Origin of the sequence: Nocardioides jejuensis (assembly GCF_004337475.1) — a bacterium.
In the GTDB taxonomy this organism is placed as follows: domain Bacteria; phylum Actinomycetota; class Actinomycetes; order Propionibacteriales; family Nocardioidaceae; genus Nocardioides; species Nocardioides jejuensis.
In genome coordinates, this window is the sequence record NZ_SJZJ01000005.1 from 1 (window position 1) to 57047 (window position 57047).

General features: G+C 69.9%; 58 protein-coding genes (1 of these 58 running past the window's edge). 41 read left to right on the forward strand and 17 right to left on the reverse strand.

Annotated elements, in window-relative coordinates:
* Positions 1-123: 123 nt before the first annotated feature.
* The 7 genes from EPD65_RS16165 to EPD65_RS04455 all read left to right on the forward strand — a co-directional run bounded on the left by EPD65_RS16165 (position 124) and on the right by EPD65_RS04455 (position 5633).
* Positions 124-300 (forward strand): hypothetical protein, encoded by a 177-nt coding sequence (locus EPD65_RS16165; RefSeq protein ID WP_165872873.1) that lies wholly within the window; start codon positions 124-126, stop codon positions 298-300.
* Positions 301-329: 29 nt separating this feature from the next.
* The gene (locus EPD65_RS04430; protein WP_131581965.1) at positions 330-629 is read left to right on the forward strand and encodes a metal-sensitive transcriptional regulator; all 300 of its coding nucleotides are present in this window, start codon (positions 330-332) and stop codon (positions 627-629) included.
* A 19-nt stretch (positions 630-648) separates the two neighbouring features.
* Entirely contained in the window at positions 649-852 is a 204-nt protein-coding gene (locus EPD65_RS04435; RefSeq protein ID WP_131581966.1) for a heavy-metal-associated domain-containing protein, read from the forward strand.
* Positions 849-1697 (forward strand): hypothetical protein, encoded by an 849-nt coding sequence (locus EPD65_RS04440; RefSeq protein WP_131581967.1) that lies wholly within the window; start codon positions 849-851, stop codon positions 1695-1697. The genes EPD65_RS04435 and EPD65_RS04440 overlap by 4 nt, the downstream gene beginning before the upstream one ends.
* Positions 1684-3933, forward strand: a complete 2250-nt coding sequence (locus EPD65_RS04445) for a heavy metal translocating P-type ATPase (protein WP_131581968.1) — start codon at positions 1684-1686, stop codon at positions 3931-3933. The genes EPD65_RS04440 and EPD65_RS04445 overlap by 14 nt, the downstream gene beginning before the upstream one ends.
* Before the next feature lie 76 nt (positions 3934-4009).
* A complete protein-coding gene (locus EPD65_RS04450; RefSeq protein WP_131581969.1) occupies positions 4010-4627 on the forward strand; it encodes a DUF47 domain-containing protein in 618 nt (205 codons plus the stop codon).
* Positions 4628-4631: 4 nt separating this feature from the next.
* A complete protein-coding gene (locus EPD65_RS04455) occupies positions 4632-5633 on the forward strand; it encodes an inorganic phosphate transporter (RefSeq protein WP_131581970.1) in 1002 nt (333 codons plus the stop codon).
* 72 nt (positions 5634-5705) lie between these two features.
* On the opposite strand, the gene EPD65_RS04460 is transcribed toward EPD65_RS04455, so the two are convergent.
* Positions 5706-6950 carry a phthiocerol/phthiodiolone dimycocerosyl transferase family protein gene (locus tag EPD65_RS04460; protein WP_131581971.1) on the reverse strand — a complete coding sequence of 415 codons (1245 nt, stop codon included), beginning with the start codon at positions 6948-6950 and terminating at the stop codon, positions 5706-5708.
* Complete coding sequence (locus EPD65_RS04465; RefSeq protein WP_131581972.1) at positions 6947-7978, reverse strand: alpha/beta hydrolase; 1032 nt, start codon at positions 7976-7978, stop codon at positions 6947-6949. Before EPD65_RS04465 ends, EPD65_RS04460 begins: the two co-directional genes overlap by 4 nt.
* Positions 7979-8118: 140 nt before the next feature.
* On the opposite strand from EPD65_RS04465, the gene EPD65_RS04470 reads away from it, so the two are divergent.
* Positions 8119-10215, forward strand: a complete 2097-nt coding sequence (locus EPD65_RS04470) for an RNA degradosome polyphosphate kinase (RefSeq protein ID WP_131582079.1) — start codon at positions 8119-8121, stop codon at positions 10213-10215.
* Between the two features lie 75 nt (positions 10216-10290).
* Here EPD65_RS04470 and EPD65_RS16170 read toward each other — a convergent pair whose 3' ends face one another.
* Positions 10291-11340 carry a hypothetical protein gene (locus EPD65_RS16170; protein ID WP_165872874.1) on the reverse strand — a complete coding sequence of 350 codons (1050 nt, stop codon included), beginning with the start codon at positions 11338-11340 and terminating at the stop codon, positions 10291-10293.
* Positions 11341-11388: 48 nt separating this feature from the next.
* Between EPD65_RS16170 and EPD65_RS04480 the strand changes: the two genes are divergently transcribed.
* The 6 genes from EPD65_RS04480 (at position 11389) to EPD65_RS04505 (ending at position 17402) form a co-directional block, all read left to right on the forward strand.
* Positions 11389-12276 carry an NUDIX hydrolase gene (locus tag EPD65_RS04480; RefSeq protein ID WP_243640445.1) on the forward strand — a complete coding sequence of 296 codons (888 nt, stop codon included), beginning with the start codon at positions 11389-11391 and terminating at the stop codon, positions 12274-12276.
* Between the two features lie 185 nt (positions 12277-12461).
* Positions 12462-13586, forward strand: coding sequence for a phosphate ABC transporter substrate-binding protein PstS (locus EPD65_RS04485; protein WP_131581973.1), 1125 nt, complete (start codon positions 12462-12464; stop codon positions 13584-13586).
* Between the two features lie 77 nt (positions 13587-13663).
* Entirely contained in the window at positions 13664-14593 is a 930-nt protein-coding gene (gene pstC / locus EPD65_RS04490; protein WP_131581974.1) for a phosphate ABC transporter permease subunit PstC, read from the forward strand.
* Positions 14593-15672 carry a phosphate ABC transporter permease PstA gene (gene pstA / locus EPD65_RS04495; RefSeq protein WP_131581975.1) on the forward strand — a complete coding sequence of 360 codons (1080 nt, stop codon included), beginning with the start codon at positions 14593-14595 and terminating at the stop codon, positions 15670-15672. Before pstC ends, pstA begins: the two co-directional genes overlap by 1 nt.
* A gap of 17 nt (positions 15673-15689) precedes the next feature.
* On the forward strand, positions 15690-16469 hold the full coding sequence (gene pstB / locus EPD65_RS04500; RefSeq protein ID WP_131581976.1) for a phosphate ABC transporter ATP-binding protein PstB: 780 nt from the start codon (positions 15690-15692) through the stop codon (positions 16467-16469).
* 135 nt (positions 16470-16604) lie between these two features.
* Positions 16605-17402, forward strand: coding sequence for a hypothetical protein (locus tag EPD65_RS04505; protein WP_131581977.1), 798 nt, complete (start codon positions 16605-16607; stop codon positions 17400-17402).
* A 77-nt stretch (positions 17403-17479) separates the two neighbouring features.
* Here the strand turns inward: EPD65_RS04505 and EPD65_RS04510 are convergent, their stop codons facing one another.
* The 4 genes from EPD65_RS04510 to EPD65_RS04525 all read right to left on the reverse strand — a co-directional run bounded on the left by EPD65_RS04510 (position 17480) and on the right by EPD65_RS04525 (position 20310).
* Positions 17480-18811: an O-antigen ligase family protein gene (locus EPD65_RS04510; protein WP_131581978.1), complete on the reverse strand. Its 1332-nt coding sequence runs from the start codon at positions 18809-18811 to the stop codon at positions 17480-17482.
* A 127-nt stretch (positions 18812-18938) separates the two neighbouring features.
* Positions 18939-19379 (reverse strand): thioredoxin family protein, encoded by a 441-nt coding sequence (locus EPD65_RS04515; protein WP_131581979.1) that lies wholly within the window; start codon positions 19377-19379, stop codon positions 18939-18941.
* A 28-nt stretch (positions 19380-19407) separates the two neighbouring features.
* Positions 19408-20004 carry a serine O-acetyltransferase gene (locus EPD65_RS04520; protein ID WP_165872875.1) on the reverse strand — a complete coding sequence of 199 codons (597 nt, stop codon included), beginning with the start codon at positions 20002-20004 and terminating at the stop codon, positions 19408-19410.
* A gap of 36 nt (positions 20005-20040) precedes the next feature.
* Positions 20041-20310, reverse strand: a complete 270-nt coding sequence (locus tag EPD65_RS04525; protein ID WP_131581981.1) for a MoaD/ThiS family protein — start codon at positions 20308-20310, stop codon at positions 20041-20043.
* Between the two features lie 65 nt (positions 20311-20375).
* Here EPD65_RS04525 and EPD65_RS04530 point away from each other — a divergent pair, with 65 nt between their 5' ends.
* From EPD65_RS04530 to mshD, 3 genes are all read left to right on the forward strand, one after another.
* Positions 20376-21107, forward strand: coding sequence for a response regulator transcription factor (locus EPD65_RS04530; RefSeq protein ID WP_131581982.1), 732 nt, complete (start codon positions 20376-20378; stop codon positions 21105-21107).
* 129 nt (positions 21108-21236) lie between these two features.
* A complete protein-coding gene (locus EPD65_RS04535; protein ID WP_131581983.1) occupies positions 21237-22220 on the forward strand; it encodes a hypothetical protein in 984 nt (327 codons plus the stop codon).
* A gap of 69 nt (positions 22221-22289) precedes the next feature.
* A complete protein-coding gene (gene mshD / locus EPD65_RS04540; RefSeq protein WP_243640446.1) occupies positions 22290-23141 on the forward strand; it encodes a mycothiol synthase in 852 nt (283 codons plus the stop codon).
* 36 nt (positions 23142-23177) lie between these two features.
* Here the strand turns inward: mshD and EPD65_RS16175 are convergent, their stop codons facing one another.
* Entirely contained in the window at positions 23178-24032 is an 855-nt protein-coding gene (locus EPD65_RS16175; RefSeq protein WP_165872876.1) for a sulfotransferase domain-containing protein, read from the reverse strand.
* Between the two features lie 150 nt (positions 24033-24182).
* Between EPD65_RS16175 and EPD65_RS16180 the strand changes: the two genes are divergently transcribed.
* From EPD65_RS16180 to EPD65_RS04555, 3 genes are read left to right on the forward strand one after another with little or no spacing between them, the layout of a single operon-like run.
* The gene (locus EPD65_RS16180) at positions 24183-25202 is read left to right on the forward strand and encodes a glycosyltransferase family 2 protein (protein WP_165872877.1); all 1020 of its coding nucleotides are present in this window, start codon (positions 24183-24185) and stop codon (positions 25200-25202) included.
* The gene (locus EPD65_RS04550; protein WP_131581985.1) at positions 25195-26226 is read left to right on the forward strand and encodes a glycosyltransferase; all 1032 of its coding nucleotides are present in this window, start codon (positions 25195-25197) and stop codon (positions 26224-26226) included. Before EPD65_RS16180 ends, EPD65_RS04550 begins: the two co-directional genes overlap by 8 nt.
* Positions 26223-27419: a glycosyltransferase family 61 protein gene (locus EPD65_RS04555; protein WP_131581986.1), complete on the forward strand. Its 1197-nt coding sequence runs from the start codon at positions 26223-26225 to the stop codon at positions 27417-27419. The genes EPD65_RS04550 and EPD65_RS04555 overlap by 4 nt, the downstream gene beginning before the upstream one ends.
* Positions 27420-27432: 13 nt before the next feature.
* Here the strand turns inward: EPD65_RS04555 and EPD65_RS16645 are convergent, their stop codons facing one another.
* A complete protein-coding gene (locus EPD65_RS16645) occupies positions 27433-28056 on the reverse strand; it encodes a CatB-related O-acetyltransferase (RefSeq protein WP_279387552.1) in 624 nt (207 codons plus the stop codon).
* Between the two features lie 120 nt (positions 28057-28176).
* Here EPD65_RS16645 and EPD65_RS04565 point away from each other — a divergent pair, with 120 nt between their 5' ends.
* From EPD65_RS04565 to EPD65_RS04580, 4 genes are read left to right on the forward strand one after another with little or no spacing between them, the layout of a single operon-like run.
* A complete protein-coding gene (locus tag EPD65_RS04565) occupies positions 28177-28839 on the forward strand; it encodes an acyltransferase (protein WP_131581987.1) in 663 nt (220 codons plus the stop codon).
* A 55-nt stretch (positions 28840-28894) separates the two neighbouring features.
* Complete coding sequence (locus tag EPD65_RS04570; protein ID WP_131581988.1) at positions 28895-29155, forward strand: phosphopantetheine-binding protein; 261 nt, start codon at positions 28895-28897, stop codon at positions 29153-29155.
* Positions 29152-29886, forward strand: coding sequence for an SDR family NAD(P)-dependent oxidoreductase (locus EPD65_RS04575; protein WP_131581989.1), 735 nt, complete (start codon positions 29152-29154; stop codon positions 29884-29886). The genes EPD65_RS04570 and EPD65_RS04575 overlap by 4 nt, the downstream gene beginning before the upstream one ends.
* 1 nt (position 29887) lies before the next feature.
* Positions 29888-31252, forward strand: a complete 1365-nt coding sequence (locus tag EPD65_RS04580) for a class I adenylate-forming enzyme family protein (RefSeq protein ID WP_131581990.1) — start codon at positions 29888-29890, stop codon at positions 31250-31252.
* 114 nt (positions 31253-31366) lie between these two features.
* Here the strand turns inward: EPD65_RS04580 and EPD65_RS16185 are convergent, their stop codons facing one another.
* Both EPD65_RS16185 and EPD65_RS04590 read right to left on the reverse strand, forming a co-directional pair.
* Positions 31367-32269 carry a class I SAM-dependent methyltransferase gene (locus EPD65_RS16185; protein WP_165872878.1) on the reverse strand — a complete coding sequence of 301 codons (903 nt, stop codon included), beginning with the start codon at positions 32267-32269 and terminating at the stop codon, positions 31367-31369.
* Between the two features lie 19 nt (positions 32270-32288).
* Positions 32289-33362: a sulfotransferase family protein gene (locus EPD65_RS04590; RefSeq protein WP_131581991.1), complete on the reverse strand. Its 1074-nt coding sequence runs from the start codon at positions 33360-33362 to the stop codon at positions 32289-32291.
* Between the two features lie 140 nt (positions 33363-33502).
* Here EPD65_RS04590 and EPD65_RS04595 point away from each other — a divergent pair, with 140 nt between their 5' ends.
* The 9 genes from EPD65_RS04595 (at position 33503) to EPD65_RS04630 (ending at position 40960) form a co-directional block, all read left to right on the forward strand.
* Positions 33503-34588: a glycosyltransferase gene (locus EPD65_RS04595; RefSeq protein ID WP_131581992.1), complete on the forward strand. Its 1086-nt coding sequence runs from the start codon at positions 33503-33505 to the stop codon at positions 34586-34588.
* A 49-nt stretch (positions 34589-34637) separates the two neighbouring features.
* The gene (locus EPD65_RS04600; protein WP_165872879.1) at positions 34638-35519 is read left to right on the forward strand and encodes a class I SAM-dependent methyltransferase; all 882 of its coding nucleotides are present in this window, start codon (positions 34638-34640) and stop codon (positions 35517-35519) included.
* A 176-nt stretch (positions 35520-35695) separates the two neighbouring features.
* Positions 35696-36679: an NAD-dependent epimerase/dehydratase family protein gene (locus tag EPD65_RS04605; protein WP_131581994.1), complete on the forward strand. Its 984-nt coding sequence runs from the start codon at positions 35696-35698 to the stop codon at positions 36677-36679.
* Entirely contained in the window at positions 36679-37884 is a 1206-nt protein-coding gene (locus EPD65_RS04610; protein ID WP_131581995.1) for a glycosyltransferase family 4 protein, read from the forward strand. Before EPD65_RS04605 ends, EPD65_RS04610 begins: the two co-directional genes overlap by 1 nt.
* Before the next feature lie 8 nt (positions 37885-37892).
* Positions 37893-38957 (forward strand): class I SAM-dependent methyltransferase, encoded by a 1065-nt coding sequence (locus EPD65_RS04615; protein WP_131581996.1) that lies wholly within the window; start codon positions 37893-37895, stop codon positions 38955-38957.
* Positions 38958-39054: 97 nt separating this feature from the next.
* Complete coding sequence (locus EPD65_RS16715) at positions 39055-39132, forward strand: putative leader peptide (RefSeq protein ID WP_424450325.1); 78 nt, start codon at positions 39055-39057, stop codon at positions 39130-39132.
* A gap of 131 nt (positions 39133-39263) precedes the next feature.
* Positions 39264-39728 carry a DUF4395 domain-containing protein gene (locus EPD65_RS04620; RefSeq protein ID WP_131581997.1) on the forward strand — a complete coding sequence of 155 codons (465 nt, stop codon included), beginning with the start codon at positions 39264-39266 and terminating at the stop codon, positions 39726-39728.
* A gap of 41 nt (positions 39729-39769) precedes the next feature.
* The gene (locus tag EPD65_RS04625; RefSeq protein ID WP_131581998.1) at positions 39770-40618 is read left to right on the forward strand and encodes a sulfurtransferase; all 849 of its coding nucleotides are present in this window, start codon (positions 39770-39772) and stop codon (positions 40616-40618) included.
* A 45-nt stretch (positions 40619-40663) separates the two neighbouring features.
* Positions 40664-40960 carry a DUF1416 domain-containing protein gene (locus EPD65_RS04630; protein WP_131581999.1) on the forward strand — a complete coding sequence of 99 codons (297 nt, stop codon included), beginning with the start codon at positions 40664-40666 and terminating at the stop codon, positions 40958-40960.
* Between the two features lie 154 nt (positions 40961-41114).
* On the opposite strand, the gene EPD65_RS04635 is transcribed toward EPD65_RS04630, so the two are convergent.
* Positions 41115-42518, reverse strand: coding sequence for a tyrosine-protein kinase domain-containing protein (locus tag EPD65_RS04635; protein ID WP_131582000.1), 1404 nt, complete (start codon positions 42516-42518; stop codon positions 41115-41117).
* A 116-nt stretch (positions 42519-42634) separates the two neighbouring features.
* Between EPD65_RS04635 and EPD65_RS04640 the strand changes: the two genes are divergently transcribed.
* Complete coding sequence (locus EPD65_RS04640) at positions 42635-44104, forward strand: sugar transferase (protein ID WP_131582001.1); 1470 nt, start codon at positions 42635-42637, stop codon at positions 44102-44104.
* 171 nt (positions 44105-44275) lie between these two features.
* Here EPD65_RS04640 and EPD65_RS04645 read toward each other — a convergent pair whose 3' ends face one another.
* On the reverse strand, positions 44276-44635 hold the full coding sequence (locus EPD65_RS04645; protein ID WP_131582002.1) for a DsrE family protein: 360 nt from the start codon (positions 44633-44635) through the stop codon (positions 44276-44278).
* Positions 44636-44674: 39 nt separating this feature from the next.
* Between EPD65_RS04645 and EPD65_RS04650 the strand changes: the two genes are divergently transcribed.
* From EPD65_RS04650 to EPD65_RS04675, 6 genes are all read left to right on the forward strand, one after another.
* A complete protein-coding gene (locus EPD65_RS04650; RefSeq protein WP_131582003.1) occupies positions 44675-45190 on the forward strand; it encodes a heme-binding beta-barrel domain-containing protein in 516 nt (171 codons plus the stop codon).
* Positions 45190-45594, forward strand: a complete 405-nt coding sequence (locus EPD65_RS04655) for a Fur family transcriptional regulator (RefSeq protein ID WP_131582004.1) — start codon at positions 45190-45192, stop codon at positions 45592-45594. Before EPD65_RS04650 ends, EPD65_RS04655 begins: the two co-directional genes overlap by 1 nt.
* A 158-nt stretch (positions 45595-45752) precedes the next feature.
* Positions 45753-46382 (forward strand): hypothetical protein, encoded by a 630-nt coding sequence (locus tag EPD65_RS04660; RefSeq protein WP_131582005.1) that lies wholly within the window; start codon positions 45753-45755, stop codon positions 46380-46382.
* 22 nt (positions 46383-46404) lie between these two features.
* A complete protein-coding gene (gene ygfZ / locus EPD65_RS04665) occupies positions 46405-47391 on the forward strand; it encodes a CAF17-like 4Fe-4S cluster assembly/insertion protein YgfZ (RefSeq protein WP_131582006.1) in 987 nt (328 codons plus the stop codon).
* 98 nt (positions 47392-47489) lie between these two features.
* Positions 47490-47915 carry a phosphomannose isomerase type II C-terminal cupin domain gene (locus tag EPD65_RS04670; RefSeq protein ID WP_243640447.1) on the forward strand — a complete coding sequence of 142 codons (426 nt, stop codon included), beginning with the start codon at positions 47490-47492 and terminating at the stop codon, positions 47913-47915.
* A gap of 28 nt (positions 47916-47943) precedes the next feature.
* Positions 47944-49098, forward strand: a complete 1155-nt coding sequence (locus EPD65_RS04675) for an acyltransferase family protein (protein WP_131582007.1) — start codon at positions 47944-47946, stop codon at positions 49096-49098.
* 166 nt (positions 49099-49264) lie between these two features.
* Here EPD65_RS04675 and EPD65_RS04680 read toward each other — a convergent pair whose 3' ends face one another.
* The 4 genes from EPD65_RS04680 to EPD65_RS04695 are packed head-to-tail and all read right to left on the reverse strand — an operon-like array spanning position 49265 to position 54048.
* On the reverse strand, positions 49265-49969 hold the full coding sequence (locus EPD65_RS04680; protein WP_207891407.1) for a hypothetical protein: 705 nt from the start codon (positions 49967-49969) through the stop codon (positions 49265-49267).
* A 4-nt stretch (positions 49970-49973) separates the two neighbouring features.
* Positions 49974-51626, reverse strand: a complete 1653-nt coding sequence (locus EPD65_RS04685) for a serine/threonine-protein kinase (protein WP_207891408.1) — start codon at positions 51624-51626, stop codon at positions 49974-49976.
* A complete protein-coding gene (locus EPD65_RS04690) occupies positions 51623-53257 on the reverse strand; it encodes an FHA domain-containing protein (RefSeq protein ID WP_131582009.1) in 1635 nt (544 codons plus the stop codon). The genes EPD65_RS04685 and EPD65_RS04690 overlap by 4 nt, the downstream gene beginning before the upstream one ends.
* A complete protein-coding gene (locus tag EPD65_RS04695) occupies positions 53254-54048 on the reverse strand; it encodes a PP2C family protein-serine/threonine phosphatase (protein ID WP_207891409.1) in 795 nt (264 codons plus the stop codon). The genes EPD65_RS04690 and EPD65_RS04695 overlap by 4 nt, the downstream gene beginning before the upstream one ends.
* A gap of 142 nt (positions 54049-54190) precedes the next feature.
* On the opposite strand from EPD65_RS04695, the gene EPD65_RS04700 reads away from it, so the two are divergent.
* Positions 54191-57047, forward strand: the beginning of a protein-coding gene (locus tag EPD65_RS04700) for an Ig-like domain-containing protein (RefSeq protein ID WP_165872880.1). Its footprint extends 3449 nt past the window's final position; only the first 2857 of its 6306 coding nucleotides appear in the window; the start codon lies at positions 54191-54193; its stop codon lies beyond the right edge, outside the window.

The window sequence follows — 57047 nt, forward strand, 5'->3', positions numbered from 1 at the left end:
TGCTGGGGTCCGGGACTCCTCCCATTTCCGGGGTCCACTCCGTGGAACCCAAACCGGGACTTTCCGTGCGACGCTGCCCGGCGTCCGGCACGATGGGTGTGGAGCAACCGGAGGGAGGCGGCGATGTCCGACCAGTTCGACGTGTCACTCGAGGACCCTGACCTCCTCGGCGAGGTCGAGATGACCACCAACCTGATCATCGCTGCGAGCGAGGCGGCTGGGCCGCTCGACCAGGACGAGATCGACGCCATCCTCGGCGTCGTACCCGAGAACGGCGACCCGGCGGCGATCGGGGAATAGATATACCCCCTAGGGGTATTGTGGCCGGTATGCACGACGAGCATGCCGGCCACGGCTACATCGGAGACAAGGACGCCTACCTGAAGCGGCTGCGCCGCATCGAGGGGCAGGTGCGCGGACTGCAGCGCATGGTCGAGCAGGAGCAGTACTGCATCGACATCCTCACGCAGGTCTCCGCCGTCACGAAGGGCCTGCAGGCCGTCTCGATGGGCCTGCTCGAGGACCATCTCGGTCACTGCGTCGTGGACGCCGCACGCACCGGCGACGCCGAGGCCGACGCCAAGGTGAAGGAAGCCTCCGCCGCGATCGCCCGTCTCCTCCGTTCCTGACCCTCCGAAAGGATTCCCCATGAGCACCACCACCTGGACCGTCACCGGCATGACCTGCGGCCACTGCGTCGCCTCGGTCACCGAGGAGCTGCAGGAGGTCGCCGGCGTCACCTCTGTTGCCGTCGAGTTGACGACTGGCGCGGTCACCGTGACCAGCGACGTTGAGCTGTCCCGCGACGTCGTCGCGGCCGCCGTCGCGGAGGCGGGGTACCAGCTCGCATGACCCAGCTGATGCGCAACCGGATCGTGTTCATCCTCGTCGCCGTGGGTGCCTTCGTGCTCGCCTTCGGGTTCGGGCAGGTCGCCGGTCACAAGAAGGACGCGACGCCGAAGGACAGCAGCAAGCCGGCGCCGACATACTCCGTGAAGTTGCTGGACGGCGACGTCCTCAAGGACAAGCAGCCGCTTCGTTTCGAGGTGCTGGATCCGAAGGGGAAGGTGGTCACCGAGTTCGACACGGTGCACGAGAAGAAGCTGCACCTGATAGTCGTCGAGAAGGGCGACCCGCGGGTGTACGAGCACGTCCACCCGACGATGGCGTCGGACGGAACGTGGTCAACGACGCTTGAGCTCGGCCCTGGTTTCTATCGCCTGTACGCCGACACGAAGCCGAGCGGTGCGGATGGTCAGGTCCTGACGGCGGACTTCAGTGAGCCAGGGATCAGCGCAGGCATGCCGGCCTTCAACGTCCGCGCCACCGACACCGCAACGGTCGACGGCTACGACGTGGCGCTCAAGGCCGACGGGATGGCGTACACCTTCACGGTCACGAAGGACGGCAAGCCGGTGACGCTGCAGCCGTATCTGGGCGCGGGCGGTCACCTCGTCGGCATCCGGACCGAGTCGCTCGACTACCTCCACGCCCATGCGATGGCGGCGCAGGGCAACACGGTCGGCTTCCACGTCGCGCCGGGCAACTCCGGTCTGTGGGTCCTGCACCTCGACTTCCAGGTGGACGGCAAGGTCCACGACGCGACGTTCGTGCGGCGGATCGAGGTCGACGGCCCCGGCTCCGGCATGGGGGAGCACATGGACATGGGAGACATGGAAGGCCATGACCACCACTGATCCCACCGCTGCGCGGGTCGAGCTCCAGATCGAGGGGATGACCTGCGCCTCCTGCGCGAACCGCATCGAGCGCAAGCTCAACAAGCTCGACGGGGTCAGCGCCACGGTCAACTACGCCACCGAGAAGGCGTCGATCGCGGTCGCCGCGGAGGTCACGCGCCAGCAGCTCGTCGACGCCGTCGAAGCAGCCGGGTACGCCGTGGCAGACGCGGCCGCCCCGGCAGCGACCGTGACCGTCTCGCCGGGCCTGCGGGTGCTCGTGTCGGCGGTGCTGACGCTGCCGGTGGTGCTGCTCGCGATGGTGCCGGCGTGGCAGTTCTCCGGCTGGCAGTGGGCGTCGTTCGCCCTGGCCACGCCGGTGGTGCTGTGGGCGGGTTGGCCGTTCCACCGGGCGGCGTTCGTCAACGCGCGCCACGCGACGTCGACGATGGACACCCTGGTCAGCCTCGGCACGCTGGTGGCGTACGGCTGGTCGGCCTACGCGCTGTTCTTCGGCACGGCCGGGCACCTGGGCATGGTCCACCACTTCGAGCTGGTGCCGCGGCGTACCGGGGGAGCGGGGGACATCTACCTCGAAGCGGCCGCCGGCGTCACGACGTTCCTGCTCGCGGGACGGTGGCTCGAGACGCGCGCCAAGCGGCACGCAGGCGATGCCCTGCGCCGGCTGCTCGAGCTGGGTGCGCGGGACGTCGCCGTCCTGCGCGATGGCGTCGAGCAGCGGGTGCCGGTCGAGGACCTCGTCGTCGGGGACCTCTTCGTGGTGCGGCCCGGTGAGCGGGTGGCCACCGACGGCATGGTCGAGGACGGCCTCTCGGCGGTGGACGTCTCGTTGCTCACGGGCGAGCCGATGCCGGTCGAGGTCGGACCGGGCGCCGAGGTGATCGGCGCTTCCGTCAACGCGAGCGGACGCCTGGTGGTCCGGGCGACGCGGGTCGGAGCGGACACCCAGCTCGCCCGGATGGCGCAGCTCGTCGAGGAGGCGCAGGCCGGCAAGGCCGCGGTGCAGCGCCTCGCCGACCGCGTCTCGGCTGTCTTCGTGCCCGTCGTCATCATGGTCGCGCTCGGCACCCTCGGCTTCTGGCTGGGCACCGGTGCGGCTGCGGGGCTCGCCCTCAACGCCGCCGTCAGCGTCCTCGTCATCGCCTGCCCGTGCGCGCTCGGCCTGGCGACGCCGACCGCCCTCATGGTCGGCACCGGCCGCGGTGCGCAGCTCGGCATCCTGATCCGTGGTCCGGAGGTCCTCGAGTCCACGCGCCGCGTCGACACGATCGTCCTCGACAAGACCGGCACCGTCACCAAGGGCCGGATGTCACTGGTCTCGGTGGTCGTCGAGGCGGGCGAGGACCGCGCACGCGTCCTCGACCTGGCCGCTGCCGTCGAGGCGGGCTCGGAGCATCCGGTCGCCGCCGCGATCGTCGAGGGTGCCCGTCAGGGCCCGGGACTCGACACGTCAGAACCCGGGTCTCGGGGCGCCAAAACCCGGGTCTCGGCGGACTTCGTGGCGCTTCCCGGACTCGGGGCACAGGCGAACGTCGACGGCGAGCTCGTGCTCGTCGGGCGTAGCCAGCTGCTCGCTGACCGGGGAATCGAGATCCCGGCGCTGCTTGCCGAGGCGGTCGAGGCCGCCGGCGCCCGTGGCGAGACCACGGTGGTCGTCGCCTGGGGTGGCCGGGCCCGCGGCGTACTCGGGGTGGCGGACGGTGTCCGGCCTACCTCGGCCGATGCCGTACGGCGCTTCCGCTCGCTCGGGCTGGACGTCGTCCTGCTGACCGGCGACAACGCCGGCAGCGCGCGGGCGGTCGCGGACCAGGTCGGCATCACCGAGGTGATCGCCGAGGTGCTGCCCGCCGACAAGCTGGCCGAGGTACGCCGCCTCCAGGCTGCCGGCCGCGTCGTCGCGATGGTGGGCGACGGGGTCAACGATGCTGCCGCGCTTGCGCAGGCGGACCTCGGCATCGCGATGGGAAGCGGCTCCGACGTCGCCATCGAGGCCGGAGATCTGACGCTGGTGCGGACCGATCTCGTGACCGCTGTCGACGCGATCCGGCTCTCGCGGCGGACGCTGCGCACGATCAAGGCGAACCTCTTCTGGGCCTTCGCCTACAACGTGGCCGGCATCCCGCTCGCCGCCGCCGGCCTGCTGAGCCCGATGTTCGCCGGAGCCGCGATGGCGCTCTCCTCCGTGTTCGTGGTCACCAACAGTCTCCAGCTGCGCGGGTTCCGCCCCGCGCGGTGACCGCGCGCGTTGCGCGACACGCCGCTGTTGCCCCTAGCATGTTTCGCGTTCCGCTCCTCCTCACTCGGAGTTCACTGTGGCCTTCCGCATCCGTCCTGTCGACACGACGTTCTACGACCTCTTCACTGCGTCCGCGCAGCACCTCGTGGTGGGCGCCGGCCTGCTTGCCGAGATGCTCGCCGACGGTGCGGACCGCGAGGCGGTGGCCCAGCGCATGCGCGAGGCCGAGCACCAGGCGGACGAGACGACCCACGAGATCGTGCGGCGCGTCAACAGCACCTTCGTGACGCCCTTCGATCGCGAGGACATCTATGCCCTCGCCTCCGGCCTCGACGACGTCATGGACTTCATGGACGAGGCCGTCGACGAGATCCTCCTCTACGAGGTGAAGGAGATCCCCGCGGGCGTCTCCAAGCTCGTCGAGGTGCTGCAGCAGTGCGCTGAGGTGACCGCTGCGGCGATGCCGAAGCTCCAGTCCATGAAGGACCTGGCCGAGTACTGGATCGAGGTCAACCGCCTCGAGAACAGCGGCGACAAGATCTTCCGGCGCACGCTCGCCGAGCTCTTCAGTGGTGACTTCAAGGCGCTCGAGGTGCTCAAGCTGAAGGACATCATCGAGTCGCTGGAGAGCGGCATCGACGGCTTCGAGACGGTGGCCAACATCGTCGAGCAGATCGCCGTCAAGGAGTCCTGACCTCGTGGAGCTCGCCGTCCTGATCACCCTCGTGGTGATCGCTCTCGCGTTCGACTACACGAACGGTTTCCACGACGCAGCCAACGCCATCGCGACCTCGGTCTCGACCCGCGCGCTGACGCCGAAGGTCGCCCTCATCCTGGCGGCCGTCATGAACTTCATCGGTGCCCTCATCGGCACAGAGGTGGCCCACACGGTCGCCGACACCATCGGGTCGATCAGCGGGACACACGGTCTGGTGATCGTGCTCGGCGCCCTCCTCGGTGCCATCAGCTGGAACCTGATCACCTGGTACTTCGGCCTGCCGTCGTCCTCGTCGCACGCGCTGATCGGAGCGCTCGTCGGCGCCGGCCTCGTCGGTGGCGCGACGGTCAACTGGGCGATCATCAAGGAGAAGGTCGTCGTCCCGATGATCGTCTCCCCGGTCGTCGGATTCACGCTCGCGTTCCTGCTGATGCTGGCGTTCACCTGGATCCTGCGGAAGCGCAACCCGCACGTGATCAACCGTCGCTTCCGCTTCCTCCAGGTCTTCTCGGCCGCCGCGCTCGCGCTCGGCCACGGCCTCCAGGACGCGCAGAAGACGATGGGCGTCATCCTCATCGCCCTCGTCACCTACGACCACACGAGGTACGACATCGACCACCTGCCGATCTGGGTCATCGTCGGTGCCGCCGGCGCGATCAGCCTCGGCACGTACTCCGGCGGCTGGCGGATCATGCGGACCATCGGCCGCAAGATCATCAAGCTCGACCCGCCGTCGGGCTTCGCCGCGGAGTCGGTGGCCACGAGCGTCCTCTACGTGATGGCGATCCACTTCAAGGCGCCGGTCTCGACGACCCACACGATCACCTCGGCCGTCATGGGCGCGGGCGCGACCCGCGGTCGACGGGCCGTGCAGTGGAACATGGCGGGCACCATCGTCATGGCCTGGGTGCTGACGTTCCCGTGTGCCGCGCTGGCCGCCGCCGCGTCGTACGGCGTGCTGAAGCTGGTCCTGCCGGTCTGACCTCCGAGGTCTGACCCCCGAACGCCGAACGCCCCGCTGGTCTCCGGACCGGCGGGGCGTTCGTGTCTGTCGTCAGCGCTCGAAGCGGAGCTCGGCGAGCATCCCGGAGAGCACGTCGTCGGCCGTGACCGGCAGCGCGGCCTCGTCGAGGCTCAGCGCCAGGCGCAGGCGGCCGCGATAGGTCATGGCCGCGATGAACCAGCCCTGGTTGGGCGTCGAGGTCATCATGCAGGTCACGAACTCGACCCACTCCGGATCGCCCGTGTCGTCGATCGGGCCGACGTTGCTCATCATCACCGTCTGCGGCGCGCCCAGCAGCTGCTGACGGACCCGGTCGGCGGCTCGCCCGTCGTCCGCACCGAGGCCCATCGCCACCGAGTGCAGGAAGAGCGAGCCCTCGCCGCGCGCGATGCCGGTGCGCATGCGCTCCGCGACCGATGCGGACAGGTCCTCGAAGGCCCGGTCGCCACCGACGGTGAAGGGCGCGGACACGAGGGCGGCGTACATGCCGTCGTAGCCGTCGGTCACCGGCGGGTGCTGGCGGGCGCGCATGTCGGCGGTGGAGGTGAGCTGGTGGACGTGCTGGTCGTCCGTGGCGCAGAGGCCGTGCATGACCCGCAGGCTGGCGGCGCCGAGGGCGCCGTTCATCGTCGCGCCGTGGGCACGGACGCCGGCGACCAGCGCAGAGGTCTCCTCGCGGCTCAGCGTCACCGTGCGGTAGTCGAGGCGCCGGGAGCCGTCGTTGCGCGCGTGCCAGGGCAGGGGATCGAGGCCGCCGAGGTCGACCTGCTCCGCCTTGAGCGTGCGCATCAGGTCGATCATCGCCCGCCGGTCCTCCGAGAACCGGTGGCCGGGCTGGAGGCCGGGCATGACGGTGCGGTCCCCGAGGAGGGCGCTGGAGGCCGCCTCCTGGCCGTCGAGCAGGCGGCAGAGGTCGCGCACCAGTGAGGCGGAGCCGTAGCCGTCGGTGAGCACGTGGTGCGTCGTGACGACGACGGCGCTGCGGCCGTCGGGCAGCTCGACGTAGGCGCAGCGGGTCAGCGCGTCGCCGGGGGTGAACGGGCGCTGGAACTCCGCCAGCGTCACTTCGTCGACCGACCCCGTGAGCTGGACAAGGGGTCCCGGTGGGCAGGACTCGAAGCCGGGAGCGCCGTCGATCTCCGTCAGGCGTGCGCTCGCGGTCCGGCGCCAGGCGGCGTCCACCTCGTCGAGCGCGAACCGGCGGGTGAGCTCGGCCGACGCCACGATGATGGTCGACCAGCTCCTGTCGACGAGCGCGTAGTAGCGCTCGGCCGGGTCGAGGGGTCGACGGATCACGCCGTGACCGCCAGGCCGGCCTTCAGGACCTCGGCGAGCCGGGCGACGGCGGCCGGGCCGGAGCGCCCGGCGCCGGTCCAGTTCGCGAAGCCGTGGATCTGGCCGGTGAAGCACTCGTACTCCACCTCGACGCCGGCGGCGGCCAGCTTGTCGGCGTACGCCTCGCCCTCGTCGCGGAGCGGGTCGAAGCCCGCCGTGCAGACGTACGCCGGGGCCAGGCCGGCCGGGACGGTGGCGTCGATGACCGCGTGGCGCGGGTGCGTGCGCTGCGCAGGGGTGGGCACGTAGTCGTCCGAGGCGCGGTCCATCGCCGCACGCGTCAGGAAGAACCCGGCGTCGAAGAGGCGGTGGCTTTCTGTGCCCGCCTTCGGGTCGGTGGCCGGGTAGATCAGCAGCTGGAAGGCGAGCGGGAGGCCCTCCTCGGCAGCCTGCAGCGCGACCGCGGCAGCCAGGTTGCCGCCGGCCGAGTCACCGCCGACGGCGAGGCGCGTCGGGTCGGCGCCGAGCTCCGCGGCGTTCGCCACGACCCAGCGGTACGCCGTCATGCAGTCGTCGTACGCCGCGGGGAACGGGTGCTCGGGGGCCAGGCGGTAGTCGAGCGACAGCACGCGCACGCCGGCCTTCTCGGCCAGCACGCGGCAGGTCGCGTCGTGCGAGTCGAGGTCGCCGACGATCCAGCCGCCGCCGTGGATGTAGACGAGGAGCGCGTCGGAGTCGGCGCGCGGGATGTAGAGACGGGCAGGAATCCCGCCGGCGTCGATCGGGCGCACGGAGCCGATCGGCTGGTTGCCCCCGACGGCGCGACCGCTCGCGACGGTGTGGGCACGGGCGGTCGCGATCGGGCCGTGGCCGAACTCCGGCTCGCGGGTGAGCGCCATCATGCGCAGGGCGGCCTGCACCTCGAGGTCGAGCGTGTTGCCGTCGATGACGACGGGCTTGCCGGCAAAGGCCCGCAGCGCGGGGCGCGGCAGGGCGAGGAAGCCGCGGATCGCGGCGGACTTCACGGGAAGGGGGAGGTCGAGGTGCACGCGCTGACGCTAGCGGTACGCCGCGTCACCTGCCGTTCACGGTGAGGTGAAACACTCGTGCCGTGACTCAAGAAGCTCTTCCCTCGCACACCGGTGGCTCGATCGAGGAGGGGCCGCTCGCTGAGCGGCCGACCGCAGCGATGGAGACCTTCGACGTGGAGCCTCCCTACGTGCCGGACGAGGCGGCGCTGGCTGCGCTCGAGGCGTTCCCCGACCGGTTCCTGGACCGGGAGCAGTCGTGGCTGCGCTTCAACCAGCGCGTCCTCGAGCTGGCCGAGGACACCGGGCTCCCGCTGCTCGAGCGGGCCCGCTTCCTGGCGATCTTCGCGAGCAACCTCGACGAGTTCTTCATGGTGCGCGTGGCCGGCCTCAAGCGTCGCATCGCCGCCGGTGTCGCGGTCCGCTCCGCCAGCGGGCACCTGCCGAAGGAGGTCCTCGAGACCATCTGGTCCGGCACCCGTGAGCTGATGGACCGCCACGCCGACGTCTTCCAGAACCAGGTCGTGCCGGCACTGCTCGAGGAGGGCATCGAGCTCGTCCGGTGGGCCGACCTCGAGGAGGAGGAGCAGAAGTACTGCAAGAAGCTCTTCAAGGCGCGCATCTTCCCGGTGCTCACGCCGCTCGCTGTCGACCCGGCCCACCCGTTCCCGTACATCTCGGGTCTCTCGCTCAACCTGGCCGTCGTCGTCCGCCACCCGAAGACCGGCAAGGAGCACTTCGCCCGCGTGAAGGTGCCGCCGATCTTCGACCGCTTCGTGTCGCTCGGCAACCAGCGCTTCGTGCCGCTCGAGGACGTCATCGGCGAGCACCTCAAGAAGCTCTTCCCGGGCATGGAGGTGCTGAAGGTCCACACCTTCCGCGTCACCCGCAACGAGGATCTCGAGGTCGAGGAGGACGACGCCGAGAACCTCCTCGCCGCCCTCGAGAAGGAGCTGCTGCGTCGCAAGTTCGGCCCGCCGGTCCGTCTCGAGGTCGAGGAGTCGATCGACCCGGAGGTGCTCGACCTTCTCGTGTCCGAGCTGGGCATCACCGAGCCCGAGGTCTACCGCCTGCCCGGGCCGCTGGACCTGCGCGGTCTCCACGACATCGCCGACCTGGACCGTGACGATCTCAAGTTCGAGGCGTTCGTGCCGTCGACCAACCGCCAGCTCGCCCCGGTCGAGAGTGCCGGCGCGGTCGACGTCTTCAAGGCGATGCGGCGTGGCGACGTACTCCTGCACCACCCGTACGACTCGTTCTCGACGTCGGTGCAGCGCTTCATCGAGCAGGCGGCGGCTGACCCGCACGTGCTCGCGATCAAGCAGACGCTCTACCGGACCTCGGGTGACTCGCCCATCGTGGATGCGCTGATCGACGCCGCCGAGGCCGGCAAGCAGGTCATGGCGCTCGTCGAGATCAAGGCCCGCTTCGACGAGTCCAACAACATCCGCTGGGCCCGCAAGCTCGAGCACGCCGGCGTCCACGTCGTCTACGGCCTGGTCGGCCTGAAGACGCACTGCAAGCTGGCGATGGTCGTGCGTGACGAGCCGGACGGCATCCGTCGCTACACCCACATCGGCACGGGCAACTACAACCCCAAGACCGCGCGCCTCTACGAGGACTTCGGCCTGCTGACCGCCGACGACGCGATCGGCGAGGACGTCGCTCACCTGTTCAACAACCTCAGCGGATTCTCCCGCAACGCGAGGTACGCCGAGCTGCTGGTCGCCCCCGACTCCGTGCGCGACGGGCTGGTCGAGCAGATCCACGCCGAGATCGCCCACCACCGCGCGGGCCGGCCGGCCGGCGTACGGCTGAAGGCGAACTCCGTCGTGGACGAGGGTGTGATCGATGCGCTCTACCTCGCCTCGCAGTCCGGCGTGCCGGTGAGGCTGCTCGTGCGCGGCATCTGCGCGCTGCGTCCGGGCGTCGCGGGCCTGTCCGAGACGATCGAGGTGCGGTCCGTGCTGGGCCGGTTCCTCGAGCACTCGCGCGTCTTCTCGTTCGAGAACGGCGGCGAGCCGGTCGCCTGGATCGGCTCGGCCGACATGATGCACCGCAACCTCGACCGCCGCGTCGAGGCACTGGTCCGGCTGCCGGGCGCGGCCCAGGTGGAGAAGGTCCGCTCGCTGATGGACCTCGCCTTCGCCGAGGACACCTCCGCGTGGGAGCTGGCCGCGGACGGCACCTGGAAGCACAACGGTGGCAGCGTCGACCTGCAGGCCGAGCTGATCGCTGCCCAGCGCCGCAAGCGCTGAGCTGACGCGATACCGATCAGTACAGCCCCTGATGGGGCACGAAAAGGACCGTACTGATCGGTATCGCAAGGCCGATCAGCAGGAGGCCAGCAGCACCGGCCCCTGCGTCACCTGCGACAGCGCGTACGCCGACGGGCGGGCGTGGCCGGTCAGGACGACCTCGCTGCCGTCGCGACGCGCGTCGTCGACGGTGAACAGGTCGGGGTAGTCGACCATCTGCCCCGGATCGTTTGCGGCGGCGAGCCGCTGTCGGGGGAGCAGGTCGTGGCGGGCGCGGTCGCCTGACTCGAAGGCGAACGCGGCCGTCCATGCCCGATCTGCACCCAGTCCGACCGCGTAGCCCGCGAGCGGGGTGACCCCGCCGGCGTCAGTCACCAGCTGGGTGGCCTGTGCCTGCGCGTCCGTGTCGGCGGTGGCGAAGGAGAGCTCGGCGCACGCGCGGTCGCCGGCCAGCGCGACCGCAGCGAGCGGTGCGCCGAGCTGGCGGACCAGGGAGAGGTCGAGCCCGTTGCCCGCACGAGCCGTCTTCACCGCGGCCTTCAGGTACGCGGCGCTGTCGGAGGTCAGCAGCACGCCCCGGTCGGGGAGGAACGCGACCTCGCCGAAGAGCGGCTCCTGGATGTCGAGCTCGCTGAGCAGGTCGGGGCCGCCCTCCCACACGCCGCCGTCGGTGCGGTGGTCCTTCGGGGGAGTGAAGCCGGCATCCTCATAGGCCCGGGCGATCGACGTGAGCCGGTCGCGCGACAGGCCACCGATGACGAGCACCTGCCCGTCCGCTGCCTGCCCGAGGAGCTCCGTTCCGATCGTCTGCGGCCCCCAGTGGAAGTGCTGCTCCAGTGCGTCGGCGGAGGTGATCAGCACCGAGGAGGAGTCGAGGTCCTTTTCCGCGAGAGCGCCCTCGCACGCCGGCCACGCGGTGCAGTCGCCGGCAGCGCGGATCCCGGCCCAGTCCGTCCAGAGCACCCGCTGGGCCCCCTTCGGCAGCAGCTCCGCCGCGCGGGAGAACGCCGTCGACCGCGGCCATGCGGCGTACGTGAGGAGGAGGGCGAGGACCGCGAGGATGACCAGAAGGCGGAGCAGCACCCCACGACGGGTGCGTCCGACGAGAGCGTCCCGGACGGTCACGGTGCGGTCTCCCTCATGCTCCGGCTGCGGTGATGTGAGACTAGCGCCGTGTCTGCGCGCCGTCCGATTCCCGTCGCCCCTGTCGTGGCCGCCGGTGCTGTGGTGCTGCGCCGCAAGGATGGTGTCCTCGAGGTCCTCCTCGTGCACAGGCCGAAGTACGACGACTGGTCCTTCCCCAAGGGCAAGCTCGACCGGAGCGAGCACGCCACGGTGGCGGCGGTGCGCGAGGTCGCGGAGGAGACCGGGCTCGCGGTCCGCCTGGGACGCCCGCTCGACGACCAGCTGTACGTCGTCCAGGGCGGTCGCTCGAAGGTCGTGCACTACTGGGTGGCGCGGCCGCTCGAGGGCGACGACGTGTCGGCGTACGTGCCCAACCGCGAGATCGACCAGGTCGCCTGGGTGCCGGTCGAGGACGCCGCAGGACGGCTCAGCTACTCCCGCGACCGCGCGACCCTCAAGCAGGCGATCAAGCGGCGCAAGCGCACCGCGACCCTGATCGTGCTCCGCCACGGTCGTGCCCGCGCCCGTTCGCGCTGGCGCGCGGACGACCGGTTCCGGCCGTTGCTCAAGCTGGGCGAGCACCAGGCCGACCGGCTCGTGCCCCTTCTCGCGGCGTACGACGTGACGCGCCTGGTCAGCTCGAGCAGTACCCGCTGCGTTACCACCCTCGTGCCGTACGCCGACGCCACCGGCCGCACCGTGAAGGCGGACGACGGGCTGTCGGAGGAGGACGCGACGACCCTCGGCGTTGCTGATCGCGTGCAGGTGCTCATCGACAGCGGCCGGCGCACGGTGGTCTGCAGCCACCGACCGGTCCTGCCGGCCATCTTCGAGGTGCTCGGGCTCGACGATCCCAAGCTCGAGCCGGGGGAGATGGTGGTGGTCCACCACCGCAACGGCCGGGTCGTTGCGACCGAGCGGCACGCGGTCCGCTGACCCGGCCGTAAACGGCGGATCCGGTCTGCGCAAGGCCAGTTTGCGTGATGGTCGTCTCGCTGACAGCCGGATGATGCCGAAACGGCGGCGACCATTTGCCGCCCGTTCACCTGCGCCCACGAATTCGGACACTTCGCGTCCCTAGCGTCCTCGCTGACAGTCCAACCAGACATCAGGAGTTCGAAGTGATCGCCACTTCCGCCCGCCGGGTTGCCCCGGCCATCGTCGCGCTCGCGCTCGGCGTTTCCCTCACTGCCTGTGGTGACCAGAACGGCGGCACCTCCGCCTCTGGCCTGACCGGCACCCTCAACGGTGGCGGTTCGAGCGCCCAGGCCACGGCGCAGGACGTCTGGAAGTCGGGCTTCCAGACCGACAACAGCGGCGCGACGATCAACTACAACTCCGAGCTCGGCTCGGGTGGTGGCCGCACCGGCTTCAACGACGGGTCACTCGACTTCGCCGGCTCGGACTCCTACATCAAGGACGACGCGTCGAAGGGCAAGGAAGGCCTCGAGCTGACGGCCGCCACTGCGCGCTGCGGTGGCGAGGCCCCGGTTGAGGTTCCGGCCTACGTGTCCCCGATCGCCGTCATCTACAACGTCAAGGGCGTCGACAACCTGCAGCTCACCGCGGGCACCCTGGCGAAGATCTTCAACGACAAGATCACCAAGTGGAACGACGCCGAGATCGTCGCCGAGAACCCGGGTGCCAAGCTCCCCGACGCCGCGATCTCGCCGGTGCACCGCTCGGACGAGTCGGGCACCACGGAGAACTTCACCGACTACCTCGCGCAGGCCGCCGGCAAGGCCTGGCCGCACGCCAAGGACAAGGTCTGGCCCGCCGGGCTCAAGGGTGAGTCCGCTGCGAAGACGGACGGTGTCGTCGGCGCCGTCACCTCGGGCGAGAACACCATCGGCTACGCCGATCACTCGGCCATCGGTGACCTGACCGCCGCGTCGATCCAGGTCGGCAAGGCCTACGTCGCTCCGTCCGCCGAGGGTGCTGCCAAGACGCTCGCCGTCTCCAAGCCGGTCGCCGGCCGCTCGGACGTCGACATGGCGATGGACATCGATCGCACCACGACCGAGGCGGGCGCCTACCCGATCATTCTCGCGTCCTACCTCATCGCGTGCCAGCACTACGACGACGCTGCGACTGCGGACCTCGTCAAGGGATACCTGAGCTACGCGATCTCCGTCGACGGCCAGAACGCTGCCGCAGACAAGGCTGCAGCTGGTTCGGCTCCGCTGAGCGCCGACCTCCAGGCCAAGGCCGCGGCGATCGTCGCTAAGATCGCGGTCAAGAAGTAAGACCCCGGCACTCCAGCAGACGCGGCGGTCCGGCTTACCGGGCCGCCGCGTCTGTACTGCCAGAAGGAAGTAACCCTGTGACGACAACGGATGCGTCTCCCCGAGTCGGCCGACGTCTCGGCGACCTGCTCTTCGCGGGCACGGCGCGTGCTGCCGGCATCACGATCTTGATTGCTCTCGCGGGTGTGGCGACGTTTCTCATCGTTGAGGGCATTCCCGGAATCGTCACGACTCAGAGCAGTGCCTTCGCCGGCAAGGCCTCGTTCGTGTCATACACCTGGCCCCTGGTCTTCGGCACGGTCCTCGCTGCCGTCATCGCCCTGCTTATCGCGACGCCGCTCGCGGTCGGTGCGGCGCTTGTCATCGGCTTCTACGCCCCGCGCCGACTGGCGACGCCGCTCGGCTACATGATCGACCTTCTTGCCGCCGTGCCGTCGGTGGTCTATGGCCTGTGGGGTGCAACCTTGCTTGCGCCGAAGATGCAGCCGACCTACGCGTGGCTGGCCGACCACCTTTCGTTCATCCCATTCTTCGCCGGCCCTGCCAGCGCGACCGGACGAACGATCCTCACGGCCGGGGTCGTCCTCGCGATCATGGTGCTCCCTATCATCACGGCCATCTGTCGCGAGATCTTCGCGCAGACGCCTGCCCTCCACCGTGAGGCGGCGCTTGCGCTCGGCGCCACGCGCTGGGAGATGATCAAGATGGCGGTCTTCCCCTATGCCCGTTCGGGATTGGTCTCCGGAGTCATGCTCGGTCTGGGCCGAGCACTCGGAGAAACCATGGCGGTCGCCATGGTGCTCTCGGCCAGCTCTGCCGTCACCTTCAACCTGATCGGATCGCAGAACCCCTCTACGATCGCCGCCAACATCGCTCTGAGCTTCGGCGAGCGCACTGGCGTGGAGCGCAACACGCTGATCGCGACCGGCTTGGTGCTGTTCGTGATCACGTTCATCGTCAACTTCCTCGCGCGCGGCATCGTCGCCCGGGGCCGGAAGGGATCCTGATGAGCAGCACCTTCCCGTCATCGACGCTGCCGCCCCGATCGCTCACCGCGAATGCACTCCCGCGCTGGGCGCCGCTGCTTGTCGCCGTGGTGTCCGCTGGGCTGGGCGTCCTAGCCTCGGTCCTCTTCTCCTGGGGTGTCGCGGGTCTGGTGCTTGTCGCCGGTAGCGCGATGCTGCTGCTCCTGCCCCTGTGGTCCGCGGTGGTCGAGAACGGACGTAAGGCAAAGGACCGGCTCATGACCGGCTTGGTGTGGTCGACGCTTGCCGTAGCGCTGCTGCCTCTGGTCTCGTTGCTGTGGAAGGTCATCTCGAAGGGAGCCCCACAGATCAATGGGGACTTCCTGACCTACACGATGCGCAACGTGATCCTCGCCCAGCAGGGCGGCATTTACCACGCGCTAATCGGCACCCTGCTGGTGACTGTGATGGCCGGCATCATCTCGATCCCGATCGGCATCTTCTGCGCGATCTACCTCATCGAGTACGGCGCTGGCTCGCGCCTGGCGCAGGCGATCACGTTCCTCGTAGATGTCATGACCGGCATTCCTTCGATTGTGGCGGGACTCTTCGCCTATGCGCTGCTGGTCGCGCTGCTAGGCCCGGGCACACAGATGGCGTTTGGTGGAGCGATTGCCCTCAGCCTCCTGATGATCCCGGTCGTGGTCCGCTCGACCGAAGAGATGCTGAAGCTCGTCCCCAACGACCTCCGAGAGGCGGCGTATGCCCTCGGCGTACCGAAGTGGCGGACGATCGCAAAGGTCGTGCTACCCACGGCTCTGTCGGGAATCATCACAGGCGTCACGCTGGCTATCGCTCGTGTCATCGGCGAAACCGCACCGCTGGTCATCATTTGTGGCATGACCGACGGTGTGAACACCAACCCGTTTTCGCAGGCGATGGCGACCCTGCCGGTGTTTATCTACAGCACCTTCCAGGAAGGCACCGGCACGAGCGTGAGCGCGATTGCGAACGCCGACCGCGCGTGGGGTGCTGCGCTGGTGCTCATTGTCATCGTGATGGCCCTGAACCTGCTGGCACGATTCATCGGAAAGATCTTTGCCCCCAAGACCGGGCGCTGAAGGACTAGGACACACTCATGGCCAAGAGCATCGATGTCTCCGGACTCAACATCTACTACGGCGACTTCCTTGCCGTGCAGGATGTGAACGTCACAATCAAGGCACGGGCAGTCACTGCCCTCATCGGTCCGTCGGGCTGCGGCAAGTCGACCTTCCTCCGCACGCTGAACCGCATGCATGAGGTGATTCCGGGTGCCCGCGTCGAGGGTGACGTGGTCCTGGGGTCGGATGCGATTTACGGGCCCAATGTCGACCCCGTCGAGGTGCGTCGTACGGTCGGCATGGTCTTCCAGCGGCCGAACCCGTTCCCGACGATGTCGATCTACGAGAACGTGCTCGCGGGGAACCGACTCAACAACAGGAAGCTGAAGAAGGCAGACGCCGACGCGATCGTCGAGAAGGCCCTGAGCGGCGCCAACCTCTGGAGCGAGGTCAAGGACCGCCTCAACAAGCCCGGCATGGGCCTGTCCGGCGGCCAGCAGCAGCGTCTCTGCATCGCCCGCGCGATCGCGGTCGAGCCGCAGGTCCTCCTCATGGACGAGCCATGCTCCGCGCTCGACCCCATCTCGACTGCCGCGGTCGAGGACCTGATTCACGAACTGAAGACCGATTACACGATCGTGATCGTCACGCACAACATGCAGCAGGCGGCACGGGTCTCGGAGTACACCGGCTTCTTCAACCTGAAGGCCGCGGGTCAGCCGGGCCACCTGGTCGAGTTCAACAAGACCTCGAAGATGTTCTCCACTCCCGAGCAGGAGTCGACCGAGGCCTACATCTCGGGTCGCTTCGGATGATAAGCCGTTCGGGCCGGCGATCTGTTCGCACACGGGCTGCCTGATTTCGCCCAGGGAACAGGGCTTCATCTGCTGTTCCTCGAGTCTTCATCAGGGTCGGCCGCGGGTCGTCAGAGACGGCGCTTGGATCAGGCCATGCGCAAACTCCTTCTTCTTATCCTCGCGTGTATCGCGATCGTCGGCGTCACGTCGCCGGCATCTCAGGCCCAGACGGGCGATGGCGTAGTGAACGCCTCTGACAACCACGCAACTGACCTCTACACAAACCAGTGTCGGGGCGCGAATCTCTACTCCGACGTGCAAGGTCCGGGCTCCTATGACCAACCGGGGCAGGTTGCTATCTACCTGACCAACCAATACGACCCGTGCGTGTCCAGGTCGCGGTTGAAGTACGTGCGGGACTACAACTCGGGCGCCGCGGCCTACACGGGCTGGCACACGCTTTCTGGACACAGCTCCACCGTCTACGGGGAGTTTTCCGTCATCCGTTGCTGGACCGAGGTTGGACTCCGCCGTAACGACGGCAGCTACTACACCCGCTATCAGTACAACCCGTCTCGACCGGATCGCTGCAACCGCCACGACGTCGTCCATACCCGGGGATCGCAGAACACGGTGGCGGCGACCGACCAGTGCGATGATGCGACATTCACCACCTATGGGACCGACTCAGTGACCACGACCGACACCTTCAACATCGGTTTCCGTGGCCTCTACGACGCATGTGTCACGCGCGCCCGCCTCGTTTACATGCGCAGTGGAAAGCGCTACACCTCCGCTTGGACGTCCCGCACCGGACAGGCCGTTCGATACACGGCCGGCATTAGCGGGGTCAAGCGTTGCCGGACCGATGTGGAGATCCGGAGGAAGAATGGAACGTGGTTCAGCGTCTCTCAGGTTCCTCAATACCTGCCCGCTGGATGCGGAGCTTGATCCGAGCCGACCAACGACAAGCGAAACGCCCCGACCGCAGCTGCGGTCGGGGCGTTCTGCGTCTGTCGTGAGAGCGCTCAGGCGTCGGTCATCAGGCGGCGGGTCGGGGGATCCGGCTGCTCCGATGGCGTACGGCCGGTGAGGTAGCGCTGCCCGGGCAGCACCTTGTCCGTGGCCTCCTTCAGCGTCGGAAGGATCGCGAGGCTCGCGGGGACCCAGATGCTGCGGTCCCAGAGGCCGGGGAGCGCCGCAGCGATGCCGATGGCTGCCCAGGGGAGCCAGGCGAGGCGACGCTCCGGGTGGTCGCCGAACAGGCCGCGCCCGAGGGTGAAGAGCACGGCGATGTAGGCGATCAGGCCGATGATGCCGGTGGCGATCGCGACCTCGACATAGACGTTGTGGACGAGCTCGACGTCGACCAGACCGGCACCGAGGATCGGGTGCTGGAAGAAGCGGTGGATGCCGTCGCTGAGCGCGGTCTCGCGCACGCTGTCGGCGACATCTGCCGTGCCGTCGCCCAGCAGTCGGTTGAGGGCGGATCCCTTGCCGGACGCGTGTGCGGCGAGAGGGAGTGCAGCGAGCCCCAGGCAGCCCAGTCCTGCGACCGCGAAGCCCGAGAGCGCGGAACGCTCCACGAGCGGCAGCATGATCGCCAGGACCAGCGCGACGGCGAGTGCGCTGCGGCTGCCGGAGAGCCAGATCGAGAGCGCCGAGGCGAACACGACTCCGACGATCGCCAGCCGCACTGCCTGTTCCTTGTGGTGGTGGAACAGGTAGAAGCAGATCGCGATGGTGACCAGGCCGGCCAGGCCGAAGGCGTTGGGGTGGATCGTCAGGCCGTCGTAGCGGAGCGTGACCGGAGCCGCGCCCTCCATGAGGCCGTAGGCGGTGCTGAGCATGTGGCCGCCGACGTACGCCCAGAGCAGCGCGACGATGATCTGCCGCGACGGACGCCACCAGGCGATCACGGCGGGCAGCAGCATGAAGAACTCGATCCACTGCACGAGGCTGAAGAGCGACATGAACGCCGTGTGGGTGATCAGGGAGCCGACCAGCGCCAGGCAGACCAGCAGGAGGACGCAACTAGTCCACAGGGCCGGCAGGCCGAGCTTGTGGTGCACGATCCCGGGCAGCAGCAGGAAGATTCCCGCGATGAGCAGCAGGTCGGTCGGCGTGCTGACGTGCCCGGACAGCGAGTCGATGCCGCGTCCCATCGGAGCCGTGGCGAACGCGCCGAGCATGCAGAGCAGGCCGGTGCGGTCCATGCCCAGAGTCACGAAGATGACGATCGCGATGGCAGCGCCGAGCGCGACGACCGGACTGATCGTGGCCGCCGCATAGACGAGGACGACGGTCAGACCGACGGCAGCGATCGTGAGCAGCCCGTCACGACGGAGCCCTTCAGTCACTCTTTCCTCCAACCCGGGACACCGAAACCACGGGAAACAGTAGCCCGCCCGTCGGCGTACGACGCGGGCGACGCGTGGAGGACGACGCTGCGTCAGATCCGGCCTTGGTCCAGATCCGGTCCCGGGTTCAGATCTGGCCCAGTGCGGTGAGCACCTGGTCCTTGGTGGGCGCGCCCTGGGCACGCGTCACCTCACGCCCGTGCTCGTCGAGGACGAGGGTCGTCGGCGTCCGCATGATGCCGAGGCGCCGGACGAGCTCGAGGTGGTGCTCGGCGTCGATCTCCACGTGGGCGACGCCGTCGACGAGGCCGGCGACGTCGGCGAGGATCCGTCGCGTCGCGCGGCACGGTGCGCAGAAGGCGCTGGAGAACTGCAGCAGGGTCGCCCGCGCGCCGAGCTCGTGCTCGATCTCCTCGCCCTGCAGGACGGAGACGGGGTGCTCCTCGGAGGCCGGGCCGCCCATGACGCGGTGGGTGCCGCGGAAGCGGCCGTCGTTGACCAGCCGCAGCGTGCCGAACGCCAGCGCCAGCAGCACCGCTGCCACGAGGATCACCTGTCCCGTTGTCATGGCTGGGCCAACCCGGTGCGGAGGTGGACTATTCCGCGACGGCGGCGCGGGTCGCCTCGCCCGGGCCGCCCAGGATCAGGTCCCAGGTCAGCTCGCGCACGGGCTTGGCCGGCGAGCCGACGACGAGGGTGAGGGGTGCGACGTCCTTGGTGACCACGGCGTTGGCGCCGACGACGCAGCCGTCACCCAGCGTGCGCTTGCCGAGCACGATCGCGTTGGCGCCGAGCGTCACGTGGTCGCCGACGGTCGGGAAGCCCCAGGTCTCCTCCGCCGCCCCGCGTCCCGGCTCGCCGAGCGTCACGCCCTGGGCCAGTCGCAGGTCCTTGCCCGCGACGACACCTCCGCCGATGACGACGCCGTTGGAGTGGACGAGCGCGAAGCCGGGTCCGATCGTCGCGTCCGGGTGCAGCTCGGCACCCGCGATCACGAGGCCGATGCTGCGGAGGATGAACGCGAGCGGCCGCAGCGGCGTGCCGGCGAGGGCGTGGCCGATGCGGAACAGCACGACCACCTGCACCTGTGGGGTCACCAGCAGCTTGCCGAGGACCCGCGCCCAGTAGACCGGCGCCGGCTGGCGCTTGCGGTCGGCGTTGGCCATCAGGTCCGCGCGCATCTCGCTCCACATGCGGCACATCCTGCCGCAGCAGGCCGGTCGGCGGGCTCAGCCCCCGGCGAACGGCGGCAGGAACTCCACGACACTCCCGGGCTGCACCGCGTCGTCCCCCGGCTGTCGGCCGTCGATGAGCACCGAGCACACCGCGAGTACGCCGGGGAGGCGGTCGCTCTCCGGATGCCTCGCGATGGCGGCCTCACGCAGGGCGGCGACGGTCAGGGGACCGTCGTACTGCTCCTCGGGGAGGCCCGCGGCAGCGCGTGCTCCGGCCCAGTAGCGGACCGTGATCGTGGTCGCGAGGGGCGGGGAGGAGGTCATGTCCGATATTCTGCCGGGACCACGGCATGACCCCACCGTTGGCCCGCACTTGTGAGGAGGCGCCGATGAGCACACTGCTTCTGCTCACGAGCGCGCTGCAGGCCTCGACGGAGGTGCTCCCGGGGCTGTCGCTGCTGAGCCACCAGGTCAAGGTGCTCCCGGCCGAGGGCAGCGCGCTTCTCGAGGCGCCCGACTCGGACCTCGTCCTCGTCGACGGTCGCCAGGACCTCGCCCACGCGCGTGACCTGTGCCGGCTGATGCTGGCCACCGGGTCCGACGTTCCGGTGATGCTGGTGCTCACCGAGGGTGGCCTCTCGGTCGTCAGCGCCGACTGGGGCATGGACGAGATCGTGCTGACCACCTGCGGGCCGGCCGAGCTCGAGGCGCGCATCAAGCTCGCGATCGCCCGCAACATCGCGCGGCGCAATGCCGACGACCCCGATGCCCACGTGATCCGCTCTGGTGAGGTCGTCGTCGACGACGCGACGTACACGGCGCGGCTCGGTGGCCGTCCGCTCGACCTCACGTTCAAGGAGTTCGAGCTCCTGAAGTACCTCGCGCAGCACCCGGGCCGCGTCTTCACGCGCCAGCAGCTGCTGCAGGAGGTCTGGGGTTACGACTACTTCGGTGGCACGCGCACCGTCGACGTCCACGTGCGTCGTCTGCGCGCCAAGCTCGGCCCGGAGAACGAGAACCTCATCGGCACGGTCCGCAACGTCGGCTACCGCTTCGTCGTCCCGTCACGCGGTGCAGCGGCGGAGGCCGAGGCGACCGCCGACGAGACCGCCGACGCCTGACGTCTCGGTCTGAGGCGCCGTCTGGTGCGCCCGTGGCGCAACCATTGCGCCGCTGACGCACCACATCGCTTTCCACAGGGGCGCTGGGGGCCGGGTGCAGCCGGGGCGAATCGCTTGCAGGGTCGGTGCATGCCCCGACCGCAGCGCCAGGCCCCGCCGTACGACCCGGACCTCGTCCGCGCCCGGCTGTCGCTCCAGGCGGGGGTGGCGTCGCGGCAGCAGTTCGCGGCAATCGGAGTCACCCGCAACGACCTCGAGCGGCTGCTCAGGCGTCGGGTGATCCACCGGCTCTCTGACGGTGTCTTCTGCGAGCAGAGCAACCGGCTGGTGTCCCCGCTGCAGCGGGCCTGGTGGGCGTGCCTGCACTACAGCCGCAGTGGACTTGCTGATCTGTCGGCGCTGGAGTTCGCGCGCGACACCTCCGGTGCCGGGCTGACGCTGCCGATCCACGTCGCGGTTCCCCGCGGGCGCGGGAGCGCGCCGCTGCCGGAGGTGGTCCTGCACCGGCTGGCACGTGCTGATCAGCTCGTCGTCCAGGCGGGGCTCGGGCGGATGCGCCCGGAGCATGCAGCGCTCCGTGTGGCGGCCGTGGCGACCAACGAGAACGGTGTCGTCGCGGCCCTGAGCGACGCGGTCAACTGGCGTGTGACGAAACCAGAACGGATGCGGGACGCACTGGCGGATCTGCCCAGGCTGCCTCGGCGCTCGTTGATCGCCGAGGTGCTCGACGACCTCGTCGCGGGAGCGTGCTCGGTGCTCGAGCGGGGCTACCTCGTGCACGTGGAGCGCGCGCACGGGCTGCCCGAGGGAGTGCGGCAGGAGCCACGGCGTACACCTGGGGGCTGGGAGTTCCGGGACGTCGCCTACCTCGCCTACGGGCTCGTCGTCGAGCTCGACGGCCGCCTCTTCCACTCCGCCAAGTCGGCGCGGGACAAGGACATGGAGCGCGACCTCGACGACCTGCTCGGACGTCGCGATTCGGCGCGCCTTGGCTATGCACAGGTCTTCGACCACGGGTGTCGGACGGCGGGCAAGGTGGCGACCTTGCTGCAGCAGAGGGGCTGGCCGGGTCTGCCGGTCCCGTGCGGCCCCGGGTGCGGTCTGGCGCCGTGATGTGGCGCGCCCGTGGCGCAACCATTGCGCCACTGACGCACCACATCAGTGGGCGGCTAGGGTCGGCGCGTGGCCCAGCGCATTCCCGTGTACGACGAGGCAGCGGCTGCGGCTGTTGCCCGCATCGCGCAGGCGTGCCACGACGTCGACGGACGCGATCCGCTCGACGAGGCGGCCCGGATGCATCTCGCCCACCACGGACTGCGCGATGCGTCGCTGTGGCTGAGTGCCGAAGGGTTCGCGCTGGCGCGACTCGTCGGTGGGCACGTGGAGCTGGACCTGGCGGTGGCACCGGCTGGCCGGCGTACGGGGGAGGGGGCGGGGCTGCTCGCCGCGGCCCTCGCCGAGATCGCCGACAAGCCCGTGAGGGCCTGGTCGCACGGTGACCACCCGGGTGCGGCGGCGCTTGCCGCAGCCACGGGGTTCCGCCGGGAGCGCGAGCTGCTCGTCCTGGCGCGCGCACTGCCGGTTGACCCCGCACCGGCTGACGACCCACGGATCCGCACCTGGCAGCCGGGCGACACGGAGGAGCTCCTGCGGGTCAACGCCGCGGCGTTCGCGGATCACCCGGAGCAGGGCGGCATGGATGCGGCGAACCTGGCCGAGCGGATGGCCGAGCCGTGGTTCGACCCGGCGGGCCTGCTCGTCGCGATGGACGGCGACCGCATGCTCGGCTTCCACTGGACCAAGGTCCACGCGCACGCCGGCGAGGGCGAGGTCTACGTGATGGCCGTCGATCCGGCCGCGCACGGACAGGGCATCGGCGGCGCGCTGCTGCGCGCCGGTCTGCGCCACCTGGCCGAGGGCGGGGCGCCACGCGTCCACCTGTACGTCGACGCAGCCAACGCCCCCGCGCTCGCGCTGTATCGCGGGCTGGGGTTCAGCACCGACCACGCGCACGTGCAGTACGTGCGGCCGTAGGTCTCGACACGGGCCGGCCCTACTCGACCGCCGGGGTCAGAGTTGCTTCCACCAGTCGCGGTCGGTGGCGTAGCCGAAGTCGATCAGGTCCTGGCCGGCGAACTGGTCGAAGACCTGACCTGCCTCCTGGCTGAAGTGCTCGACCCAGTCGCCGGCGATGCCCTTGCGCAGGAAGCTGTCGCGGTTCTCCTCGCCGGCCTTGCGGCCGGTCTCCGAGGCGAAGGCGTGGCGCTGCACGGCGATCTCGATCAGGCGCAGATCGGGCGACTTGCCGGAGGCCTTCTCGATCGCCTGGGCGAGCTCGGGCACCGGGTCGGCGAGGAGGTTCTCGTACGACACGTGGCCGACCTGCGGCTTGTCCCACCAGTCACGGATGTGCTGCTGCCAGGTGACGCCGTGGGTCGTCGGGGCCACGGTCATCTGGTACTCGATGTACTTCGGCATGTTGCCGACGGCGTCCTCCGGGTCGAACTTCGGGCCGTAGAGGCTGGTGAAGATCTCCTGCAGGCGCGCGGCGTACTTCGGGTCGCGCTTCATCCGCAGGCCGCGGGTCCAGTGGAAGTACATCGACGCGGTGACGTCGCGGCCGTCGCGGCGGATGTAGACGGACGGGCCGAACTTCTCGTTGTACATCCAGTGCGAGTGGATGACCGACTGCATCATGATCGGCATCTGGTAGTCGAGCGGGACCGGGAGGCCGAGCGAGGTGCCGAGCTGCTTGGAGAGCCAGACGGTGCCCGACTTGGGGTAGCCGACGGCGTTCCACATGCCGATGCCGGCACCCCGGTGCGTGGCGATGCGACGGGTCGCTCCGCGCGCGACCTTGCGCAGCTTCTCCTCCATGAAGAGGGTCGACTTGGGCTTGTGGTGGTCACGCTCAGGGCTCGTCACGGCGGTCACCCTAGACGGTCTGGTCCACTGGCGACCGGTACATCCGCATGATGTCGAACGCTTTGTCCGTGGTGGTGTCGGAGCCGCTCCGGATCTGGTGGAATGGCGCCCGTTCCGCACTGACCGCAGCGCAATTCCGGGGAGTCCCGCTTGCTGACCACGCCCGTCGTCATGGTCGCGTTCAACCGTCCGCACCTGACCGAGCAGACCCTCGCCGCCGTCCGGGAGGCCCGACCGCGCGAGCTCTTCCTCGTCGTCGACGGCCCCCGCGCGGGGCACCCGACCGATGCCGCGACGTGCGCCGCGACGCGCGCGGTGCTCGACGGCATCGACTGGGAGTGCACGGTCCACCGTCGGTACGCCGAGACCAACCTCGGCCTCGAGGCGAACGTCGAGCTCGGCCTCGACTGGGCCTTCTCGCAGGTCGACCGGGCCATCGTGCTCGAGGACGACTGCGTCGCGGGTGAGTCGTTCTTCAGGTACATGGACGAGCTCCTCACGAGGTACGCCGACGACGACCGCATCTGGCAGGTCAGCGGCTCGGGGCTCGGCGTTCCGGAAGAGCTCTTCCACGGCGACTCCTACGCGTTCACCGCCTGGGCGAGCGTGTGGGGCTGGGGCACCTGGGCCGACCGCTGGCAGCGGCACCGCGCGATCCTGCCGCGCGACCACCGTGACGGCGATGCGCCGGTGCGCACGAAGCCCTTCGCGATCCAGCCCGGACTGGTCGTCACGAAGTCCGCGGAGCGTCACTTCCGCGACGCCGCGGCCTCCGACGACACGCACACGCACGGCTGGGACAAGCACTTCTGGCTCACGATGATGACCGAGGGCGGCTACGCGATCTCGCCGTCGCGCAACCTCGTCGAGAACGTCGGCTGGGGCGAGGACGCCACGCACGCGGCCTCGGTCTCGGGCCGGACCGACCACTCGGCGATCGAGATCGCGTTCCCGCTGGTGCACCCGCAGCAGGTCGTCCTCAACGCCGAGGTCGAGCGCGAGCTGGAGCTGATCCTCAACCGGGTCGGCGGCCGCGCGGCGACGTTCGCCCGGCGGCTGGTCCGCTCGCCGCGCCTGCGTTACTACGCCCGCCTCGCCGTCAACTCGCAGCTCTCCCAGAAGGCGTCGCGCGCGGCGTCCCGCATGACCGACAGGAGCCCCCGTGGCTGAGTCTCTGTTCGAGACGCCGATCGTCCTCTTCGTCTTCAACCGGCCGGAGGTGACGCGTCGCAACATCGAGGTGCTGCGCGCGCTGCGTCCCGCGCGCCTGCTGATCGTCGCCGACGGCCCGCGGGCGTCGCGTCCGGCCGAGGCAGCGCTCTGCGAGGAAGTCCGCGCGATGGTGCTGGCCGAGCAGTGGCCCGGCGAGGTCGCCACGAAGTTCGCCGAGCGCAACCTCGGCCTCGAGGCCAACATCGAGCTCGGCCTCGACTGGGCGTTCAGCCAGGTCGGCCGGGCGATCGTGCTCGAGGACGACTGCATCCCGCACCCGTCGTTCTTCCGCTACTGCGCGGAGCTGCTCGAGCGCTACCGCGACGAGCAGCAGGTCTGGCAGATCGGCGGCGACACCAAGGGCGTGCCCGAGGCGATGTTCGGTGGGACCTCGTACGCGTTCTCGACGTGGTCGAGCGTGTGGGGCTGGGCGACCTGGGCCGACCGCTGGCACCGGCACCGCGCGTCGTTCCCGCGCGACCACGCCGGGGCGGAGGACCGCGAGGGCATGACGCCCCGTACAGCCGATGCCTGGCGCGTCTCCCCGGTGGTGCCCGCCGAGGGATCGCTCGTGACCGAGGCAGCGATGAAGCACTTCACGCAGGTCGCGGGGGAGCCGAACGGCGACGCGCGCGGCTGGGACCACCACTGGTGGGTGACGATCATGTCCGAGTCGGGCCTGTCCACGATGCCCGCCCGCAACCTCGTCGAGAACGACGGCTACGGCGAGGACGCCACGCACACGACTGCTGCCAAGGACCCCTACCCGGCGGAGGGGCTGACCTTCCCGCTGGTGCACCCGCCGCTCGCGCTCAACCGTGAGGTGGAGGGCGAGCTCGAGCTGGTGCTCCTGCGCACCGACGGCCGGCTGTCGCGCTTCATGCGCAAGCTGATCCGCCCGCTCTGGATGCGCGCGATCGTGCGCCGCATCGTCACCACGCCGATCGTCTGGCGCGTCGTCCGCAAGGTGGTCGCGAAGTGAAGCTCCCTGCCTGGCTCCGCCCCTGGTGGCCGCTGTTCAAGCGCTTGCACCGCTTCGTGACGTTGATGCTCGGCATCGGCTTCCGGCGTGCCTCTCCCGTCCTCAAGGGCAACGGCGTGCCGACCACCTCGTCCGACTGGTCCCGCGAGACCGCGGCCGCCGAGCCCGACAACGTCACGCTGCACCCGGGCCTTCCTGCCGTCGTGCTGGACCGCACCGCGACCGCGGGCGACCCCGCGGATCACTGGGTCTTCGCCGAGGCGAAGCAGGCGATGATCCCGGCGACGTTCACGCTCGAGGTCCGCGGGGGCTCGCTCTCGGGTGACTACGGCGCCACGACGACGCCGGGCAAGCGCCTCGACCACGAGACCTCGACGTACTTCGGTGTCTCCGACTGGCGCGAGCACCCCGTCTTCCTGCGCCCGACGCTCGGCGAGGTCGAGCACGTGCCCGGCACGGTGCTGTCGCTGACCACCCGCGGCACGACGTCGAACTACTACCACTTCCTGTACGACGCGATCGCGCGCCTCGGCGTACTCGAGGACTCGCTGCCGGACGCCCGCTGGGACGCGGTCGTGGTGCCGCACCAGACGAAGTACCAGAAGGCGTTCCTGGAGCTGATCGGTCTGGAGGGGAAGCTCCTCGAGCCGCGTCGCGGACTCACCTACCGCGCCGACACGCTGCTCGTGCCGTCCAACCCGAACTGGCACCTCGAGGCGCCGCAGTCGACCGTCGACTGGCTGCGCAAGAAGCTCCCCGCCACCGGCACGATGGACCTGCCCAAGCGGCTCTACCTGACCCGCGGCGACCTCCCCAACACCCGGCGGTACGTCGAGGAGCCGGCGCTCTGGCCGGAGCTCGAGAAGCGCGGCTTCCACCGCCTCGACGCCGGCACGCTCACCGTCCAGGAGCAGATCAACGTCTTCGCGCAGGCCGAGGCGATCGTGGCTCCTCACGGCGCTGCGCTGACCAACATGACGTTCAGCCAGCCGGGCGTGAAGGTGCTGGAGATGTTCCCGGCGACGTACGTGCACCTGGGGCTGTGGTCGATCGCGCAGGCGATCGGTGCGGACTACCGCTACCTCGTCGCCGAGGGCGTCGAGCAGGCCGGACGCCGCAACCAGGGCGTCCTCGACGACGTCTCGATCCCGCCCGCGCGGGTGCTCGCCGCCGTCGACGAGATGCTGGGCTGACTGCCCGGCTGACTCAGAGCTGGGCGATCCGGTCGCGCAGTGCGGCCGGGTCGACCTCGCTGAGGTCGTTCTCGAAGAGGTCCTTGTTGGCGCGCAGCGTCGCGTCGTCCCAGGTCCACCAGTCGAGGCCGGCGAGGATCTCGCGGACCTCCTCGTCGAAGCGGTAGCGGACCACGCGTGCCGGGTTGCCGACCGCGATGGCGTACGCCGGCACGTCCTTCGTGACGACCGCGCCGGCGCCGATGACCGCACCGTCGCCGATCTGGACGTTCTTGAGGATCACGGCGCTGTCGCCGATCCACACGCCCGCGCCGATGCGGATCCGCTGCTCCGGCAGGCGTACGACGGAGTGGCCGCCGATGATCCGGCGCTGGGCGATCTCCTGCATGTTGAGGAAGCGGATGTCGTGGTCGGCGTTCCGCACCGCGAAGGACGCGAGCATGCAGTACGGGCCGATCTCGCAGTCGTCGATGCGTGAGGGCCCGGTGATCCGCGTGCGGTGGCCGATGTCGACGGACTTCGACACGAACGAGCCGTGGGCGACGTACACCTCGCGGCGCCACCAGTCCCAGCGCTGGGTGACCACGACGAGCGCGCGGAGCAGGTTCCTGACAACGGTCGCGAGGGCGCGGGTCATGGCGCGCAGCATAGCCACGCACGCGTCCCGTGCCGGGGCGGGCGGACTGACGTGTCCACGTCCGGATGGACACACGGACTGTCCATACGGAGATGGTCTGGACGGGCTACCCTCTGCGGCGTGCGCCACATTCTGACGACGCTCGTCTTCCTGCTGCCGTTCAAGGGACTCAAGGTCCGCCTGCTGCGGCTGCTGGGTCACGACATCCACCCGACGGCGTCGATCGGCATCAACTTCGTCCAGCGGGTCGAGCACTTCTCGCTCGCGGAGGGTGCCCGGATCGGCCACTTCAACGTCTTCCGCTTCATGAAGCGCGTCGAGATGGGCCGCGGTTCGCGCATGGCGCTCTTCAACTGGGTGCTCGGCGGCGCCGGCTTCGAGGGCAACCTCGAGGAGAACCCGCACCTGCGCACGCTGCGCATGGGCGAGGGCTCTGTCGTCATCAGCTTCCACTACCTCGACTGCGGCGGCGGCGTCCTCATGGAGGACAACTCCTGGCTGACCGGCATCCGCTCCACGGTGCTCAGCCACGCCTTCGACCCGAAGGACGGCGGCGTCATCCTCGAGCCGGTCATCCTGGAGAAGCGCTCGGCCGCCGCCACCAACTGCACGCTGCTGCCCGGCGCCGTCCTCGGCGAGGGCGCGCTGCTCGCTGCCGGCTCCACGCTCTGGACCCGTCAGAAGGCCGCTGCGCAGTGCCTGCACGGCGGCGTACCGGCCCGGCGCCTGGCGCCGATCGACATGCCGGACTCGCTCTACAACCGCACCGAGCGGCTCGGCTGAGCCGGCCCGTCCGCACTGATACCTTTCCCGCCAGTTTTCCCAACGGAGGCATGCAATGACCGAGAACGAAGCGTCGATCATCAAGCTCATCGAGGAGCTCCTCGAGCGCATGGACAAGGCCGAGGGCGTCACCGTCACGCTCGACGCCCGCCTGCACGGTGAGGACGGCCTCGGCCTCGACTCCCTCGACACCGCGGAGCTCTCCGCGACCCTCGAGGACGAGCTCGGCTCGGACCCGTTCGCCGAGGGCCTCATGCCCGAGACGGTCGCCGAGATCGTGGCCTTCTACGACGCCAAGGAGTCGGTCTCCGCATGAGCACCGCCCCCCGGACGGTCATCATCACGGGTGGTAGCCGCGGCCTCGGTGCCGGCATCGTCCAGTCGTTCCTCGACTCCGGCGACCGCGTTGCCTCGTGCTCGCGCTCGGAGACGGACCAGACCCGCAAGTGGGCCGAGGAGTTCCCCGACCGGTTCTTCTTCATGGAGGCCGACATCGCGGACCGCCCGCAGTGCACGGCGTTCGTGAAGGAGGTGCTGGCGCGCTGGAAGTCGGTCGACATCCTGGTCAACAACGCCGGCGTCGCCCGCGACGGCATCCACGCGCTGTTCTCCGACGAGGACACCGACACGGTCATCGACCTGAACCTCAAGGCGACGTTCCACATCTCCAAGCAGATCGTGCGCAACATGCTCGCCCACGGCGGCGGCTCGATCGTCAACATCTCCTCGATCACCGGCCTCACCGGCTACCGCGGTCTCGCCGTCTACGGCGCCTCGAAGGCTGGTCTCGACGGCTTCACGCGCGCGCTGGCCCGCGAGGTCGGCTCGCGCAAGATCACCGTCAACTCGATCGCGTCGGGCTACCTGCGCACCGAGATGAGCCACGGCCTCGACGAGGACCAGCTCAACCAGATCGTGCGTCGCACCCCGGCCGGCCGCCTCGGCGAGCCCGACGACATCGCGCGCGCCGTGCAGTTCCTGGTCGACGAGAAGAACAACTGGATCACGGGTCAGACGATCGTGATCGACGGCGGCCTGACCTGCTGACATGTTCGAGCTGATCGAGCGTGCTGCGGCGCGCGATGCCGACGCGGTCGCCCTCGTCGGCTCGCGCGCATGGACGTACGGCGAGCTCGCGGCCACCGCGCAGTCGTACGCCCGGGGGCTGCGTGAGCAGGGCGTGGCGCGCTTCGCGGTCGTGACGAACGACGTCCCCGTGGCGATCGCGCTGCTTGCCGCGTCCTCGCTGGTCGGCGCCGAGGCCTGCCTGTACGCGCCCGACATCGCGGTCGAGGAGCTGCAGCGGCAGGCAGCCGCGTTCGAGCACACCGCCGTCTTCTCGGATCGCGAGGACGTGCTGGCGCTCGACGGGCCGGCGTTGTGCACGGCGGGGTTTGCCTCGCTCGACGTGGCGGGCGATGACATCACCGACGTACCGGCGAAGCGGCCGCTGCTGACCCTCACCACCGGCACCACGGGCACGCCCCGCGGCGTTCGGCACGACTGGGGGAGGCAGCTCTCCCGCGTGCTGGACACGAAGAGCGGCGCCGGTCAGGTCTGGCTGCTCGCCTACGGCCCGCAGCAGTTCGCCGGCCTGCAGATCATCCTGCACACGATGGCGGCTGGCACGACCCTCGTCACTCCGCCCGTACGCCGCCCGCAGGCGGTCGTCGACGCGCTCCACGCCGAGGGGGTCACCCACATCTCGGCCACACCGACGTTCTGGCGCTTCCTGCTCGCGGAGCTGCGTGCAGACTCGCGCCCGGCTCCCGCGATCCGGCAGATCACGCTCGGCGGCGAGGCTTCTCCCGCGGCGCTGCTGGTCGAGCTCGCGGCGACGTTCCCGGAGGCCCGTGTGTCGCACATCTACGCCGGCTCGGAGTTCGGCTCCACCGGCTCGGTGCGCGACGGCCGTGACGGACTCCCGGCGTCGCTGCTGACGCGCGACGACGGCGCTCCGGTCCGGCTGAAGGTCGAGGACGGGCAGCTCTTCGTGCGGTCCCAGGCCAGCATGGTCGGCTACTACGGCGAGCCGGACCTGGATCCCGACGCCTGGTGGCCGACGGGTGACCTGGTCGAGATCGTCGATGACCGGATCCTGTTCCGCGGGCGCGCGTCCGACGTGATCAACGTCGGTGGTGTGAAGGTGCACCCGCTGCCCGTGGAGGAGCGCGTGACGGCCGTCCCCGGCGTCCAGGCTGCGCGGGTCTACGGACGCGCCAACGCCCTCGTGGGGGCCGTCGTCGCCATCGACGTGGTGGCCGACGGCTCGGTCGACGAGGCGGAGCTCAAGAAGGCTGTCCGTGCCGCGTGCGCGGACCTGCCGCGCCCCTGGCAGCCGCGCAGCGTCCAGGTCGTCGCGGAGCTGGCGATGAAGGAGAACAAGGTCATCCGCGGCACGTCCGCCGACTGACCTCCGCCGAGACGGGGCTCGTGCAACCGCGAGACGGGACCCGTGCAACGCTGAGACGGGGCCCGTGCGCTGCACAGCCCCCGTCTCAGCGCGGCACGAGCCCCGTCTCGGCGATCAGAGCTGCTGGGACGCGGGCGCGATGCGCTCGAGGGCCTCGAGGCCAGCCTTGTCGTCCCCGTGGACGACCGCGACGTCCCAGTACATGTGGGAGCGGGCGCCGATCTTCTCGTCGAGGTGCGCGGTCTTCGCAGCGATCTCGGTGACCGGCACACGGCCGAGCAGGATGCCGCCGTTGTCCCAGACCGCGACGTCGGTGTAGCCGAGCTCGGCGAGCGCCGTCCAGACCGCGAGCGGGTCGTTGCCGACCTCGCGGGAGAAGAAGTGGTCGTACTCGAAGAAGAGGGCCGGGTTGCCGCCCCACGACTTCGCAAGCGCGGGCACCAGGACGACGTCGTAGCCGTCCGTGTCCGACTTGACCAGACGCAGCTTCTCGAACGCCGGGTTGCCCTCGCGCAGCGCGGTCATCGTCACCGAGCCCATGGCGTTGGCCGACTCGGCCGAGCCCTCGACGAAGTGCGTCGTGCCGCCGGAGCGGACCGCGGTCGTGGCCTTCTCCGTGCCGTCGAGGGTCAGCAGGCCCTCGACCACGGTCACCTGCGGCAGCGCGTCGACGTTCAGGTGGAGGAACTCCAGGTAGTACGGGTCCGCCTCGACGCACAGCACCTGCGCGTCGCACGCCGCGACGATCTGCGCGGCGGAGTCGCCGACGTTCGCGCCGACATCCAGCACGGTCACGGGCTCCCCGTCGACCGCGGCCAGCGCGGCGGCGAAGTGCACGAGGTTCTGGCCGTAGGGGCCGTCGGTCTGCGCGTAGTCGGGCAGACGGTGCGACCAGGGCAGCACGAGGTCGACGCCCTGCACGTGCCGGGTGACCTTGCGGTCCGGGAAGCGGTCGCGGATCCACCAGTTGGCGTGGACCTTCACGTTGACGGCGTGGTGACGCAGCTTGGAGTACACGGGCGGCAACCTATCCAGTTCAGAGGGTCCAGCCGGCGAACGACTGGCCGGTGAGAGCACGCAGTTCGGACACCTCGGGAGCGAGGTGTGCCCGCAGTCGGGCGAGGGTCTCTGGGGAGGGGACCGGTCGTTCGACCGGCTTCATGACGCGGCGCGAGACGACGTTGCGGACCCGCTGGAGCCACCCCGACGGCATCTTGTGGGCGAGCCGGATCAGCCACGGCTGGCGCAGCGCCTGGTACCAGCCCGGGTGCGCGCCCTTCGAGCCGTACGCGTTCTGCGCGGCGAGATCGCCGGTCTCGAGAGCGACCGGGGGCAGACCCAGGAACGCGAAGACGCGGTCCATCGTGGCCGTCGCGTCGGCGTTCATGTCGGCGAGGTCGACCACGAGCACCTGCTCCCGGGGGAAGTGCGCAAGGAACTCCCGCAGCTGGGTGGCGTAGCGCGACGGCGCGACGAGGCGGTGGTGCTGGGCCTCGAGGTCGACCATCTCCTCCTCGAAGGTCCCGGTCACCACGCCCCAGGTGGCCTCCTCGACGTACTCCGCGACGACGCGGTCGATCGGGTCGCGGACGAGGTAGATCAGCTTCGCGTCCGGCGCCAGATCGGCCATGCGACCGGCAACGCCTGGGTAGAGCGGCCACTTCGTGTACTGCGGCGTCGACTCCCCGCGGTAGCGGGTGCCGGCCGGGAAGTACTCCTGGTAGCGGCCGACCCAGTCGCGACAGGCAGGGTCGGAGAAGAAGCGCACTTCCTTGTCGGCCGACATGACGACCTCGGGGTGCAGCTCGAGGTAGCTGTGCAGCGACGTGGAGCCGGCCTTGGCGGCGCCGATGACGACCAGGTTCGGCAGCCGCTCCGGGTCAGGGGTGACGGGGGAGGCGTCACCCCGACGACGCCGCTGCGCTGCCGGGACGCTCAGATCGCACCACGGGCACACGTCGAGCGCGTTGCCGTGGGCCTGCAACAGCCAGCCGAGCTTGCGCATCTCGGCCTCGGTGCTCGTCGAGAGCACCGGCGGGACGCACACGTCGCACTGGACGGAGACCTGCTCGGGGCGGCCCTCGCGGGTGAACCGGGTCAGGACGGCCACGGGTGACTCCTTGGTAGCGAGGCAGGAAATTGCTGTTGGCAAGTGTGAAGGGGCTCCCCCGAGCCGGTGTATTGAAGCATGTCCAGACCGCTAGGGTCGGCCACTCCGACGTCCACTTCCTCCCGGAGGGTCCTCCCGGCATGCATGTGCTCTTCGACGCCGTAGCCGCGCGCACCGGCAGCGCCGCGATCGTGGTGGGTCACCTGATCCGTGGGTGGCGCGAGGCCTACCCGGACGACCGGCTCACCGTCCTCACGGGTCCCGATGGCCCCGACTTCGAGGTCGCCGAGGGTGCCCTGCTCCACCGGGTCACCCCGCCCGTTCCCGGGCCGCCCGGGCAGCTGTGGCTCCGCTCCCAGGCCGTACGCCGGACGGCGCGCGAGCTGGGCGTCGACGCGGTGGTCTCCGGCGTACCGGCGAGTGGGCTGTTCGGCAGCAAGGCGCCGCGGGGCGTGATCCTCTACGACCTGCGCCACGAGCTCCGGCCGGAGCAGTTCTCGGCGAAGACGCGGGCCGCCCGCCGCCTGAGCTGGTGGTGGAGCATCCGCCGGGCCGACGGCGTCTACACGATCTCCGAGCGGACGCTCGACGACTTCCGCGACCGGCACCCGCGCCTGGCCCACAAGGGCGTAGCAGCCCAGCTCGGCTCCGACCACGCCGAGGCGTGGCGACGATCCGGCGACGCAGCCCCGAGCCCGGACGAGCGGCCGTACGCCCTCGCGTTCGGCCACTTCGGCAACAAGAACGCGCACGCCGTGATCCGCGCCTGGCAGCCGTTCTCGGCTGTGCACCCGGAGTGGACGCTGCGCCTGGTCGGGATGGGCTCCTCCGACCGCGCGAGCGCCACCCAGCTGGTCCACGAGCTCGACCTCGGCAACCACGTCGAGCTGGCGCCATGGCTCGACGACGACGCCTTCGCGGCGACGTTCGCGGGAGCGAGCATGGTGGTCTTCCCGAGCGACTTCGAGGGCTACGGCCTGCCGGCCGCTGAGGCGATGCGCCTCGGCATCCCGGTCGTGGTCTCGCCGGACGCGGCGCTCAAGGAAGTCACCGGCGGCCACGCCGCGGTCGCGCGGAGCGTCGGCGCCGAGGACCTGGCCGCAGCGATGCAGGAGGCGCTCACGTACGACGAGGCGCACCTCGCGGCCGGCGTGGAGTTCGCCCGGCGCTTCACCTGGGCACGGACTGCACGGACGGTCCGGGACCATCTCCTGCCTGCAACATGACGTGTCTACACTGACGCCCGCTCGACCCGATCCGAGGATGAGGAACCACATGAACGCCTGTCCCGCCTGCACCTCGACCGACCTGCGTCTGGGCCCGGTCTCGCACGCGACCGGCCGCGCCATCGCGCGCTGCCGCAGCTGCGGCGCGACGTTCTGGGGCAACGGCTCGGCCCGCGACGCCGAGGTGATCGAGCTCGACGAGGTCTCCCAGGACGACTACGCCGACTGGACCGACCTCAAGCGCGGCGAGGTGGGCCCCGAGGCCTGGCGCGCCGTCACCACGAAGCTCAAGGCGCAGCTGCCGGCCGACGCGCTGGTCTACGACATCGGAGCGGGCGACGGCGGCTACCCGGCCCTGGCGCGCGACGAGTTCGGGTTCCGGGTCTCCGGCAATGACGTCGTCGAAGGCGCCGTCAAGCTGGCCAAGGACCGCCACGACGTCGACCTGGAGCTCGGTGACATCTCCGAGCACGGCCACGACGGGGACCTCGACGCGGTCACGATGTGGTGCGTCCTCGCCCACGTCCCGGACGGCGCCAAGCTGCTCGCGGACGTCAACGACGCCCTCAAGCCCGGCGGCCTGCTCTACCTCCAGACGCCGCGGTGCTCGAAGGTCGACAAGGGCGCCCAGCTGCTCCAGCGGGCGACCAAGGGCCGGGTCAACAAGCTGGCCGACCGACGGATCGCGGAGCACCACACGATCCTGCACACGGAGAAGTCGATCCGCACCGCTCTCGAGCGCGCGGGCTTCACCGACATCGTCGTCGAGGCGTCGCCGCGCTACGCGCTGACGTCGCGGGCCTACCTCGCCTCGATGAACCCGCCGAAGTGGGTCCTCGAGGCCGGTTCCCGGGCGATGGACTCCGTGATCGAGAGCCGGCTCGCGCCGCGCATCGTCCTCGACGTCTACGCGCGCAAGCCGCTCTCCTGAGCTCGTGGGCGACGAGCACTCCCGAGGCGTCGGGGAACGTCGTACCGCATTGCGGCCTGGATCACATCCGGTCCAGACCGTGGTTATGCTGACGCCGCAATGCGCCGGTCCTGAGGACCGGAACCGGGGACGCAATTCATCTACTCGCTTCACCTATCGGGCAAGGGTTGTGCACTGTGACTGCATCTGACGTTGACGTTCTGGTTGCCGGTGGTGGCGGCTTCATCGGTGGCCACCTCGTGGCCGACCTGCTGAAGCAGGGCCTCACGGTCCGCTCGGTCGACATCAAGCCGATCGACCAGTGGTACCAGGTCCACGAGGGCGTCGAGAACGTCGTCGCCGACCTCTCCCTGCGCGAGAATGCCTTCGCCCAGACCGACGGCGCGCGCGAGGTCTACATGCTCGCGGCCGACATGGGCGGCATGGGCTTCATCGAGAACAACAAGGCCCTGTGCATGCTGACGGTCAACACGTCGACGCACATGCTGGAGGCCGCCAAGGCCGCCGAGGTCGAGCGCTACTTCTACTCGTCCTCTGCGTGCGTCTACAACGGCTCGATGCAGACCGACCCGAACGTGACCGCCCTCAAGGAGTCCGACGCCTACCCGGCAGACCCGGAGGACGGCTACGGCTGGGAGAAGCTCTTCTCCGAGCGCATGGCCCGCCACTTCCTCGAGGACTACGGCCTGCAGACCCGCGTCGCCCGCTACCACAACGTCTACGGCCCGGAGGGCACGTGGACCGGTGGCCGCGAGAAGGCTCCGGCCGCGACCTGCCGCAAGATCGCCGAGGCGGTCATCTCCGGCAAGCACGAGATCGACATCTGGGGCGACGGCGAGCAGACCCGCTCCTTCATGTACGTCGACGACTGCGTCAAGGGCTCGCAGATGTTCCTGAAGGGCGACTCGAGCATCCCGGTCAACCTCGGCTCGTCCGAGCTGATCTCGATCAACGACCTCTACACGATGGTCGAGGGCTTCGCCGGCATCAAGTGCAAGCGCAACTACCAGCTCGACGCCCCGCAGGGCGTCCGGGGTCGCAACTCCGACAACACCCTGATCAAGGAGATCTACGGCTGGGAGCCGTCGATCACCCTCCTTGAGGGCATGGAGAAGACCTACCGCTGGGTCTACGACCAGGTGAAGGCCGCCCAGGGCTGATGAAGGTCCTCGTCCACGACTACGCCGGCCACCCCTTCCAGGTCGAGCTGAGTCGTGAGCTCGCCGCGCGTGGCCATGCGGTCACGCACAGCTACTGCGCGGCGTACGCCTCCGGCAAGGGCCAGCTCCAGGCCGAGCCGGGGGAGACCATCCGCTTCGAGGCGATCGGCGAAGGCCGGTCGATCGCGAAGATGGACTTCGGTCGACGCCTGGTGCAGGAGCTCCAACTTGGCGTCGAGCTCGTCCGGCAGGTACGCCGGCTGCGGCCCGACGTCGTGATGTGCTCCAACGTGCCGATCCCGACGCTCGTCGTGCTGGCCTTCGCCCTGATGGTGCTGCGGCGTCCGTGGGTGCTCTGGCACCAGGACGTGCAGGCAGTCGCCATCCAGTCGTTCGCCGGCAAGAAGCTTGGCCGCTCGATGGCCGTCGCCGGTCGCCTGATCGGCCTGGGGGAGAAGTGGTGCTCGCGCCGCGCTGCGGCGATCGTCGTCATCACCGACGCCTTCGTCGACGTGCACCGGGAGTGGGGCACGGCCGACAAGGTCACCGTCATCCCCAACTGGGCCCCGCTCGACGAGATCGGCCCGGTCGACCGCGACAACGCCTGGGCCCGTGAGCAGGGCGTCGACAAGGTCGCCACGCTGCTCTACTCCGGCACCCTCGGGCTCAAGCACAACCCGGAGCTCCTTCCGCGGCTCGCGAAGGCAGTCCAGGACGCCGGCACCGCGGTGCGGCTCGTGGTCGTCAACGAGGGGCCGGCGGCGTCCGTGGTCAGCGACGAGGCCGCGCGCCTCGGCGTACCGCTGACGCTGTTGCCGTTCCAGCCGTACGAGCGCCTCTCCGAGGTGCTCGGCTCGGGCGACGTCCTCGTCGTCCTCCTGGAGAAGGAGGCCGGTGCGTTCTCCGTGCCCTCCAAGACCCTCTCCTACCTCTGCGCCGGCCGGCCGATCCTGGGCCTCATGCCGGCGGAGAACCTCGCCGCTGCGCTCGTGGAGCAGACCGGCGGTCGCGTCCTCCGTCCGGAGGACGCGGCGATCCCGGCTGCGGCCGCCTGGGTGACCGAGATCCTCGGTGACCCGGACCGTGCCGCGATCATCGGCAAGGCGTCCCGTGCGCTCGCCGAGCAGGAATTCGAGCTGTCGGGCTGTGCCGACCAGTTCGAGGCGATCCTCGCCGCATCCATCACGACCAAGCACCGATCCTGAGGCAGGCAATGAGTTCTTCGGCCAACGAGTTCGTGGCACGCGTGAAGCGCGCCAACCCCAGCCTGGTGGCGGGCGCGGTCAAGCGTCGCGTCCAGTCGGGCCTGGCCCGCCGTGGCTATCTGGTCTCCCGCATCGACGACGAGGGCCGCAAGTACTTCGAGGTCTCCCACGAGGGCGACGTCCCGCTGCCCGCGGGTGCGGAGGAGGCGCTGCGCGCCGACAACCCGCGCCTGGCGGAGCTGGTCGAGCAGTACAACGCGCTCACCTACCCGTCGGCCGTGCCGACCCAGTGGAACGACAGCTTCCTCAAGAAGAACCTGTCGCTGGCCTGGTTCCGCGGCGACAACGCCTACGTGTGGCAGCTGCGCCTGTTCACCGGTGGCGCCAAGACCCGCAACTACCTGGCGATGCTCGACATCGAGTCGCGCGACAAGCTCGGCCTCTTCAAGAAGCTGAAGGAGGACGGCCTCTTCGGCGCGTTCACCTTCACCTTCGGTGACCGGGTCGTGAGCCGCGACCTGCTCGACTCGATCAACGAGATCAACTACCTGGACTCCCAGATCGGTCTGTCCGACATGGCTGCTCCGACGGTCCTCGACATCGGTGCCGGCTACGGCCGCCTGGCCTGGCGCATGGACGAGGCGCTGCCGAACCTCGGCGCGTACGACTGCACCGACGGCGTTCCGGTCTCGACGTTCCTCTGCGAGTACCACCTCGGCTTCCGCAAGGTCTCCGACAGCGTCCGCGTCGTCCCGCTCTCGGAGATCGACACGCTCCGTGACTCCTACACGGTCGCGGTCAACGTGCACTCCTTCTCGGAGCAGTCGCACGCCTCGATCAAGTGGTGGCTCGGCGAGATCGCCAAGCGCGACATCGGCTGGCTGCTCATCGTCCCCAACACGTACGGCGAGCTGCTGTCGACCGAGGTCGGCGGCACGCGCGAGGACTTCATGCCCTCCGTGCTGGCGGCGGGCTACGAGCTGGCCGACCACCGCACCGTCTACCAGAACGACGACATGCGGGAAATGATCGGCCTGCACGACGAGTTCTTCCTGTTCAAGAAGGCCGACTGAGCCCACAAAACGACCCGATCCCACTATCCGGACGCACGTCTCGGATAGTGGGATCGGCGTTTGGAGGGGACTTTCCGGCGCCCCTAGTCTCTGATCCATGTTCACGACCCTGTTGACCGAGCGCCGCGCGGTGGATCTCCTGCGCGTTGCCTCGTCCCTGTGTCGAATGTCCTGACGGGACGTCCCCCTTCGGCGCGCATCTGAGCGCGCTGGCGCCCATGCGCCACAAGGACGTCCTGATCCCTCCGGGATCGCGTTCTCGTCCGTGAGTGAACCGTCGCCTCATCGAGGCACAGGAGCAAGAGCATGAGCACCACCACTGCCGCGCAGCGCGCGCAGGTCGACCCGCGCGGTCCGCAGTTCGCGGCCGCGATCACGGTCGTGATCCTTGCCGGCGCGCTGCTGTTCTCCCCGTCGCTGCCGGGCTTCGTCCTGCTCGGCATCCAGGCCGTCCTGTTCGGCATCGGCGCCTTCCTCGGCGTCGCCCGTACGCCGCACGCGTGGCTTTTCAAGCGCTTCGTGCGCCCGCGCCTCGCGCCGCCGGCCCATCTCGAGGACGCCGCGCCGCCGCGTTTCGCCCAGCAGGTCGGCCTCACCTTTGCGCTGATCGGTCTGGTCTTCTGGCCGCTCGGCTTCAATGCGGTCGGCGCGATCGCGGTCGGCTTCGCCCTCGCCGCGGCGCTGCTCAACGCGCTGTTCGGCTTCTGCCTGGGCTGCGAGGTCTACCTGCTGTTCAAGCGGCTGACGTATCGCCCGGCACCCACCACCTGACACCCTTCACCCCAATCCCCGTAGTAGGAAAGAGAGAAACAATGGCTCGCGAAGACGTGCTCGTCACCACGCAGTGGGTCGAGGAGAACCTCGACAACCCGCAGGTCGTCCTGATCGAGGTCGACGAGGACACCTCGGCGTACGACCGCTCCCACATCCGTGGCGCGATCAAGCTCGACTGGACCACGGACCTCCAGGACCAGGTCCGTCGCGACTTCGTCAACAAGGCGCAGTTCGAGGCCCTCCTGTCCGACAAGGGCGTCGCCAACGACTCGACCGTCGTTCTCTACGGTGGCAACAACAACTGGTTCGCCGCGTACGCGTACTGGTACTTCAAGCTCTACGGCCACCAGGACGTCAAGCTCCTCGACGGCGGCCGCAAGAAGTGGGAGCTCGACGCCCGCGAGCTGACCGACGAGCCGGTCAAGCTGGAGTCGACCACCTACACCGCCTCCGAGCAGGACCTCTCGATCCGCGCCTTCCGTGACGACGTCGTTGCCGCCATCGGCGTGCAGAACCTCGTCGACGTGCGCTCGCCCGACGAGTTCGCCGGTCGCCTGCTCGCCCCGGCCCACCTCCCGCAGGAGCAGGCCCAGCGCGCCGGTCACGTCCCGACCGCCGTCTCCGTCCCGTGGTCGAAGGCTGCCAACGACGACGGCACCTTCCGCTCCAACGACGAGCTCAAGGCCATCTACACCGAGGCCGGCTTCGACTTCTCGAAGGACACCATCGCCTACTGCCGCATCGGTGAGCGCTCGTCGCACACCTGGTTCGCGCTGCAGGAGCTCCTCGGTGAGCCGAACGTGAAGAACTACGACGGCTCCTGGACCGAGTACGGTTCGCTCGTCGGCGTTCCGATCGCTCTCGGCGACGAGCCGGGCGAGGCCTGAGCCTCACCGCTCGCGCCTTCTCGAGACTTCTAGGAGACAAGCAACATGTGTGGAGCTACTGAGGGTGGCCTGCCGCTCGACGGCATCAACACCAAGATCGAGGCCATCATCCAGGGCCAGGTGACCAAGGACGGCTCGCCCGTCGGCGTCGCCTACGTGCGCCTGCTCGACAAGTCGGGCGAGTTCACGGCCGAGGTCCCGGTCTCCGCGACCGGTCACTTCCGCTTCTTCGCCGGCGACGGCGAGTGGACCCTGCGCACGCTCGCGCCGGGTGCGGACACGGTCGACCGCAAGGTCATCGCGGCTGTCGGCTCGATCGCCGAGGTCGAGATCGCTCTCTGACCTGACTGATCGCACGAAGGCCCGTCACCCCCGCTGGGGTGGCGGGCCTTCGTCGTACGCCGACAGGGGCAGCACCGCAGCGCCGACAGGGCGCGAAGGGGAAGCAGAAGGGCCCGCCACTCCCGCAGGAGTGACGGGCCCTTCTCGTCGAACGTCAGGCCTTGCGCGAACCCGAGGAGCGCTTGCCGGAGCCGCTCTTGCCGGACGGCTCGGCCTCCTCGGCGTAGTAGTAGTAGTAATTCATCTCGCCGAAGCGCTTCGGGGCCATGTTGAGCACGACACCGAAGGTGCGGGCGCCGACGGCGGCCAGGCGGTGCGCAGCGCCCTCGAGCTGGTCGCGCGTGGTCTTGCCGTGACGCGTGATGATGATGGCGCCGTCGGCGGCGGTCGCGAGGAGCGCGGCATCGGCGACCGGCAGCAGCGGCGGGGCGTCGATGATGACGATGTCGTACGCGTCGCGCAGGCGGGCGAGCAGGTCGTGCGTCGCGTTGGCCTGGAGGATCTCCGACGGGTTCGGCGGGGTCGGGCCGGACGCGAGCACGTGGACGCCGGACTCCTTGTGGCGCTGGATGCTCTCCTCGAGCTTCGTGCGGCCGACAAGAACGGTGGTGAGACCGATCGAGCCGTCCATGCCCATCAGCTGTGCCACGCGCGGACGACGGAGGTCGCCGTCGACGAGCAGGACGCGGCGACCGGCCTGGGCCAGCGCGAGCGCGAGGTTCGTCGACGCGGTCGTCTTGCCCTCGCCCGAGATGGACGAGGTGATCACGATGGCCCGCGGCGGGTGGTCCAGGTCGAGGAACTGGAGGTTCGTCCGGAGCAGGCGGAACGCCTCGGCACGCGGCGAGAACGACGAGATGTCCAGGACCAGCGGGCTCTTCTCGACCGACGGGTCATAGCCGATCGCGGCCATCAGTGGCACGTTGGCGGCCTTCTCGACATCCGTCGCGGACTTCACGGTCTGGTCGAGGAGCTCCTTGGCGATCGCCAGGCCGACACCGAGGGTGAGGCCGATCAGCGTCGCGATCATCAGGTTCAGGAACGTCTCCGGGGACACGGCGTTCGGGTTGTAGGTGCCCGGGTCCGTGACCGTGAGGAGGATCGGCGAGTGCTCGGACGTCGACGGGGTCTCGAGCTGCTGCACGAACTTGACCAGCTCGGACGCCTCGACGTCGGCGATCTTCTGCGCGCGATCCGGGGCCGTGTCGGTCACCGTGATGTCGAGGATGGCCGTCTCCGGCTCGACGACGGCGCTGATCCGGCCGGCCAGGTCGGCAGCGGTCAGGTCGAGGCCCGACTCGTCAGCAACGCGCGCCAGCAGGACGCGGTGGCTGGCCAGCTGCGCGTACGACGCCACGCGCTGCTGCACGTAGACGTTCGCGGCGTACTGGTCCTGCAGCGTGCTGGTGTCGGCGCTGACGTAGACCTTCGCGACGGACTGGTAGAGGGGGTCGCTTCGCAGCGACAGGAAAAGGCTGCCGATCATCGCAATGAGCGTGATCGCCACGATGGTCTTCCAGCGTCGTCGAAGCGTCCGCAGGAGTTCCTTGAAGTCCACTCGCCATACCCTTTGTCCGAGGTACCGTCAGGTCAGTCGGCAGTGTAGACGTGACTGAGTGACGGATCGCTCGTTGACGTTGCTGACCGGGGGGTTTCTTCAGAAGGGGCTCAAGGGTGACGTATCTCGCGGAACGTCCTGCGACGCTGCCGACTGGCGGGGAGATCCCGCTGGCCCGCCAGCTGCGCCGGGTCGTCGTGGCTGCGTTCCTGCTCGATGTCACGGTGCTGGCGACCGCTGCGCTCTTCGCTGCGGCGTTCTCCGCCTTCGTCCGTCCCCTGCTGCCGCCGGATGTCGCGGGCGGCGTCCGCCCGCTGCTCGTCGCTCCGCTGATCGGCGTGATCTGGCTGGGTTCGCTGCTCCTGCGTGGTGCCTACCGCCGACGGATCCTCGGAGCCGGACACGAGGAGTTCCAGCTGGTCGTCACGAGCACCTGCGTCGCTGCGGGCGCGCTCGGGATCACGGCCTTCCTCGCTGACATCCAGGTCTCGCGCGCGTTCGTCGTCATGATGTTCGTCTTCGGCCTCGCCGCCCTGCCGGTCGGCCGCTACGGGCTCCGCAAGGTGGTGCACGGCCTGCGTCGCCGCGGCGCCCTCCTGACCCGCGTCATCGCGGTCTGCGAGCCGGGTGCGCTCGACGAGCTGGTCACGACGCTCGCGCGCACGCCGCAGCTCGGCTTCCAGGTCGTCGGCACGTGTGTGCCCGGCCTGTCCCGCGAGGCCGACGTCAGCCTGCCCGTCCCGCTCTTCGGTGGCGTCGACTCGATCGTCGAGGCGTGCGAGCTGACTGACGCCCACACGGTGCTCGTCGGCGGCGGTGGCACGTCCACCTCGCGTGCCCTGCGCCAGATCGGCTGGGAGCTCGAGGGGCGCAACGTCGACCTGGTCGTCGTTCCCTCGCTCATCGACGTCGCTGGCCCGCGCGTCCACATGCGGCACCTCGCCGGCCTGCCGCTCGTGCACATCGAGGAGCCGGGCGTACGGCGCGCCGGTGGCCTCGCCAAGCGTGCGTTCGACCTGGTCGTCGCCTCGCTCATGCTGCTCCTGCTCTCGCCGCTGATGATCGCGATCGCGCTGGCGGTCAAGCTCGGTGACGGCGGGCCGGTCTTCTTCCGTCAGGAGCGCACGGGCCGTAACGGCACGACGTTCAAGATGACGAAGTTCCGCTCGATGGTGGTCAACGCCGACGAGAAGCTCGCCGAGCTCAGCGACTTCAACGACGTCGACGACGTGCTGTTCAAGATGCGCAACGACCCCCGCGTGACCCGGATCGGCCGCCCGATCCGCAAGTGGTCCATCGACGAGCTCCCGCAGCTCTTCGACGTGCTCCGCGGTGACATGTCGCTCGTCGGCCCTCGCCCGCCGCTGCCGCGCGAGGTGGAGCTCTACCCGCCCGAGATGCACCGACGCATGCTGGTGCGCCCCGGTCTGACGGGCCTGTGGCAGATCTCCGGCCGCTCCGACCTGCCGTTCGACGAGGCGGTCCGCATGGACCTCTACTACGTCGACAACTGGTCGATCGTCAGCGACGTGATCATCATGCTCAAGACCGCTCGTGCGGTCGTGCTGAGCCGCGGCGCCTACTGACCGCAGCAGCTGGGGCAGGGCCCGCGGCCGGTTGATCTTCGGGGTGGGGCCTGTTTACTGGAGGCATGTCTCGGGCCCTCACACGACTTCGCCGCCGTCTCCGCTGCTGGTATCGCTACCGCGATGCCTGCCCCCACATCGAGGGTTATCACTCGTGACGGGCGCCGCTCGTCAGTAGACGAGCGCCTGGACGCCGTCACCGAGGATCTCCTCGGTGAACACGGCCGCGCCAGCGATGCGTACGCCGGGGAGCAGGTCGTCGGCGGTGATCGAACGCCGGTCGGCGCACTGGGTGCAGACGGTCAGCTGACCGCCGGCGAGTACCGCGTCGCGCAGGTCCGCGAGCGGCGTGGCCAGCGGGAGCTCGAACGCCTCCGCGCGCCCCGCGACGCCGAACCAGGCGGCCTCGCCCGTGAGCCAGAGGCCGACATCGGCACCGGCGGCGACGGCCGTGGCCGCCACCGTGAACGCCTGATTGCAACGCTCGGGGTCCTCGGGGCCGCAGGTGACCTTGATCCTCAGGGCTCGCATGGCCCCAGCCTAGGCATGCTCGCCCGTAGACTCCGCGTCATGGCGTTCGAGCTTCCTTCCGACCTGCACCCCGACATGGGCCCCGTGGCCTGGATGCTGGGCACGTGGCGCGGCAACGGCCACGGTGACTACTCGACGATCGATGCCTTCGAGTTCGGCCAGGAGCTGATCTTCACGCACGACGGGCGCCCGTTCTTCCACTACATGGCGCGCAGCTGGATCATCGACCCGGAGACGGGCGAGGAGGTCCGCAAGGCCGCTATCGAGACCGGCTTCCTGCGCTGCAAGCAGACCGGCATGGGCGTCGGCAAGGTCGAGTTCGTCCTGACGCACAACACCGGCATCGTCGAGGTCTGGATCGGCAACGCCGAGGGCGGCAAGCTCGAGATCGTCACGGACGCGATCGGTGTCACCGAGACCGCGAAGCCGGTGCAGGGCGGCAAGCGCCTCTACGGCAACGTCGAGGGCGACCTGCTCTACGCCTACGACATGGCCGCGATGGACCAGCCGCTGCAGCCGCACCTGTGGGCCCGCCTGCAGCGCGCGAAGGGCTGATGGACCTCGGCGACCGGCTGAAGGGTGCCGGCAAGAGGCTGACCCCGCAGCGACGCCTGGTGCTCGAGGCCGTCGAGCGGCTCGGTCACGCCACTCCGGACGAGGTGTTGGCACAGGCCCGCGCGGCACAGCCGTCGTTGAGCCTGTCGACGGTCTATCGCAACCTCGAGGTACTCGAGGAGCTCGGCCTGGTGCGCCATGCCCACCTGAGCGACCGGGCTCCGACGTACCACTCGGTGGGTGGGCACGAGCACTTCCACCTGGTCTGTCGCACGTGCGGCGCGGTCATCTCCGTGGGGCCTGACCTGCTCGCTCCGCTGCTCCAGCGGCTCGACGCCGACCACGGTTTCGTGCCAGACGTCGGGCACCTGACGGTCTTCGGCACCTGCCGCGACTGCCGCTGACCTGCCGCTGACCTGGGGCTGGCGGCCGCCCGACATGTCCGATGTGTGCGGACTCACGTGCTTGGACCTTGCAAGCCACTTGTCAAGAAACGTTGGATAGCGGGTGTAGCCAAGGTGTCCATCGGGGGATGCTTCCGTCCCACGTAAGTGAGTGCCTCGTGCCGTTCCCTGTCGCCCTTCGTTCCCACCGCCTGGTGGCCGACGAGCTCTACCCGGTCGTGAATCCCGCCGGCTCCGAGCTTCCGGTCGTCCTGCGTGACGAGGACGGCGCGGTGCGGGACCTGCGGGCGCGTTCGCTGGCGATCCGCACGCAGCGTGAGGGCCACGTCCGCGACGGCATCGTCGTACGCCGGGGCGGGGTCGACGTCCTCGTGACCGACGCGCGCGTGATCCTCACGGGTGCGCGCCCGACGGCCGACAGCATCCTGGCCGGCCACGTGCGCCTCGACTGGATCGTCGCCGTCGGAGCCTGCGCGGGCCGCGGGCTCCTGCGCGGCGATGCGCTGCGCCTCGTCATCCAGCTGGACAACGGCGACTACCACGTCCTGACCCTGACGTTCGAGTCCGACATCGACGTGCACGAGCTCGCACAGGACATCGCTCGCCGTACGGCGCGGCACTGGCTCGCCACCGCCGCCTCGGCCCCGATGGTGTCCCGCTGGACGTCGCTCGGTGGCGCCGCGAAGATGACCGCGGAGCCGGGGGAGTTCGCGCTCTACTGGACCCCCGAGCACGTGCAGGTGGCGGACCCGGTCAGCTCGTACGAGCGCCTCGTCGTTCCTGCCTGAACCCCGCCCGTAGGCTTGTCGGGTGAGTGACATCCCGAAGAGCCCGCTTCTCGCCCTGCCCGGCGCGGTCGCCGGCGACGGCATCGATGCGCCCGTGGCAGCGCACTACGGCTCCTTCAACGCCGAGCAGCGGCGGCTCGCGGGTGGCGACGGGTTCGTCGATCTCTCGCACCGCGACGTGGTCCGGATCTCCGGGCCCGAGCGGCTCGCGTGGCTGCACAACCTGACGACGCAGCAGTTCACCGATCTGCCCGCAGGTCGCTGGGTGACGGCGCTGATCCTCAGCCCCCAGGGGCACGTCGAGCACGCCTTCACCGGCGTCGACGACGGCGAGGCCTTCGTCGCGCACACCGAGCCGGGCGCCGGTGAGGCGCTCCGAGCGTTCCTCGGCCGGATGATCTTCATGACCCGCGTCGAGGTCGATGACGCCACCGACGAGCTCGCCGTCGCCTGGCGGGCAACCGGCTCCGGCGAGGGCAAGTACGAGTTCGTGCCGCGCGACCGCCTGACGTCGTACGCCGAGGCGGCCGGGCCCGCTGCCGGCATGTGGGCCTTCGAGGCCCTCCGGATCGAGCGCGGTGAGCCGCGCCTGGGCCTGGACACCGATCACCGCACGATCCCCAACGAGGTCGGCTGGGTGCCGGCCGCGTCCGTGGCGGGCGTGCTGGGAGAGGCGGCCGTCCACCTCGAGAAGGGCTGCTACCGCGGTCAGGAGACGGTCGCGCGCGTCCACACGCTGGGCCGTCCGCCGCGTCGGCTGGTCCTGCTCCACCTCGACGGATCCGAGAACCGCCTGCCCGCCGCCGGCTCGCCGCTGCTGTACGGCGACAAGGAGGTCGGTGTGGTCGGCACGTCGGCCCGTCACCACGAGCTCGGCCCGATCGCCCTGGCCCTGGTCAAGCGCAACGTGCCGGTCGACGCCGCGCTGAGCGTCGACGGCATGCCGGCGGCCCAGGAAGTCGTCGTGGACCCGGAGATCGGGCTCCACGTCCGACCCAATCTGCGCTGACGGCCTAACGTGACAGCCTCCTGAACGTTGTGCCACTACCCGGCCAACCCGCCCAAGTGGGCCGTAGGCTGGGTCCAGCACATGTGACGGGGAAGACAGTGAAGGAACAGGCTTCGATGGTGACCGACTACGCCGAGCGCCCGTGGGGTTCGTGGCACACGATCGACGAGTCTGCGGGCTACAAGGTCAAGCGCATCCACGTGAAGCCCGGTCAGCGCCTGAGCTACCAGACGCACAAGCACCGTTCCGAGCACTGGGTCGTCATCTTCGGCATCGCGACCTGTGTGGTCGACGGCAAGGAGGTCGTCGCCGGTCCCGGTGAGTCGATCGACGTCGCCCAGGGTGCTGCGCACCGGATCACCAACCAGCACGCCGAGGAGCTCGTGATCATCGAGGTCCAGCGCGGTGCCTACACCGGTGAGGACGACATCCTGCGCCTCGAGGACGACTACGGCCGCTGCGAGTGCGACGACGACCACGGTGACGGCACCGTCGCGATCCACGCGGCGTCGGCTTCTGCCTGACGTCTCGGGCCGCTCCCGGCTCGCCGGGATGGACGGCCTGCGCGGGGTCGGTGCCTTCGCGATCGTCATCGCGCACGTCTGGCTCAACCTCGGCAGCGCGGCACCGCTCGGACGGCTCCCGTCACTGATCCAGCGCGCGCCGCTGTTCCTGGTGATGTTCTTCGTCCTCTCGGCCTTCCTGCTGTACCGGCCGTTCGTGGCTGCCGGACTCACGGGGCGACCCGCACGGGTCAGGCGGTACGCCGCCAACCGGGTGCGGCGGATCGTGCCGGCGTACCTGCTGGTGCTGGGGGTGTCGGGCTTCGTGGTGGGTGCGGCGACCGTGGCGCCGTTCCGGGTCGACGCCGGCATGCCCCCGACGCTCCCCGAGACCGGCTGGCTCTGGACCCACCCAGCGCTGACGCTGGTCAACGGTTCGCTGCTGCAGACGCTGCTGCCCGGCACGGTGATGACCGGGATCGGGCCGGCCTGGACGCTGACCGTCGAGCTCTGCTTCTACCTGCTGCTCCCGGTGCTCGCCGGGCTCGCCTTCGCGGTGGGCACGCGGCGCCTCGGCGTACCTGCGGGGGTGACGGCGTGGGCCGGACCCGCGCTGCTCCTGGTGACCGGTCTCGTGACCAAGTGGATCCACGTGCACGTCGTGCTGGCCGGGATGACGCCCGTCGAGGCGTTCTTCGCCGACTGGGGACCGACCTGGCAGGCGGTCTTCGCGCGCTCGGTGCTGGTCAAGGCCGACCTGCTGGGCATCGGGATGGCGTGCGCCGTGCTCCTGGTGCGCTGGCGTGGCACCTCCCGTACGCCGCTCCGGCTCGCCGCGATCGCCGGGCTCGTGCTCGGTGGCCTGCTCGTCGCCGCACTGCTGCCGACCTGGTACGACACCGGCTGGGGTCTCTTCTGGGCCGGGGTGATCCTGCTGATCGCCACCCGGCCGCCGGGGCCGGGGCTGGGGCGTGTGGCGGGCTTCTTCGCCTGGCGTCCGGTGCACTGGGCGGGCGAGGTCTCGTACAGCGTCTACCTCTGGCACCTACCGGTGATCCTCGTGCTCGCGCGCGCCGGGTGGACCGCGCCGCAGACCAGTGCCGGCTTTGCGCTCAACTGCGCCGTGGTCGTCGCAGTGACCTACGCGCTCGCCCACCTGACCTGGTGCTTCGTCGAGCGACCGGTGCTGCGCAGGGCGCGCTGACAAACCTGTGGTGGAGACGAGCAGCCCGGCGGCACCGACACGGCTGTGTTGCCATAGGCCGCTTTCTCGGTGGGCCCTCTAACGGTGACTGCGACACAGGTGTATCGCAGTCACACGTAGCGCCACCCCTGTGATGACGGGTGCTTGGCGGCACATGCGTGTCGCATCAGACGTTGTCCGGGTTGTCGTCCAGCGAGTCGAGCCAGACCAGGTCCTCGATCGTGACCAGGCGGGCCGCGAGCGCGTACTCCACGAGCCGGACGCGGCGGTTGCTCGCGGTGCGGTCGGTGCTGCCGACGAGGCCGCGGACGCCCATCTTCGCCAGCTTCTCGCAGACGTTGTCGAGCTTGCGGTTGAACTTCGTGGTCGTCCATCCGAGCCGCTCCGCCGCAGTGCGCGAGTGCGGGATGGCGCCGGCGCCGCGGTTGCCGCGGCGCAGGATGTCCTCCGCCAGGGCGAGGATCAGCAGGCGCTGGTCGGGGGTGAAGCTCACCCGGCCCATCGTGGTCGCGCCGTCGCCGGCCTGCTCCTCCACCGCGGTGGAGAACGGCGCAGCGTCCTGCGAGACGTCGAGCTCGTACGTCGTCGGGCCGGCCGTGAACCAGACGACGCAGTGCGGGAAGACGAGGGGCACGCGCGCGCCGGGGGAGAGCCAGGTCTGCACGAGGCCGTGTGCGTCGGCGATCGTCGCGGTGAGCGCGTTGCCGACGTTGGCGAGCCAGAGCAGCCCGTCGACGTAGGTGAACTCGAGGAAGCGGCGGTGCAGGTAGGGGTTGTCGTCGATGACGAGATCGCCCTCGCGTCCGACGCAGACCTGGGCGTCAGCAGTGACCTCGTGGATCTCGCCGCAGTAGTCGACCGTTGCCTTCACCGGATCACCTCGTGCACGCCCGTCCGGCATCGGTCGAGCCGGCGGTGCCGCGGCGCGCCTGGACGGCGATGCAGGTGGCGCCGTCGGGAAGGGCGGTCACGGTGGCACTGGTCTTGTCGGTGCGCTTCCACTGCCGGGCCACGGCGCCGTTGCGCGAGACGACCTCGTACTGGTACCAGTCGCCCTTCTGCTCCCGGTCCCACGTGAAGGTGATCCGGTCGCCCTTGACCCCGGCGACGCGCACCGTCGGGTTGGCCGGATTCAGCTCGACGTTGACGTCGGCGGGGCTGGTGGCGCCCGGACCTTCGGTCAGGTTGACGCTCTGGGGTGCCTCGGTGTCGCCGCCGCGCGACAGGAAGGCCCCGATTGCCACGGCCGTCGCCAGGAGTGCAACGGCGCCTCCGATCGCGATCCAGCGACCGCCGTTGCCCGAGGTCGCGGGCTCGTCGGCGACGGGCGCCTCCGCGCGGGCCGGCCGTGCGGTCGTGGGTGCGGCGCCCGCCGGAGGCGTGGCGCGGACGGGGCGTGCCGCAGTCGGCGCCGCGCCGGTGTCTGCCCGGGCCGGCCGGGCAGTGGTGGGGGCCGAGCCGGTGTCGGCGCGGGTGGGGCGCCGTGCGGTCGGCGCTGCGCCCGAGGCGGGCTGCGCGGGAGCAGCCTGCACCGGGCTGGACGGTGTGAGGGGGACCCGCAGCGTGGTCCGCTCGGCACCCTCCGGCGTCGTCTCGGGAAGGGTCTGGGTCGGCGTCTGCGAGAACGGCTCGGCGCCCGAGGTCCGGACCGGGTCATGGCCGTGCTCGAGCACGACGATCTCGGTGCGGGCCAGGCGCAGCTCCTGCTCGACACGCTGGAGGTGGCGGGCGAGGTCCATGGCACTGCGCGGACGGTGCTCGGGCTTCTTGGCCATTGCCTGCGCGAGCAGTCGTTCGAGGCTGCTCGGCACGTCGGCCCGGCCGGTCATCGGCGGCTTGGAGTGGACGATCCGCGTGAAGAGCGCCCGCTGCGAGTTGTCGTCTCCCGGCATGCTGAACGGCGAGCGCCCGACCAGGAGATTCCACAGGGTGGCGCCGAGGGAGTAGACGTCGGAGGCCTGCGACCCGTTGGACGCGCCGGTCAGGACCTCGGGTGGCGACCACGGCATGGAGACGCCGACGTTCTCCTCCTCCTCGGCCTCGCCGGGACGGCCGGCGATGCCGAAGTCGGTGAGACCGGGGACGCCGTACGAGCTGATCAGGACGTTCTGCGGCTTGATGTCGCGATGGATGATCCCCGCGCGGTGGGCGGTCTCGATCGCGCTGGCCAGCTGGATGCCCATCTTGAGTGCGTCGGGCACGGACAGCGGCTGCGCCTTGACGCGTTCGGCGAGGTCCGGACCGGGGTAGTACCGCATCTCCAGGTACGGGCGGCCGTCCGGAGCCGTGCCGGCCCCGAGCACCGGAACGATGTACGGGTGCTCGGCGAGCTCGCCCATCGTGTCGGCCTCGGCGACGAACTGGGCCTGCTGGGCCGCGTCCATGATGTCGGCCTTGAGCACCTTGACGGCGACCTGCATGCGCGGCCGCTGGCGCTCGTACAGGTAGACGTCGGAGAAGCCGCCGGAGCCGAGCTTGTGCTGGTAGTCCAGACCGGGGAGCTCCGGGCCCTGCTCGTCGGCGCTCACGGCGTGACCTCGTAGCGGAGCGTCACGATGTCGGCGATGCCGATCTCGGCGCCGTTCTCGAGCTGGTAGTCCTCGTTGGCTCGCAGCTGCTGCGGCGAGCCGCCCGGCAGGGTGAGCGTGGTGCCGTTGGCAGTGCCGAGGTCGCGCACGATGACGTGCCAGCCGTCGAGCGTGATGCGGGCGTGCTGGCGGCTGATCTCGCCGGAGTCTCCGACACGCAGCAGGTGCGGCCGCTCGGTCGTCCCTTCGGGCTCGAACGGTGCGCGGCCGAGCACCGCGTCCTTGTCGAGCACCAGTCGGTCGCCGTTGGCCAGGACGAGTGCGCCGAGCGCGGGCCGCGGAATCTGGCGCGGCTCCTGGTTGTCGGACACCGGCTTTCCGCAGAGGCGACAGGTCGGCTCATGGGCCGGCGTGGGGTGGCCCGCGGGGCAGTCGATCGCCAGCACGCTCGGGCCGACGATGCCGGCAGAACCGAGCTCCTTGAGCAGGTCGGCGCGACTGAGCGTCTGCTGCTCACGTGCCGACGGCTCGGATGGCTCGGACGCCGGCGTGGTGGCGGGTGCTGCCGCGGGACGTGGTGCTGGGGGCGGCGTGGGTCGCTCCGGTGTCTGGTACGCCGGGGCCGGCCGCGCCTCCGCGGGCGCCGGGGTCCAGCTGCCGCTGAGCCACGGAACGCCGTCGATGAGCCCGCTGCCCGCACCCGCCGGTGCGGCGGGTGCTGCCGGGGGCGCATCGGCGGGGTCCGCCTCCGCGTCCGGCTCTGCCGCCGGTGCGTCATCGGAGTCGGTGGTCGCGGCGTCGTCGGCCTTCCAGACGGCCGTCATCGAGGTCGCGGGCATCGGGGCAGCGGACTCCTCGACCGGCGGCTCCGCGATCACGGGCTCCCTGGACGCGGCGTCCTCGGTCATCTGCGCGAGCAGCGCATCGCGATCGGAGGTGTCCGACGTGAGCAGCGCGTGGAACGTCTGCGCGCGAGCGGCGAGCGGATCGGCCTCCTCGACGGGCTCCTCGACTGGCTCCGCTGCCGGGACGTCGTCGGCGGGCGCTGCCTCGACGTCAGGGTGCTGAGGGGCGGCGCTGTCCGTGGCTTCAGCAGGTGCTGAGGTCGGCGCGACAGGTTGGGTGACCGCGTCCGGCGCGGGCGTCGCCGCTGTATCGGCGGGCGCGGCCGCCGGGGCTGGCGCATCGGCCGTCGCGTCGAGCGTCACCGTCACTGCGCCGGCTGCGGTGACCCCCACGTGCAGCGGCAGCTGTACGGCGGTACCGACGCCGGCGTCCGCGCGCAGGACCAGTGACGTCACTGCCTGGAGCGTCACGTCGGACCACGTGCCTCCCGGGGTGGAGCCGAGCGTGACCGGCGCGCCGTCGACGATCGCCTCGACCACCGCGGGGTGGCGGACGACGAGGCGCGTCGTCGCGCCGTCCGTCGCGGCCACCGCGAAGGCTGGCATGGCGTCGAAGCCGTCGGCCAGCAGCAGCTGGAGCACGCCGTCGATCGCTGTCGCGGAGGCCGGGCGAAGGGCCTCCCAGAGCTGGGGGAGTCGCGGGTCGTCGATCCGGATGCCGGCGAGCATCCGGGCGTTCTCGCCGCAGATCGCCACGGCCTCGCCGGGCGTGAACGTCGTCGTCATCGCTCGTCCTCCAGGAAACGGGCACGCGGTCCGGTCGTGGCCAGCGCGGTGTCGTCTGCCAGCTCGGTGTCGGGCAGCCGCACCAGGACGGCGGTGACGTTGTCACGTCCGCCGGCCTCGACGGCAGCGGCCACCAGCCGGGCGGCGCCTGACTCGGGAGAGGCCGAGTCGCGGCCGATCTGCAGGATCGTCGCGTCGTCGAGCTCGTTGGTCAGGCCGTCGGAGCAGAGCAGGAAGGTGTCGCCCGCAGCCGGCGGGAAGATCCAGACATCGACCTCGGGAGCAGGATCCGAGCCGAGGGAGCGCGTCACGATGTTGCGGAGCGGGTGGATCCGGGCCTGCTCGTCGGTCAGGCGGCCGGCGTCGACGAGCTCCTGCACCTCGGAGTGGTCGTGCGTGAGCAGACGGATGCCGGTGTCGCTGAGGCGATAGACCCGCGAGTCGCCGACGTTGAAGACCAGCCAGTGCGGCGACCCGAAGTGGTCGATCAGCGCGATGCCGGTCAGGGTCGTGCCCATGCCGTCGTGCTCCGGGTTGGCCCGGGCGTCGGCGAGCAGGGCGGCGTTGGCCGCGACGACTGAGCGGCGCACGTCGTCGGCGGAGAGGTCGTGGCGTCCGGCGAGTGGGCGGAACGCGTCGATCGTGAGCCGGCTCGCGACGTCGCCGCGGGCGTGGCCGCCCATGCCGTCAGCCACCACGGCCAGGTGTTTCGCGGCCAGGCACGCGTCCTCGTTGAGCGCACGGACCGCACCGACGTGGGACGCCGCCCCCATCTCCAGCTGCACAGCCACCTGCTCTCCCGTGATGCACCGCCAGTGGTGCGGATCCCCGTCATTGCATCGGGACAGACAGGCTTCCGCGATCACCCCGTCGACGTCTAGTCCAGTTGGACTATATGTTGGCGCGAACTTGCATCGCACAAGGGGGACTTGGATGCACTCTCGGGGTTTTCTGCGTCGTCATCGGGTGACGGTCGCGTCGTGGACGGCGCTCACCGTCGTCACTGGCGCACTGGTGGCGTACGCGGTCGCGTCCGACGGTTACCCGGTGCACAAGGCCGAGCTCAACGACGGCGGGGTGTGGGTGACGAACCAGTCGATGGGTGCGGTCGGTCGGCAGAACGTGCCGGTCGCGCAGATCGACGGCCGGGTCTTCGCCGGAGCTGCGTTCACCTCGAACCCGAGCCTCGACGTCCTCCAGGACGGGTCGGCCGTCATCTCGGTCAACCGCGCGACCCAGACCCTGATGCCGATCGATGCCGCGATGGCCGCCGGCCTCGACGAGGAGACCGTGTCCGCAGCAGGCGCGGCAACGCTGTTCGGTGGCGGCAGCGTCGGCAGCCTCGACCCGTCGACCGGCAAGCTGTGGGCCACGACCGTCGACCCCGACAGCGGAGCCGGCTCGCTCGCTGAGCTGGGTGCCGAGGCCGACCCCGTGGGCCGAGTGGGCGGTGGTGCGGTCGGCACGGCTGGCTCGGACGGCACGCTCTACGCGGCATCGGCGGACAGCGGAAACCTCCTGACGCTGCGTCGTACGCCGGACGGCCTGGGCTTCGAGAAGCCGACCTCCACGCGCGTCGACGCAGATCTGCCCGCCGCGCTGCACCAGATGTCGGCTGTCGGTGAGCAGCCGGTCCTGCTCGACGACCAGGGCAACCTGGCCACGCCGGACCACGACCTGACCAACGTCGGGGACGGCGCACGACTCCAGCGGGAGGGGCGCTCGGCAGACGAAGTGGTGGTCGCGACCCCGGAGGCGCTCGTGGCCGTTGCCCTCGACGGCGCGTCCCGCCGCACGCTGGCGAAGGTAGATGCCGCGCAGTCGACGGCGGCCCCGGTCGTGATGCCCAACGGCTGCACCTTCGGTGCCTGGGCGGCGGGCGAGGTCGGCACGCTGGCGTCTGCCTGCGGCGGCGCGAAGGCGTCGGTCAACACGTTCGACATCAAGGACGGTGCTGAGCTGGTCTTCCGGGTCAACCGCAATCAGATCGTCCTCAACGACGAGAAGAGCGGCATGACCTGGACGGTCACCGACTCGGCGCCGCAGCTGATCTCGAACTGGGAGGCGTTCCGTCAGGAGACCTCGAAGAAGGACGACTCCAAGGCGCACAAGACCGAGGCGCAGACGACCCAGCCGCCGCAGGCGAACCCCGATGACCTGGGTGCTCGTGATGGCCGTACGACGGTGCTCAACGTCCTCGACAACGACCTGATCGCCTCCGACGGCATCCTGTCGATCGTCGATGTCACGGGCGTGACCCGCGACGACGTCCACGTCCGGATCGCTCCTGATCGGCAGTCGCTGCTCGCGACGGTGGACCCGGGTGCGAGCGGGATCGCCAACTTCCGCTACACGATCGACGACGGCACGGGGAAGAAGACCTCGCAGGCCGACGGAAAGGTCACCCTGCACGTCCGCACCGACGGTGGCAGCGGCAAGCCGGTCCTCCGCAAGCACGCGACGTCGCCGACGTACAGCGTGGCAGCCGGCAGCGTTGTCGAGTTCCCGGTGACGCCGGAGTGGCGCGATCCCACGTACGGCGACCCGGTCGTCGTCCAGTCCGTTCGCAGTGCGGGGGACGTGGAAGTCAGCACGACCGCGCTCGGTCTCGTGCGGTTCGAGGCCCCGCCCGGCAGCAAGGGAGGCCTGCGCACCGTCAACTATCTGGTCAGCACGGGAGCGGAGACCGTTGCCGGCAAGGCGACGGTCGACGCCGTGCCGGCCGGGACGCGCACCGTCGCGCCGCAGGCGCAGCCGGACGTGGTCTCGGGTGAGGTGGGCGGTCCGATCACGGTGAAGCCGCTGGACAACGACATCCCGGGTGCGGATGGGTCCGATGCAGGTGCCCGCCTGACGCTCGCGGGGCGGGTTGCGCCGACGGGTGGACTCGGCGTGGACACCGACCTCGACTCGGGGCGGGTGACCGTCACGGGTGCTCGGCCCGGCACGTACTACCTCGACTATCGCGCCGGGTTCGGTGCCGCTGCGCGTGACCAGAGCAGGATCCGCGTCGACATCTCGCCGCGCACCGCAGACGGTCGGGCGCCTGTCGCATCGCCCGATGTGGCGGTGGTCCACGGGGTCTCGCCGATCACCGTCGACGTCCTCGCCAACGATGTCGATCCCCAGGGGCGGATGCTCGTGGTCCAGCACGCGGAGCCGTCGAGCCCGGACAGCCAGCTGGAGGTGGCCGTCATCGACGGTCGCTGGCTCCGGGTCAACGCGATCGATGGGGCGATGTCGCCGAAGAGCCAGTCGGTGACGTACACGATCAGCAATGGTGATGCGACGGCCGAGGGGTCGGTCAATGTGACGCAGCGCGATGCGTTGTCGGGTGCGGAGAATGCGCCGATTGCTCAGACGGACCGGATCACGGTGCGTGCGGGCGACACGGCGGCTGCCCCGGTGCTGGACAACGACGCGACGCCGTCGGGTGATCCGGTGGGTCTGGTGCTGGATGCGTCGGTGGAGCCGATCGGCGAGCTGCGTGTCCTGCCGAAGGTCGGCGCGGCGTATGTGTCGGGTCGTCAGGTGCGGTACGTCGCTCCGGCCGACGTGAGCGGGCCGACGGATGTCGATGTGCAGTACGTCGTGGAGAACACCGGTGATCCGACGGCGGAGACGGCGATCGGGACGTTGAAGGTGCACATCACGCCGGCGCCGTCGGCGAAGAACCCGGACCTGGCCCCGACGCCGCGCGCGCTGGAGGGCCGTGTCGTGCAGGGCGACCTGGTGACGTTGAAGCTGCCGCCGACGGGGTCGGACCCGGACGGCGACTCGGTGGCGGTGA

Bases quoted from the DNA above. Each gene is read 5' to 3' on its own strand.
- EPD65_RS16165 (WP_165872873.1), top strand. From the start codon at position 124: ATGTCCGACCAGTTCGACGTGTCACTCGAGGACCCTGACCTCCTCGGC.
- EPD65_RS04430 (WP_131581965.1), top strand. From the start codon at position 330: ATGCACGACGAGCATGCCGGCCACGGCTACATCGGAGACAAGGACGCC.
- EPD65_RS04435 (WP_131581966.1), top strand. From the start codon at position 649: ATGAGCACCACCACCTGGACCGTCACCGGCATGACCTGCGGCCACTGC.
- EPD65_RS04440 (WP_131581967.1), top strand. From the start codon at position 849: ATGACCCAGCTGATGCGCAACCGGATCGTGTTCATCCTCGTCGCCGTG.
- EPD65_RS04445 (WP_131581968.1), top strand. From the start codon at position 1,684: ATGACCACCACTGATCCCACCGCTGCGCGGGTCGAGCTCCAGATCGAG.
- EPD65_RS04470 (WP_131582079.1), top strand. From the start codon at position 8,119: ATGGAGACCTTCGACGTGGAGCCTCCCTACGTGCCGGACGAGGCGGCG.
- pstA (WP_131581975.1), top strand. From the start codon at position 14,593: ATGAGCAGCACCTTCCCGTCATCGACGCTGCCGCCCCGATCGCTCACC.
- pstB (WP_131581976.1), top strand. From the start codon at position 15,690: ATGGCCAAGAGCATCGATGTCTCCGGACTCAACATCTACTACGGCGAC.
- EPD65_RS04505 (WP_131581977.1), top strand. From the start codon at position 16,605: ATGCGCAAACTCCTTCTTCTTATCCTCGCGTGTATCGCGATCGTCGGC.
- EPD65_RS04515 (WP_131581979.1), bottom strand. From the start codon at position 19,379: ATGACAACGGGACAGGTGATCCTCGTGGCAGCGGTGCTGCTGGCGCTG.
- EPD65_RS04520 (WP_165872875.1), bottom strand. From the start codon at position 20,004: ATGTGGAGCGAGATGCGCGCGGACCTGATGGCCAACGCCGACCGCAAG.
- EPD65_RS04525 (WP_131581981.1), bottom strand. From the start codon at position 20,310: ATGACCTCCTCCCCGCCCCTCGCGACCACGATCACGGTCCGCTACTGG.
- EPD65_RS04530 (WP_131581982.1), top strand. From the start codon at position 20,376: ATGAGCACACTGCTTCTGCTCACGAGCGCGCTGCAGGCCTCGACGGAG.
- EPD65_RS04535 (WP_131581983.1), top strand. From the start codon at position 21,237: ATGCCCCGACCGCAGCGCCAGGCCCCGCCGTACGACCCGGACCTCGTC.
- EPD65_RS16645 (WP_279387552.1), bottom strand. From the start codon at position 28,056: ATGACCCGCGCCCTCGCGACCGTTGTCAGGAACCTGCTCCGCGCGCTC.
- EPD65_RS04570 (WP_131581988.1), top strand. From the start codon at position 28,895: ATGACCGAGAACGAAGCGTCGATCATCAAGCTCATCGAGGAGCTCCTC.
- EPD65_RS04575 (WP_131581989.1), top strand. From the start codon at position 29,152: ATGAGCACCGCCCCCCGGACGGTCATCATCACGGGTGGTAGCCGCGGC.
- EPD65_RS04580 (WP_131581990.1), top strand. From the start codon at position 29,888: ATGTTCGAGCTGATCGAGCGTGCTGCGGCGCGCGATGCCGACGCGGTC.
- EPD65_RS04595 (WP_131581992.1), top strand. From the start codon at position 33,503: ATGCATGTGCTCTTCGACGCCGTAGCCGCGCGCACCGGCAGCGCCGCG.
- EPD65_RS04600 (WP_165872879.1), top strand. From the start codon at position 34,638: ATGAACGCCTGTCCCGCCTGCACCTCGACCGACCTGCGTCTGGGCCCG.
- EPD65_RS04610 (WP_131581995.1), top strand. From the start codon at position 36,679: ATGAAGGTCCTCGTCCACGACTACGCCGGCCACCCCTTCCAGGTCGAG.
- EPD65_RS04615 (WP_131581996.1), top strand. From the start codon at position 37,893: ATGAGTTCTTCGGCCAACGAGTTCGTGGCACGCGTGAAGCGCGCCAAC.
- EPD65_RS16715 (WP_424450325.1), top strand. From the start codon at position 39,055: ATGTTCACGACCCTGTTGACCGAGCGCCGCGCGGTGGATCTCCTGCGC.
- EPD65_RS04620 (WP_131581997.1), top strand. From the start codon at position 39,264: ATGAGCACCACCACTGCCGCGCAGCGCGCGCAGGTCGACCCGCGCGGT.
- EPD65_RS04625 (WP_131581998.1), top strand. From the start codon at position 39,770: ATGGCTCGCGAAGACGTGCTCGTCACCACGCAGTGGGTCGAGGAGAAC.
- EPD65_RS04630 (WP_131581999.1), top strand. From the start codon at position 40,664: ATGTGTGGAGCTACTGAGGGTGGCCTGCCGCTCGACGGCATCAACACC.
- EPD65_RS04645 (WP_131582002.1), bottom strand. From the start codon at position 44,635: ATGCGAGCCCTGAGGATCAAGGTCACCTGCGGCCCCGAGGACCCCGAG.
- EPD65_RS04650 (WP_131582003.1), top strand. From the start codon at position 44,675: ATGGCGTTCGAGCTTCCTTCCGACCTGCACCCCGACATGGGCCCCGTG.
- EPD65_RS04655 (WP_131582004.1), top strand. From the start codon at position 45,190: ATGGACCTCGGCGACCGGCTGAAGGGTGCCGGCAAGAGGCTGACCCCG.
- EPD65_RS04675 (WP_131582007.1), top strand. From the start codon at position 47,944: ATGGACGGCCTGCGCGGGGTCGGTGCCTTCGCGATCGTCATCGCGCAC.
- EPD65_RS04690 (WP_131582009.1), bottom strand. From the start codon at position 53,257: ATGACGACGACGTTCACGCCCGGCGAGGCCGTGGCGATCTGCGGCGAG.